This window comes from Runella sp. R5_40 (assembly GCF_057652295.1).
The window spans coordinates 403,244-460,914 of sequence record NZ_JBYFCH010000001.1 but is presented as its reverse complement, the minus strand read 5'-3'; the positions used below and the strand labels follow the sequence as shown (position 1 = coordinate 460,914).

Genomic DNA, 57,671 nt, shown 5'->3' with positions numbered 1-57,671 from the left:
CCATTCAGACCCTTTCGTCGCGGCCAAAATACGGCTGGCAGTTAACGCAAGCTCTTAAAAATCAGGTCATCCCCAAGCGGGACGTGCCGCCGTATGCCGCACGACAGTTGCTGCGGGTAGTCGGTAGCGGGTTCATCGAAGTGTGGGGGCCGATTGAGCAGGAGCCATCGCTGGAAAAATCGTACGCCAAATACCAGCGCATGATTACCGAAAAAGCCGTTGCGGCGGCCAATCCCGTGAAGGGCGAAGTGGTGTTTCAGCGGACGTGCGGAAGCTGCCACAAAATGTACGGTAAAGGCGGCAATATTGGCCCTGATTTGACAGGCTCCAACCGCGCCAGCCTCGACTACTTATTGTTCAACGTGCTGAATCCCAGCGGCGAAATTCAGGACGATTACAAACTCGTCGTCGTCACTACCCGCGACGGGCGCACATACTCAGGCAACGTCATTGCCGAAAACGAGCGTCAGTTGACGATGCGGATTGTGGGGCAAGATGCTGTGGTTGTCAACAAATCCGCCATTCAGTCGCGGGAGGTAATGCCCACGTCGTTGATGCCCGTCGGTTTGTTCGACAACCTGTCGGAACAGGAAGTGCTGGATTTGGTCAAGTACCTGCGGTCGGTGAAAGGCGAGAAGCAAGCAAAGAAGTAAAAAGATTCGCGCTGCCGAAAGTTTGAGCTTTCGGCAGCGGGGAAAGTAATTAAGTACATACTGACATTTTTGAATTTAAATTGTACTTCGGTTGCTTCCCTTCGGTTGTATGGAGACCCAATAAAAATTAACTTTCTCACAACCTTTGTTCAATAAGTCAATCCATTACCCTATGCGAAACCACTATCTTCTAGCTTGTTTATTGATACTGAGCCACTGTTTTGGTATAGTGGCACAAACCAAAACCCAAACCGTGCGTGGACGAGTGATTGACCGTGTCAATCGGCAACCGATGGTGGGTGTATCGGTGATGGTAGTGGGGACGACGCAGGGAACCCAAACCAATACCTTGGGTGAGTTTGTGCTGCCCAATGTGCGCATTGGTCGTACGTCGGTGAAGTGTTCGATGGTTGGTTATGAGGATTTTACAACGGAAGAGTTTATCCTCAACTCAGTTCGAGAGGTGGTATTGAACATCGAATTGAAAGAAAATCTATACAATTTACAAGAAGTAAAAGTTGTGTCGGCACAAAACCTCAGTCGGCCTGTCAACGACCTCGCGTATGTCAGTGCGCGTTCGTTTACGGTGGAAGAAACCGAGCGCATCCCTGCGTCGGTCAACGACCCTGGGCGGATGGCGTTGGCGTATCCAGGCGTAAAAGCAGGGCGTGACGAAAACGAGAATAAAATCATTGTGCGAGGCAATTCTCCTTTTGGCATTTTGTGGCGTTTGGAAGGTATCGATATTCCCAATCCCAATCACTTTGCCCAGCCTGGTTCGGGGGGCGGGGGTATTTCGGTGTTTAGTGCCCAACTTCTCGGGCGCTCCGATTTCTTTACGGGAGGAATGCCCGCCGAATACGGGAATGCCTTGTCGGGGGCTTTTGATATTCGTTTTCGGGAAGGAAACCTACAAAAACGAGAATATCGCGCCAAAATCGGGGTACTGGGACTCGATTTCTCGACCGAAGGAGCCATTAAAAAAGGACGTTCGTCGTACCTTATTAACTACCGTTATTCGACATTAGGACTGTTGAGCCAAATGGGTTTTTATTTAGTAGGCGAACGTGTCACGAACCTTTTTCAAGACTTATCCTTCAATTTGGCGTTTCATAGCAAAGATGGCAAACGTACTACGACCGTTTTCGGGTTAGGAGGTCTCAGTGAAGAACATTATATGCCCGTGGAGCCTGCCGAAAAACGAATAGTGGGAAAAGCCGATAACTGGGAAGACCGCGTACGACCTGCCAACATGGGGGCGTTGGGCGTGACGCATACGGCGAATCTCAGCGAAAAATCGTCGATAAAATACGTAGTAGCGGTGATTGGAAGTGGCATTAAGCGCAACTCGGATACGCTCAATTTGCAAGATGTACGGTTTCGGTACGATACCCAACAATACGATGAGTTTCGACTGGCCGCTACTGCCGCTTATAATTATAAATTTGATGCCAAAACACGCCTAAAAGCAGGACTGATTGCCAACCATATTCAGTTTTCGTTCTTTAAAGAAACCGCCCCGCGCGCTTCCGTGACCGATATTAATGTCCTCAACGCGGGGCGCCAGCAGTCGGTCAATGGCAAAGGAACGACCCAAACGGTGCAGGCGTACGCGCAAATTGTCCGCAACCTGACCGACCGATTGGTGATGAATGCGGGCTTACATTCGATGTATTTGGCGTTAAACAATACAACTTCTTTGGAGCCACGCTTATCGTTTCAATACCGTTCGCCCAAGGCGCATACGGTGAGCTTGGCATACGGGCTTCACAGCCAATTGTTGCCGATGAGTACCTATTTTTACCTCAAAAAAGACACCATTGCGGGAAAAATTGTGGAATCTTATCCCAACCAAAACGCTGCTTTCCCACGGTCACATCATTTGATTTTGAGTTACAATTACATCACACCAAGCTTGTGGAAGTTTTCGACCGAAGTGTATCTACAACTGTTGCGCAAAGTCCTTGTAGAACCCAATGCGGGTTCGGCGTATTGGATGCTTAACGGCGCAGATGGCTTTCCTGAGTTTACAACGGTGGCGAAAGGCAAAGGGAAAAACTACGGAATAGATATGTCGGTCGAGCGCTTTTTCTCGAAAAAATACTACTTGCTTATCACAGGTTCGTTGTTTAACTCGACCTACCAAACCGCCGATGGAAAAACCTATAATTCGGCTTTCAATGACCGATTTAGCACAGCGCTGACGTTCGGACGAGAGTTTACGTTTAAAAATGGTTCGGTGTTTCAACTAGGCGCTCGTTCGATGTACAATGGCGGGTACCGATATACCCCGATTGATGTGGTGGCATCGGCCAAAGCCAAGCGTTTTGTCCCGCTCGCAGGGGCTGATTATGCCGCCCAAGCACCTGCTTATTTCCGCGTTGACGGGCGGGTGTCGTACCGTTCCAACCGCAAAAAGTACGCAACGGTGCTTTCACTCGATGTCCAGAATGCGACCAATTACATCAATTATACCAGCACCAGCTATAACGTCGCAACCAATACCCTCGAAGCACGCCGCGCAGGAAATGGATTTGTACCAGTGTTGAGTTATCAAATTGATTTTTAGGCGCTTGTGCGCCGTTAACTGTTATTCGTTATCCGTGGAGGGTTTTCTATGCAGTCGGAACTTGATTTTATTACGTATTTAGAAGCATTTATTCCGCTGTCGGTGGAGGCGAAAACGGCTTTGTCGGACGTTCTGAAAGTGAGGCAATACGCTAAACGTGAGCATATTGTACCGTTGAATGGCGTCAACGATGTGATTTCGTTTGTGGTAAAGGGATGCGTTCGAGAATATTATCTCAATGAACAAACCGAAGAAGTAGTGGTGTGGTTTGGACTCGAAAAAGACATTGCGGTGTCGTTGCCAAGTTTCATTTCCCAACAACCGAGTCACACGGCGATTCAGGCCATTGAACCTACCAAAGTGATCCAAGTAAGTCGCGCGGATTTGTATCAACTGTACGACCAATTTCACGAGATTGAACGTTTGGGACGCATCATTGCGGAATATTATTTGATGAACAGCGATGCGTACATCAAAGAGCTACAAACACAAAATGCTGCCGAACGCTATCAGCACCTGATGGAACAAAAACCCCAAATTTTGCAGCGCGTGCCGCTGTCGATGGTGGCCTCGTTTTTAGGAATCAGCGGTGAAACCCTCAGCCGAATCCGCGCCAAACGAGTAAGTCGTTGATTTTTTGACAAATGTCAAGAAACAGTCTGCCAATAAGACGGTACTTTTGTCCAATAACCATAAACCTCTCACCTGTACATGAAATTATTAACAACCCTCGTCGGGGCTGTCATGGTAGCCGTCTTGATGACCGCCTGTGGTTCCAAAGAAACCAAAAAAAGTAAGCTAGACATTGCCGCTTTGCCCAAAGCTACGCCCGAGCAAATGGAGGCGCTGGTTGCAAAGTTTATTGAAGCAAAAGAAGGTGAAACGATTGAAATTCCCGAAGGCTTTTACCAAATGAATACCCAGTTGATTTTAGATAAAGTCAACAAAGTAACCATCAAAGGAGCGGGGATGTATAACACGGTGTTGTCCTTTAAAAACATCAAAACGGGAGGCGAAGGGGTGAAAATTGCGGGCGATGGCATTACGCTGCAAGATTTTACCGTCATGGATGCGCCTGGGGATTGCATCAAAACGCAACATTGCAACAACATCACGTTTCGGGCAGTGAACACCACGTGGACCAATGATAAAAATTCTAAAAATGGTACTTACGGCATTTATCCTGTTCAGTGCAAAAATGTATTGGTAGAAAAATGCGAAGTTTCTCACTCGCGCGACGCGGGGATTTACGTGGGGCAATCGGAAAACATCATTGTTCGCGACAATTATGTGTTTGAAAACGTAGCGGGTATCGAAATCGAAAATTCGGACAATGCCGAAGTGTATAATAACCTTGCTGAAAACAACACGGGAGGAATTTTGATTTTTAATTTGCCAGGTTTGCCCAAGGCTTTTGGTTCGCGTACGAAAGTGTATAACAACACGCTCAAAGAAAACAACCACGAAAACTTTGCCGAGGTGAGCAACGGTCAAAATGGCAATGCCGTAACGATGATTCCTCCAGGAAGTGGCATTATTGTCTTGGCAGGAAATGAGGTGGAGATTTTTAATAATAAAATCTTGAACCACAAGACATACTCAATTGCCATCGCAAGTTATCACATCACCGAATTGCCCATTCCTAACCACCCAGGTTGGTCGCCGTTTACGACCAACGTGTCGGTGCATGACAATACCTTTGAGCGAACGTTCGGGGTGCCTGACTTAACCAAAGAAATGGGGAAATTGGTGGCGGCGAAGTGCTTTAAATCGCAAGATGTGATTTATGATGGCATCATCGACGAGAAAAAAGGAAAATCGGCGGAGCAAAACCCGATGAATATTTGCATCAAAGAAAACCAGAAAGATTTTCGTTTTTCGCGCTTCTTAATCCCTGCCAGCGGTGCAGTCACCGAAATCGAGGTATTTAATGATGTCAAGCCGTTTGCTGCGTGTAATGTAGATGTAAAAACGGACGTGAAAAATCTAAACCTGTAAGGTTTGTAATAACTGTTTTCAAATTTTATGTTTAAATCAAAACTCATCTGGTTATCGCTCGTAATGATAACAGTAGGTTGGTTGTACAGTTGTAGGGTTCAAAACAGCTTAACGGCGCACCCTTCCCAACTGAATTTTAGCGAATTTCCCCTTAAAAAACTCTCAGAATACGGTTTTTATAAAGGAGAATTAAAGCAATTGTCCCCCAACGATAACGTACTTGAATACGAACCTGCCGCGACGTTGTTTACCGATTATGCCTTTAAAAAACGCTTTGTTTGGATGCCCGAGGGTACATCGGCGACGTTTGACGTGAGTCAGCCCAACGAACCGTTGGATTTTCCTGATAAAACAATTTTGGTCAAAAATTTCTACTATCCCCAAGATTTCTCCAAACCGACGGGCGAACGTCGTATTCTTGAAACGCGCCTGTTGGTAAAAGACCAAGGAACGTGGAAAGCCTATCCCTATCGCTGGAAAGACGACCAAACCGAAGCCGATTACAAAATAACGGGTGAAACGATTCCAGTAAACTGGAAAGACGAAGCAGGGCAAATGCACCAGATAAATTATGCCATTCCCAACAAAAATCAGTGCAAAAGCTGCCACAATCGGAAGGACGTTTTTATGCCTATTGGGCCAAAAATCAAGCAGTTGAACCACGAACTTGCCTACCAAGACGGCAAAGAAAACCAGTTGGCACGTTGGCAAAAAGTAGGGTATCTAAAAGCCAAAGCAGAAGATATTGCTAAAATTGTGCCTTTGGTGGGCATGAACGAGGCGAAGGCGTCACTCAATGACCGTGCGCGGTCGTATTTGGATGTCAACTGTGGGCATTGTCACCATGCCAATGGCCCCGCTTCTACGTCGGGTTTGTACCTGAACGTCGAAGAAAAAGACCCGTTTCATTGGGGGGTGTTGAAATCGCCTGTGGCAGCGGGGATGGGGGCAGGGCCTTACCGATTTGACATAAACCCAGGCAAGGGAAAAGAATCCATTCTTACCTACCGCATGAATTCGGTGCATCCGGGCGTAATGATGCCCGAAATTGGCCGAGTGAGCATCCACAAAGAAGGCGTAGCGCTGATTACGCAGTGGATTGATGGGTTGGAGAAGAGGAAATAGGAGGTGATATAAAATAGTACCTATTTCAAGAGGGAGATGTTATTTTTATATCAAATAGAGGTTTTTGGCGTATTTTGTTGACTAAGTCGAAGTTGATAGGGTCAGGTTCAAAGAAGACTTTTGCGGGAACCGTTTCAATTGTAGTAGTTTGGATAAGGTCTAACCTTTCGAGCCTTTCAATTAACTCGTAATATGACAGGAGAAACTTACTGTAAGAATTGATATTTGAGTTAAAGGAAATACGATCAAGGTCAGAGCCTGTTTCTGTTATCACGTAATCATTTAAAAAAGGCTCTTCTTGTTCTGGAATGTATTGAATTTTATCATGAATTGCATGAACTATCGGATGATAAACCCCAAAAAAACTATCCAATACAATTTTGAATTCATTTAAAAAAAATGTTCTATGTTGATCTGTTAAGTCAAAAGTGCCTGTTGACTCAATCAGGTGAATCAAGCTATTGAATCTAGGTAAAAATGTTCTATCTGTGTAAAGAAAGACGTCAAGCACATTTGGGCCGGTGGTTTTACCAGCAGGATTATGAACATCTTTGAAAGAATCTGGATCCTCAATATATAAACTCTGATGATGCCTTTCTAATGCTTGTAATAACAAGTCAAGATTTGTTGCGCTTTTAGAGTGATTATTTGAGGAACGTTGGTCTTGAAAGGTACGATAAACAAGGACAAAGGTAATGAGTCCAATAACAGGGGAGAATAGTCCACCAAACGTATCTCCAAGAGGACCTGAAACAGCAACTGTATCTTTGAGGTTGCCATAGTGTAATATCAGAGACCCAAGAAAAACGACGGTACAAATAGCAGTAAGTACAACATTAATGACTAATCTAGGATCTTTCAGGAGATTTTTCATACCTTCATTTGTCGCTGTAATGTCCTTTAACGGAGATAATTAAAATAAGCTCATCAGATTCCACTCTATATACCAAACGGTGCTCATCAGTTATTCTGCGAGACCAATATCCTTTCAAATCCCCCTTCAAAGGCTCCGGTTTTCCAATGCCTTCGAAGGGATGTCTGCGAATATCTTTTAAAAGCTCATAAATGCGCTTGAAAACATTGCGATTGTAAATTCCCCAATCTGCAAAATCATCAAAGGCATCAGCATCAAAAACCAACTTTCTCATTTTTGTAATAGTCGCTTAGCCATGTCATCTAGCTCATCCTCTGAAACTTCTACGACCTGAGTCCTTGATTCTACATTGGCAGCGGCCTTTTTTAATCGTGTCCAATAAGCATCTTCACTTTCAGGTTCATTAAGCCCAAAATCGTGCGAGGCGGTAACCGTAATTTGTAATTCCTGCTGATTTTTAAACAGTGTTTTGATTACTTCAATAAATTCGGTATTCAGTTCGTCGCGGCGTAACACAAAGGTTGATTCCATAACTTTATTGGTTTTCTTCAAAATTACACATTACTCCAACTCCATCTTCAAAAACTTCCCAGTAAAGCTTTCCTTTACTTTCGCTACTTGCTCTGGCGTGCCCTCACCGATGATGCGCCCGCCGCCGTTTCCACCTTCGGGGCCAAGGTCAATGACGTGGTCTGATACTTTGATGACATCCAAGTTGTGCTCAATAATCAGTACCGTGTTTCCCTTGTCGGCGAGTTTATCCAAGACATGAAGCAAATGTTTAATGTCCTGAAAATGAAGCCCCGTCGTAGGTTCGTCCAAAATATAGAGCGTTTTGCCTGTGTCTTTTTTAGAAAGTTCTTCGGCCAATTTTACCCGCTGTGCTTCCCCTCCCGACAAGGTAGTGGCGTGTTGGCCAAGGGTGATATAACCTAAGCCTACGTCGTTGAGGGTTTGAACTTTACGGTGGATTTTGGGAATACTTTCAAAAAACTCCAGCGCTTGTTCCACCGTCATGTCGAGGACATCGGCCACGGATTTTCCTTTGTATCTTACTTCCAACGTTTCACGGTTAAAACGCTTGCCTTTGCAGGTGTCACAATCAACGTAAACGTCGGGCAAAAACTCCATTTCGATTTTTTTCATTCCCGCGCCTTCGCAATCCTCACAACGACCGCCTTTTACGTTGAACGAAAAACGTCCAGGTTTGTAACCACGAATTTTGGCTTCGGGAAGTTCGGCAAACAACGTACGAATTTCCGAAAATAAGTTGGTATAGGTAGCAGGATTGGAGCGAGGCGTGCGGCCAATCGGTGACTGGTCCACCTCAATTACTTTGTCGATATGCTCTAATCCTTCGATGTTTTTAAAGGGAAGAGGCTCGCGTTTTGAATTGTAAAAATGGCGGTTGAGAATCGGGAACAACGTCTCGTGAATGAGGGAAGATTTCCCGCTGCCGCTCACGCCCGTTACGCTCACCATTTTACCAAGCGGAAGTTTGAGCGTTACGTTTTTGAGGTTATGCCCCGTTGCACCTTTCAACACAATGGCATTACCGTTTCCTGCGCGGCGTTTTTTAGGAATTTCGATGGCGCGGCGGCCACTCAAAAAGTCGGAAGTGAGAGAGCCGTTCTCAAGAAACTCAGCGGGAGTTCCGTGGCCTACCACTTGTCCGCCGTGGCGTCCCGCGCCAGGGCCGATGTCGAGGATATAATCGGATTCGAGCATCATGTCTTTGTCGTGTTCGACGACGAGGACAGTGTTGCCCAAATCCCGTAGTTTTTTCAATGAATCAATAAGGCGAACGTTGTCGCGTTGGTGCAATCCGATACTGGGTTCATCCATGATGTAAAGCACGCCCGTAAGCTGCGTCCCGATTTGCGTAGCCAGACGAATACGTTGCGCTTCGCCCCCCGAAAGGGTTTTTAAGGGACGGTTGAGGGTAAGGTAATCCAAGCCAACGTCTAGCAAGAAACCAATTCGCTTTCTAATTTCCTTGAGCACTTCACGGCCAATCAACCGCTGACGTTCGGTGATACGCTCTTCCAGTCCGTCGTTGATCCAGCGGCTCAATTCGCTAATATCAGCTTCGGCCAGTTCCGCAATGTTTTTATCCCCAATTTTAAACCAAAGTGCTTCTTTTTTCAAACGAGCTCCCTTGCAATCGGGGCAGGTATTGATGTGCATAAAATCCTTGAGCCATTCCTGAATTTTCTCCGTTCCGTTTTCTTGCTGACGGCGCAAAAACGGAATGATGCCCTCGTATTTGGTGTTCCACTCGGTGCCTTCGTACTTTTTGGAAGGCACGGGCACAGGCTCGTCGGTGCCGTTGAGCATAATGTCAATGGCCTCAGCGGGAAACTTCTCAATCGGGGTATTGAGGTTTACTTTGTAAGGTTTGAGTAATACTTCAAGTTGTTTGAATATCCACAAATCGCGGTACTCGCCGATGGGAGCAATAGCGCCTTTGCTGAGACTGAGGGTTTTATCGGGCAAAATACTGTCTTCCGTAATTTCCTCAATCACGCCCAGTCCTTGGCACGTAGGGCACCAGCCGTAAGGGGAGTTGAAGGAAAAACTGTTGGGAGCAGGGTCGTCGTAACTGATTCCCGACTCAGGATCCATGAGGTTTTGGGAGAAATAATGCACTTGGTTTTTTGCGTCCAAAAGCATCATTACCCCTTTTCCTTGTTTGAGGGTAGTTCCGACCGATTGACTCAATCGAAAACGATCATCCGTTTTTGGAATCAACCTATCAATAACAATTTCGATGTCGTGGATTTTGTAACGGTCGAGCTGCATTTTGGGCGTAATGTCCTGCACTTCACCGTCCACCCGCACTTTGGTGTAGCCTAGTTTGGCAATTTGAACAAACAATTCGCGGTAGTGCCCTTTCCGTCCTTTGACGACAGGGGCGAGTAGGATAGACTTTTGATTCTCAAACTGACCGAGAATTTGGTCAATGATTTGGTCTTGCGACTGCTTAATCATTGGTCGCCCCGTGGCGTAGCTGTAAGCATCACCTGCGCGGGCGTACAAAAGGCGCAAAAAGTCGTAGATTTCGGTTACCGTCCCGACCGTAGAGCGGGGGTTGCGCGAGGTGGTTTTTTGTTCAATGCTAATGACGGGACTGAGTCCTTCGATTTTGTCCACGTCGGGGCGCTCCATGTCGCCCAAAAAACCACGAGCGTAGGCCGAAAAGCTCTCCATGTAGCGGCGTTGGCCTTCGGCGTAAATGGTATCAAACGCAAGGGACGATTTTCCACTGCCGCTGATACCCGTTACTACCACGAGTTTATTTCGCGGAATGGTAACGTCGATATTTTTTAAATTGTGTTCTCGGGCGCCCATGACCTCAATGCGGTCGTGGCCTGTGAGTTCGATGTCTGTTAAAATAGGCTGATTGTTCTCCATGAATTGGTAACGCAAAACGAAACCGTAAAGTTACCAATTCTATTGGGAGGGCGTATTAGGGAGCAGCTCTGTTTCGAGCGAAGATTGAAATTTTTTGTGCAAACGCCACCCAGGAATAGTGTTTAAGTATTGTTCGTCGTTTTTAGTACCTTCTGCTGCTTCAATTAGAGAGAGGGAGGACGTTGGGTTTTGTGCCTCAAATAAATCTTGAAGTTGGTCTAATAAATTGATTAGACGAGTTTTGGTTTGTTTTGATAATTTTTTGTTTTTTAATCTCTGCTTTATATCATTCATAAAATCAGTAAGAATCTCTTTATTAATAAGCATGTCAGCTTCATCGTAACTTTCCTGGTAAGAAATACGTAGCGATTCTAAAAGATTGTGTGAAAACAAATCAGGCTTTTCTTCCTTAGGTTTATGAGTAAGTATAGCCATAATCAAATTTCGTAAAGTAACACATTTAACAAATTACCGCGCTCGTCTTGCAAAATATCAACAACCTCAAAATTAGTATTACACCGAAATAATACTTCTCGCTCATTTTGAGAGTCATTTATCCCAAAGTTAGCAATATGCTCAATCTTTTTACCCGTTTTACTGTAAATTTTTATGGATGTCTTTCCAAACATGTAAGCCGTTTCTTTGCTTCGACTTGAGGAGCAGAATTGACTTTTGGTTATAATCTCATCTTTCTCAAATGCTCTAATGTATATTTCTGCTTGCTTTTGAGATAAATCTTCACCTCGATAAACAACTCCTTCATGGTCGGGTAATTTTGACAAACATTCATTAAGAAGTTGGGCAAACAGTGGTAAAGTCTGACCTTGATTTAATCGCAGTTGTTCATTTACATCTTCGTATCCAGTTACAGAATATTTATAGATAATTGCCTTCTCAAAATTTGTGAGTAAAGGCTCTTGCCTATCTTTTACTAACTAAATTTCTTGCTGTAAATAAGCTATAGCGTATTCTTCTACTGTCATATTCTAACGATAATTGTCCAAAAACCCCATTGATAGACCCTAATTAGAGCCACCAATGAGGCTTTTGAAGATGCTTCCTCTACTTCACCTCTTTCACCAATTCTTCTACGGCACGTTCTAGCTGTTGGTCCTTGCCTTTGCCTACTACGTCGTACTCGTTAGAAACCTTGATGTTGGGTTCGGTTTGGGCGTTTTCTAGGTAGGTGCCCGCCATGCTTTTCACTCCCACAGGCGGTACGCCCCAGCGGATACTTGGGTCTTGTAATGTTTCCCAACCTGCAAACGTACAAGTTCCTGGTACGGGCATCCCGACGAGCTTATTGAGCGAAGCCGCTTGTGTCATGTGGGCATAACAGTGGCCGTCGGAATAGTTGGCTTCGTTGGCCAACGAAATGCTCGCTTTGCTCCAACGATAGCTTGGCTCCGAATAAATAACCCGTTTGTCGGTGGAGTTGTACATGTAGGTTTTACCCGAAAAGAAAGTGGCCAAATCCGATACCAAGTCGCCACCGCCGTTGTTGCGGGTATCGACTACAATGCCTTTTTTGAGCGCATATTTACCCATTACTTCGTCGTACGTGACGCGGAAAGGCCCATCGGCCATGCCAGGAATGTGAATATAGCCCAGTGTTCCGTTGCTCTGTTTTTCTACTTCGTCTTGGTTGCGGCGTACCCAGCGTTTGTACAACAATTGGCTTTCTTCGCCCACCGAAATAGGTTTTACCACTACTTCACGACGTGCTGTGCCTTCAAGCAAAGTCAATAAAACGTTTTTGCCCGACTTGCGATTCAAAAACTGCGCATAGTCACGGTCGGGCATAAGGGTTTCGCCGTCGATGGCTTCGATGATGGTTCCTGCTTTGATGTTTAAGCCTGCTTTGTCAAGCGGGCCATCTTTTATCACTTCTTCTACGCGCATTCCTGTTCCTGTAAAACTTTGGTCGTAAAAAACACCCAACGCAGCCGTAGCGTCGGCTCCCGCAGCTCCTCCTCCAAAATACGAAGCGCCCGAGTGTGAGACGTTAAGTTCGCCTAATAACTCTGAAAGCAATTCCGAAAACTCATAGTTATTTCCGATATGAGGAAGGTGTTTTTCGTAATCAGGTTTGTAGCTATCCCAATCCACGCCGTGGAAAGTAGCCGTGTAAAAGGTAGTCTTGGTACGGCGCCATACGTGCTCAAACATAAACGCCCGTTCGGCCGCCACGTCGAGGTTCATTTCGCCGCTGATGCCAATGCTTTCTTGTTTGCCAGAAGTAGGGTCAATTTTCGAAATTCGCCCGTCGGAGTTCAAGAAAATAGATTTCTGTTCTTTGTCCCATACCATGCTACCACCGCCGTTGGCATTGAGTGCCACAAGCTGTTTGGTTTCGCGGGTGCGTAGGTTGGTGCTCCACAGGTTATAGCCTTTTTCAAAGCGCGAAAGATAATAAAGCATATCGCCATCTTTGTTGATAAGGGCATCCGATAAGTTGGATGAATGAATGGTCAAACGGGCTTTGCGCAATTCCAACCCGTCGAGTTCAATCACCACCGTCGAATCTTTTTTGGCATCTTTCTTTTTGGTGGTATCAGCTTTCGCCGCTTTTTCTTCTACTTCTTTGGCCAAAGCGGCTTCTTCTTTGCTCAATTTAAACTTATCGAAAGCTGCTTGGGTAAAAAACATCGCATAAACGTCTGATTGAGAATTGCCTCCCTGAGAAAGGCTTTTCAAACCTTCGCGGTTGCTAAACCACAACATGGTTTTTCCGCCTTGCACCCACTTGGGACTTTCGTCTTCAAAGCCACTTTGAGTAAGGTTGGTGATTTTACCTTTGCCGTCGGTAGAAATAAGACCCACTTCGCCTTCGCGGAGATTGGGGATTTTATAATCAAACAAAAACCACTTTCCGTCGGGACTCCATTGAAAATACTGGTCGTGGTCGCCCCACGAAAACAAGTCTTGGTTAGTCAGAATGGTACGGGTTTGTTTGGTAGCCAACGTAAGGATTTTGAGCGTCGCGCGGTCTTCCACAAAGGCGATTTCTTTGCCGTCGGGGGAATACTTTGGCAGGTAGTTTTCTTTCTCATTGGCAATGAGTTCGCTTTCTTTTAACAAAGTAGAGGCATAGAAGTACGGTTCTTCTTTGCGACTAATGCGCGTCTCGAAGATTTTCCAACGGTTGCCCCGCTCCGACGAATACACCAAGGCTTTTCCATCAGGTGAAAAACTTACGCTCCGCTCTTGGCCTGCGCTGTTGGTGATGCGTTTGGTGATACCGCCTTCCACCGAACTGACAAACACTTCACCGCGAAAAATGTAAGCGACTTCTTTTCCATTGGGTGAAACGGCCATGCTGCTTACGCCACCGTTGACCGCAAGTACACGGTCGTTGTTGGCGCGGGTATCTGCCGCGATGCTGACGTTTACCTTCTTTGGACTTCCTCCCTCGGTGGGGTTAAGGGTGAAAATTTCGCCATTAAACCCAAAGCAAAGTACTCCGTCGTTAGCACGGCTTAAAAAACGAACAGGGTGTTTTTTGAACGAAGTAATGGCTTGGGACTGAGCCGTATTGTCCAATGAAAGTTTGTGAATATTGAACGAACCATTGGCTTCGCTTAGGTAAAAAAGCGTTTTGTCATCGTTCCAAACGGCGTTGCGGTCTTCGCCTGCGAAATTGGTGAGCTTGGTATGTTTCTGGGTTTTGGTGTCATAGACCCAAAGGTCTCTTGCGATGGCAGAAGTATGGTGCTTGCGCCAAGCATTTTCGCCTCCTTTGCGGTCGTGATAGACAAACTTGCTGCCGTCGCGGTTGTACTTGACGTCTTCGGCAGGAGTGGTCAGGAGTTGTTTGACGCGGCCTCCGTTGATTGAAACACTGTACAATTCGGTCATGTAGCCCGCAGGGTACTGACGGTTGGTGGCCAAATCTTGCCGAGCACTTCCGAAAACAACGCTTTGGTTGTCGGTGCTAAAATCATAAGGAAGTTCATTGGCCGAATGGAACGTAATGCGCTTGGCTTCCCCACCTTCGACAGGAATGGTAAATACATCGAAGTTGCCGTGGCGGTCGGAGGCAAAAGCGATTCGTTTGCCATCGTGCGACCAGACGGGCATGTAGTCGTGGGCTTCATGGAGGGTGAGTGGAACGGCCGCTCCGCCCGAAGCAGCAACTTTCCAAATGTCTCCTTTGTACGTAAAAACGATGGTTTTGCCATCGGGGGAAATGCTAGGATAGCGGAGCCAAGAAGGGGGTGTTTGTGCGTGGCTCAACGTACTCCATACCACTAGGCAGAGCGTAGAAAAGTTAAAAATGTTTTTCAATGGACAAATAAGGTTTAATGATGAAATGTAAATGGGAATAAAAAAGGGCCTAACCAGAAAAACCAGCATAAATATCCTAATAGACAGGCGATACTACCAAAAAAGAGCAAAGAAATTCGCTGAGATAGCGACCAATGGTTGAAAAGAATCTTAAATCCCCAATAAATGTATATGCAAATGAGAATTGGATTGAGGTAATAATCAAGACGATAACAGCTTAATTTGGCGAAGCTACTGCTAGAACTTATATTTGTTTACCAAATAATTACGAAAATGAAAATTGAGTTAGAAGTTCCTGACCATAAGGTAGCTTTTGTAATGGAGTTGTTGACAAGTATTCCATTTATCAAGGCGAAACTTTCTTCAAAAAAAGCAAAACAGGACACAACTGAGTATTTATTGAGCTCGGAAGCGAACAAAGAACGTTTACTTGCTGCGATTGAAAGGTCAAAAAATGGCGAAGTTGTTGCACATAACCTCTTAGAAGAATGACGTTATCATGGGATAGAGAGGCATGGGAAGACTATGTTTTTTGGCAACAAGTTGATAAAAAAGTACTAAAACGCATTAATGACCTAATAAAAGAAAGCCTTCGGACTCCATTTGAAGGCAAAGGGAAGCCAGAAGCCCTGAAGGGTAATTTGAGTGGTTATTGGTCGCGTCGAATTACGGATGAACACAGGCTTGTGTATGAAGTTAAACAAGATAGTATTCACATTATACAGTGCCGTTTTCATTATTAAATGGCCCAAGGTAGAAAATACAAAAAATAACGACGTATGAAACAGATAGCCGTAGCCTTGGTGCTTGGGTTGGCAGTTGGAAAAGCAGTTGCGCAAAAAATCCCCGTCAATTACGACGAAAGCCAAATGCCAGCTTATACGTTGCCCAATCCATTCGTACTTCCCAATGGAAAACCCGTGGCGTCCGTTTCGGTATGGGAAAAAACACGTCGCCCCGAATTACTCAAGCTATTTGCCGAAGAAGTCTATGGCGTGAATCCTTTTCCGAGTACTATCAAAAGTACGGTGGAGGTCAAAACCGTCAACGAAAATGCGTTGGGTGGGAAAGCCATTTCCAAACAAATTACCCTACGTTTTCCAACCATTTCGCCTAATGCGGCGCTGAATGTTTTGTTGTATTTGCCCAAAAATGTGAAGAAAGCCCCCACGTTTGTGAGTCTCAACTTCACTGGAAATCACAGCACTACCCACGAAAAAGAGGTATTGGTGACGGAAAACTGGGTCAACTCAGGTTTTGATAAAAGTTTTGTCAACAACCGTGCGACCGAAGCCTCACGCGGTATTGCCGAACGACGTTGGCCTTACGAAGCGATTGTTGCCCGCGGATACGCCGTCGCGACGGCCTATTACGGCGACCTTGAGCCAGACCACGCCGAAGGTTGGAGAACGGGCATACGCTCCGTGCTGACCCCTGAGCAACGCGAAAAATGGAGCGCTTTGGGCGTATGGGCGTGGAGCATGAGCCGCATGGTCGATTACTTGATTCAGCACGAAGGGCAAATAGACGCAAAAAAAATCATTGGCGTTGGACATTCGCGCATCGGAAAAGCGACGCTCTGGGCGGGTGCCGAAGACCCGCGTTTTGCGGTGGTGATTTCCAACGACTCGGGCGAAGGAGGGGCGGCATTGGCTCGCCGATGGATTGGTGAGACCGTCGAACATCTGAACACGCAATTTCCCCATTGGTTTTGTGCCAACTACAAAAAATATAACAAAGCTGTGTCGGAGTTACCCGTTGATCAACACGAGTTGTTGAGTTTAATTGCTCCCCGACCGCTTTACGTGGCAAGCGCTTCCAAGGATACGTGGGCCGACCCCAAAGGTGAGTTTTTGAGCGCCGTGGAAGCGGGAAAAGTGTATCAATTGTACAAAAAAACGGGTTTAGGTACTTCCGAAATGCCTGCGGTAAATACGCCTGTAGGACAAACAATCGGCTACCATTTGCGCGAGGGAGGTCACGATATTTTGCTTTACGATTGGGAACAATACATGAACTTTATCGACAAGCACATTAAAATCCAATAAACCCACTATTTTTGCAAAATAAAAATATCAAATAAGCTCAGTTTGTCGTGGACGATTCTTCTAAAAATCCTTTGCAAGCGTGGATTTTACTGATTCTGGTAGCCCTCACTTGGGGGACGTCCTTCATTTTAATTAAAAAGAGCTTAGGAACGTTTAGTGTTACGGAAGTGGCAGCGGGGCGATTGTTTTTGGCTTCGCTTTTTTTTGTGCCCATTATGCTCAAAACCCGTAACCAAATTCCGCTCGACCGTTTCCCGTTTATATTGGTATCGGCATTGATGGGCTACGTGATTCCTGCGTTTTTGTTTGCCAAAGCAGGTACGCGCCTCAATAGCTCGTTGTCGGGGATGCTCAATTCGTTGAGCCCACTTTGTACGCTGGTATTGGGCGTCGTATTTTTTGCCCAACCGCGCCGCCCCATGCAAATTGCGGGTATCATTTTGGGGTTACTTGGGTCTTTGTTACTAATTCTGTCGAATCTGACGGGGGCCATTAACGTGGCTGACCCTTACGCGTTCCTGATTTTGAGTGCTACGCTGATGTATGGCGTCAATATCAATACCATTGCGTTTCGATTGAGCCACTTGCCAGCGCTGACCATGACGGCTTGGACGTTTGTTTTCATCGGCCCTATTTCATTGATTGCGCTGTTTACCACTGACTTTTTTACCAAAATAACAACTCCCCAAAACTTGCAGCCTTCGCTGTATTTGCTGGCGTTGGGTGTGGTAGGTTCAGGATTGGCGTCGGTGTTGTTTAATCGGGTAGTTCAGTTGGCTTCGGGACTGTTTGCATCGTCGGTGACGTACTTGATTCCGATTGTGGCAATTGGCTGGGGAATTATGGATGGCGAGCGAATTAGCTTTCAACAATACCTCGGAATGGGGGTCATTTTAACGGGTGTTTATTTAGTAAATCGCCGAGTGAAATCCTCGGAAGTAGAGTCGTAGGCACATTCATCTCACAATTTATAAACTACCTAGTACCATGTTAAAAGTAATCATCAACGAACAACAAGCTTTTGAAGTAGAAACAAAAAACGAAACTACGACGCTCAACGGGCAACCGTTTGCGTGGGATTTGGTAGCCTTGGACAATGGTCATTTTCACATTATCAAAGACGACCGCTCGTTTAGTGCCGAAGTTGTAGAAGCCAACTACGCCGATAAGAGTTTCAAAGTAAAGGTAAACGAAACCATTTATAACGTGGCTGCCAAAGACCGTTTTGACCTGTTGCTTGAACAAATGGGGATAAACAACAGCACCAAAAACAAAGTAAATAACCTCAAAGCGCCGATGCCAGGGCTGATTTGGGACGTCAAAGTACAAGTAGGTGATGTCGTAAAAGCGGGTGATGTGGTGTTGGTATTGGTGGCAATGAAAATGGAAAACGCCCTCAAGTCCTCAGGCGATGGCGTGGTAAAAAGCATTAAAGTCAACAAAGGCGATAGCGTTGACAAAAATCAAGTACTTATAGAGTTTGAATAAACCGATTACATTTATTATGCAACAACCTAAATACAAACGTATTCTCCTAAAACTCAGCGGTGAAGCCCTCAGCGGCCCCGATAAAAAACAAGTCATCGACTTTGACGTTCTACAGCAATTTGCCCAAGAAGTAAAAACAGTGGTTGATGCAGGCGTTCAAGTCGCGATTGTGATTGGAGGAGGAAATATTTTTCGCGGTGCCTCGGTCGAAAAATCGGGCATTGACCGCGTGCAAGGAGATTACATGGGGATGCTTGCAACCGTCATCAACAGCATGGCGATTCAGAGTTCGCTCGAAAAACATGGCATGTACACGCGTTTGATGTCGGCCATTAAAATGGAACAAGTGGCTGAGCCGATGATTCGCCGTCGGGCGGTACGCCACCTAGAAAAAGGTCGGGTAGTGATTTTTGGAGCAGGTACTGGAAACCCTTACTTTACAACCGACTCGGCAGGGGCGCTTCGCGCCATCGAAATCAATGCCGATGCGGTATTGAAAGGGACGCGGGTGGATGGTATTTACACGGCAGATCCTGAAAAAGATCCAACAGCGACGCGCTACGAAAAAATCACGTACGACCAAGCTTTGACAGAAAACCTGAAAATCATGGATTTGACGGCTTTTGCCCTTTGTAAGGAAAACAACTTGCCAATCATTGTTTTTGACATGAATAAGCCAGGCAACCTCTTGAGATTGGTCAATGGTGATTCGGTCGGGACGCTGGTGTCGAATTAATAGGGAATTATGCAACGTATCGAAGTCAGAAATTTTGGGCCACTGAAAAACATATCTTTGGATATCAAAGATTATATGCTTTTCATTGGCCCACAGGCTTCGGGGAAGAGTACACTGGCCAAGCTCGTGTGGTATTGGAAGGAGTTTGAGAATACGGTCGTTAACTTCTATCAAGATGCGCTTTTGAATGAACAGAGCACGAACGCTCATACATCTTTGCTTCAAGCGTACTGGCGACGATTGGAATACCCAGAAAGCTGGTGGTATCCTAATACATTCATTTATCTCATTTTTCAAGAAAAACTGAGCATTCAATTAGGGCGGGAAGGAGTTGTTTCTCAGTCGATTGAAATGACAAGTTTATTGGACGAGTTAGATACAGTTTATGCACATTTAAAAAATATTTTTAACGCATCAGAAAGTACTGATGAAAGACTAATTATTGCAAAAAATCTTAGATTTGAAATTCGGGTAGTTCTCAAAAAAAACGGTTTTGCTACTCATGGTCAAAATATTTTTGTGCCCGCAACCAGAGGAATTTACGCATTGTCAAGGGATTACAGGTTAGGAGCTAACCCTTATACCCAGTTGCGTTCCAACGACTTTTTACATACTTTTTTCCTGTTGATAAAAGAAATTACGGATAAGGTTTCTAAAAATGCGTCCGATTATTTGGGGCAGAATGAATATACAGAATTAGCGAAAAGTATTCTAAAAGGGGAAGTTAAGTTTGATAGCGTTTATTTTGATTTTGATAGAAATGAGAAGGGGTTAGTGCCTAAGATTAGTATAGGAGAAAGAACCATAGATTTGGAAAATGCTTCTTCTGGTCAGCAAGAGTCACTTTGGATAATTTTAATGGTAATTTATTTTTGGAGAAATAAGCAGTCTCTGTCCTTGATTATTGAAGAACCCGAAGCACATTTGTTCCCCGAAGCGCAAAGGGATTTAATTTATTTGATTTCGCTGTTGGCAAACCAAGAATCAAACCAAGTTCTTTTAACGACTCATAGTCCTTACATTCTAGCATCATTAAATAATTTACTAAAAGCGTACACTGTTGGGCAAATTGACCAAAACCGTGAAGCAGTTAGTAAAATTATTTCACCATTGTTGTGGGTAAACCCAGAAAGGGTGTTTGTAGGATACATGGAAAGTGGGAGTATTACCCCGATTCTAAATCGCGAACTTCAACAAATTGAGCATGATTCGTTAGATAATGTTTCCAATGATATTATGAGAAAGTTTGATGAATTGCTTGAAATTCAGTACAACCAATGAACGTAAACTGCAACCCATTTGCGGAGGAGGATGTACGGTGTGAAATTCAGACAGGTACCGTAAAAAATGTGGTTTTCAAAGATGATAGGGCGATTTCAGAATTCAGAGTCAGTAACCCGAATCACAAATTTATCGTAAAACTGCAAGTAGATGGTTGTTTGATAAATACATCTGCTAGAAAATGCGATTTTTTATTGCTGGTATGCAATAACCCTCAAAGAGGAGTCGCCTATTTTATTGAATTGAAAGGGGGAAATTTGGCAGATGCTATTGTGCAAATAGAGTCAACGATAGAGATATTATCTAACCAGTTGAAAGACTTTGATTTTAGATGCCGTATCGTGCAGACACGTACTCCGCCAACGCAAGTAATCAATCAAAAAAAAGAAGTTCTACTTCACTTTTTAAAAAAAGCTAAATTTGCAGCCAATGTACGTGATGTTAAAGTAACAGAGTTAGTACAAATTAAAAATACACCTTACACAGAAACGATATAATTAATCAACCAATGGAAGAAATCGAATTGTATCTCGACGATGCGAAAGATACGATGGACAGAGCCATCAAGCACTTGACGATCGAGTTGTCGAAAATTCGTGCGGGGAAAGCTTCCCCTAACATGCTAGACGGAATCCAAGTAGAATACTACGGAGTGATGTCGCCTATCCAAAACGTAGCTTCGATAACCACCCCCGACGCACGTACGATTGCGATAAAGCCTTTCGAGAAAAAGATAATTGGAGAAATTGAGAAAGCGATTCGTAATAGCTCGCTCGGGTTGTCGCCCAACAACGATGGTGAAAACATTCGTTTGAGTATTCCAATGCTCACCGAAGAACGTCGCCGTGATTTGATGAAGCGGGTAAAACAAGAAATCGAAACGGCAAAAGTGAACGTTCGTAATATTCGCCAAAGTACAAATAACGAACTCCGCAAACTAACCAAAGAAGGGGTTTCGGAAGACGAAGTAAAACGCGCCGAAGAACGCGTACAAAAACTAACGGATAGTTTTGTCGCTAAAATCGAAACGATTTACACCGCCAAAGAACAAGACGTAATGTCGGTATAAAACAAAAAAAGGGGAGCATTCCGCTCCCCTTTTTTTGTATGGCGCACGGCGAAGCCTAATCAAGTTCGTTGTAGGCAAGAATGCCACCAATGACGTTACGAACATTCGTAAAGCCTTGGCTTTGCATAAACCGTTGGGCGGTTTCGCTACGCTTGCCTGAGCGGCAATGTACCAATACCTCTTGTTCTTTGAGGTGGTCGATTTCGGAGAGGCGATGCGGAAGATCTCCCAATGGAATCAACACGCCTCCAATGTTATCGGCTTCGTATTCGTAATCTTCGCGGACATCAATGAGGTTGATTTCTTCGCCGCTTTCGATGCGTTGTTTTAGTTCTTCTACTGTAATATCCATCGTTGTTCTTAATTTATTTGCTCAACAAAATTTTCTTCACGACAGTTTTCTTTTCGTTGGAAAGCCGTAAAAAATAAATTCCATCTCCTAACGGCGTCAAGTCAATGCTGCGTTCGGCGGGCTGAACAGGCTGAGAACGCAATCGTGTACCGTTGAGTTGATATACTTCAATGTATTTTACATCTCCCGAATTCCAACTTACGCTGCCTCGGGTAGGGTTTGGATATACCTCCCATTCGGCCTCTTCGGTAGGTTCGACTGACGTCAGCGGGTCTGATGCCTTCACGGTTCCTAACACGGGGCGAAGCATCAAACTTCCTTGAAAATACGCCAAACTCGCGTCGTTTTTGAAACTCGTATAAGGTACCCACTCTTGTCCAGAATTGATAAATATTTGGTCTTCGTGAGCATTGTTGCGGTCGAGGCCAACGGGGATGCCATCTTGCCCAATTTGAAGCCAGCCAACGTAAAATGTATCACGAACAGCCACGCCATAATCGAACGGAAACTCAATAAACTCATTAAACTGGGCAGGATATGATACTTTATAGGCTTTTTGGTATAAAATACTTTTAGGACGGCCTCTTTCACTGCTCCACACTTGAATTGTGATGGATTGGCCCGAAACATCTTTTACAACGGGCACGATATTCATCCGAACTCCCGAAAGGTTATCAGGAGTATTGACCGTAAACCGAACCGCAGTACGCCCCAACGAACGGTTGAAATAAACCGCGCTTTCGGCACTGCCGTCGTCGTAGGCATAGAAGTCAGAAAGCTCCGTTATGCCCGAAATGCTATCATTTCGGCGTAGGTCAATGCCTGGAATGGACGAGTTTTGGTTGTCCGTTGTGAGTACTTTAAACTGCGTTTTCAAGACCACTCTTTTAAGGGTATCCGAAAAAGAGATAGGGGTGGGTTTAAAAATAACGGGTTTTTGAGACGAAGACGAAATGTTGTCAGGTAATTGGGTAAAATCTATGTGCAAGCGATTATTGGCAATATCTCGAACTGTATATGAAACTGTAATAGGGTTAAAACTATTAAAGAGGTTGTTGAGCTCGCTCTTTAGGGAGTCTGTGGTTTCGGCAACGGGGCGGGCCAAGTATTGTTTGATTGGCATGGCTGTATAGCGCTTCAAGAATGAATTGACTGGAAGGCGATAGGCAACATCTCTGGTAAATTGATCGGGTAGCCGACGGCTGCTGTTGAGATAAACATAATCCAAGTGCCACATATCAAATTGTCCCGACAAACGGCCATAGGAAATGAAGCGAAACTGGAAGTTGGGATGAAGATATTCAGGCTGAAGAGCCAATTTTGTGTAATTAAAGTTATTATCAGGCTTAAGCCCTTCTTTTTGCCAGACATTTTTCCATTCTCCTTGCTGATTTAAAAAATACAAACGGAGGAAATCGGTCGTATCAGGAAGTTCTCCCAAGCCGCGCATTTGCGCATAAAAACTTAAATAAGCTGAAGTATCTTTAACCGAAGATAAATCAATGGGTTGAGAAGTGAGCGTATCTCCGTTTCCTTGGGCGTAGGGACTAGCAAAGTTATAGGGACGGCCTGTGGCGTCTGCGCCATCGAAAGTAACGACATTGAGGGTAGGCTGGCCTATTGTTAATGTGTTGTTTACGTAAGTGCCGCCATTTTGCCACAAGTTAGGGTCGGGGCGGCCATTGGTTGACAATGAAAAATCGTCAAAAAAAGGCAATGTAAGCGCTTGGGTACGCGCTGCTTTTTGGGGGCTTTTAGAAACCGACGGCCCAACGGGGACAACGACCCACTGAGCAGCTACGGATTGGAGTATCCCAAAGAAAAACAGAAGAGACAGGGACATGTTCTTTGCCCTATCTCTCGTAATAAATGACTTGCCGCGATGGCTACCTTTCTGCACTGTGACGTTCTTACTTCTAAAGTTGTTCATTCTGTGGTTGCTGTTGCGTATCTGGCGACCCGACTACCCACAAGTCGATGATTTCACCGACGTGAATTTTGTTGCCTGCTCCCGCCTCAGGGTTTTGTCGTACGATAGTTCCTGGCGGCTGACTTGGGTCATCCACGTATTGAATAAGCGGTTTTCCTAAGTTGGAGCCTTTTAAGACAAAAAGGGCATCTTCGAGTGTTTTACCTACAACGTCAGGAACATCAAATTCAGTATTTCCGATGCCATCTCCTAAGTTAAGATCTATTTTAGACCCCTGCGGAATCAGTGTTCCTGGCAAAATAGGCTTGCCGTTGTACAATTGTTCTAGCACGGCATCGTGGGCAGGATCGGGTATGTAATTGATACGGCCTAACATTAACCCAAGACGTTTTAGCTCGGCGATGGCGCTGTTTTTGGTGCGATCCACTAGCTGCGACATTTTTACATTAGGCGCATTGAGGGTCGTTATATACAAATACAACTTTCGCCCTTCTTTTACCCGCATTCCTGCTTTGGGATGTTGTCGAATCACACTGAGCGGTTTCTGCCCAACGACAAACGTACAATCGGCCACTTCATACCGAAGATTACGGTCGTCGAGGTAGTCTTCAATTTGTTCCAAGGTCATGCCTTTGAGGTCAGGCACCGTGATACTTTGTCCGTGATTGGTTGTAAATGGTAAATACACGAAAAAGAACCCCAAAAATAATGCCACAACCAGAGCTACTACCAGAGCAATATGTACATAAAGGTCTGTGCGCGAATTGGTACTGATTTTCATACAATAGACTGTGCTAACTATGAGTTTCCTGCAAAGAAAATCTAAATTTCTGAATTGGTACTACATCCAACGCCACTTTTATCGTCACCAATTAAACTACGGGATTGCCACTTGTGTAAAATGTTTGCGAAAAAAGCGTCATAAATCGAATTTTGTTTTCAATACCGAAAATTCCGTAACAACTTAACTATTAGCGGCCATGAAGTTTTTTCGACAAACCTTTGAGAGTTTGCGTTTTGCTTGGCAAGCACTTCGCTCAAATATTCTTCGTACTACCCTTTCTTTGTTGGGAGTAACGGTAGGGATTTTTGCGATTGTGGGCGTATTTACCATTGTAGATTCGTTGGAAAAAAATATCCGTCAGAGCTTGGACGAAATCGGTACCGACGTACTTTATGTCCAAAAATGGCCTTGGGGTTTTGGGGGTGAATACCAGTGGTGGAAATATTTTCAATGGCCAGAGACTTCCTACAGCGATTATAAGTTCCTAGCCGAACGCATCGAAGGTGCCGAAGCTACCGTTGTGATGGACTTTAAAGGGGGATTGACGGCAAAAAATGGCAATAATAGCATGGATGCGCTCCTTCAAGGGGTGTCGTACGAATACAACAAAGTTTCGGAAGTAACCGTAGAAAAAGGCCGCTACTTTACCCCACAAGAAGTGGATGCAGGCCGCAGTGTAGCCATTATCGGGGCAGAAATCGCCGAAAACCTCTTCCCAAGCGACCCCGACCCGACGGGAAAAAGCTTTAAAATCAAGGGTTTAAAGTACATGATTGTGGGGATTCAGAAGAAAAAAGGAAAAAGCCTATTTGATATTGCGGGTAATCCCGACACCAAGGTGTTGTTGCCGTACTTAACTTTTGCTAAATCTTTTCAAAATCGGGTTGAAAACAGTGTCGATATTGTGGTGAAAGGAAAGCCTGAAGATGAAGGGCAAGTAGAGCTAGAAGCGGAGATTATAGGGTTGTTGCGTACCAAAAGAGGGCTTAAACCGACTCAAACTACCAACTTTTCCATCAACCGCCCCGAGGCAGCAACCAAAGCCGTGTCGGGGGTATTTGGTGTGATTACCATTGCTGGGTGGGTCATTGGTAGCTTTTCGATTTTGGTAGGTGGTTTTGGTATTGCCAACATCATGTTCGTATCGGTCAAAGAACGTACCAACCTCATCGGGATTCAGAAATCATTGGGAGCGAAAAACTATTTTATTTTATTCCAATTTTTGTTTGAAGCCATTTTTTTGAGCTTGATTGGTGGCTTGGTTGGCATTGGGCTGGTGTATTTGCTGTCTTTCATTTCGTTAGGAAGTTTGGATATTATTCTTTCGCCCCAAAATATCATTCTCGGGCTCAGTGTGTCGAGCATCATTGGGGTAGTGGCAGGCATCGTTCCTGCCCTTGGAGCTGCTCGCATGGACCCCGTAGAGGCCATCCGCTCAAAATAGCTGCGCTTTTTATTCCAACATATTTTTGGGAAGTTTGTACGTGAGATTCAACGACAGCTTCCCATGTATTACTTTTTTCTGCTTTTAGCTTTTTTGATTGGCGTGACCAACACCTTTCAGTCGGGAGTGAACTCTCAGCTTCGGTTGGCGACTCAAAATCCTATTCTTTCATCCATCATCTCGTTTGTGACGGGGCTGGTTGGCTTGTTGGTTTGCTATGCCTTGTTCAACAAAGCCCCCATGCCCTCGTGGGACACCCTGCGCAGTATTGCTTGGTGGAAGTGGCTGGGAGGGGCTTGCGGGGCGTTTTATGTACTCACGGTTATTTTTATTGTCAAAGACATTGGCCCTGCCAATTTGCTGTGCCTGATTATTGCGGGGCAACTGGTGGCAGGTGTGCTTATCGACCACTTCGGGTGGGTGGGTTTTGCGGTGCATCCCATCAATGCGTGGCGAGTACTGGGCATTGCGCTGATTATGGGCGGCGTGTGGCTGGTGCTCAAAAATTAAAACATTTTTATGCGATTGGATGCTTCCAAAACACCTTGGTTTACTTTTATCGACTTATTTGCGGGAATTGGTGGTTTTCGTATTGCCCTACAACGCTTGGGTGGACGCTGTGTATTTAGTAGTGAATGGGATGTCCAAGCCCAAAAAACGTACGAGGCTAATTTTGGCGAACGCCCTTATGGAGACATCACGCTCGAAGCGACCAAGGCGCATATCCCCGACGGCTTTGATGTGTTGTGTGCGGGGTTTCCGTGTCAGGCATTTTCGATTGCGGGGCGGCGAGGTGGTTTTGAAGATACGCGAGGAACCCTGTTTTTTGACGTAGCCGATGTCATTCAACGAAAACGACCCAAAGCGTTTTTTTTAGAAAATGTCAAAGGGCTACGAACGCACGACAAAGGAAAGACCCTAGCCACCATTCTTGCGACACTGCGCGACGACTTAGGTTATTTTGTGCCCGAACCTCGCGTGCTCAATGCGCGTGATTTTGGCATGCCACAGAATCGGGAACGTATTTTTATCGTGGGATTTCGTGGCGACTTGGGCGTGGATTCGTTTGAGTATCCCGCGCCTACCAACTCAGCAGCCGTGTTTGGAGACGTAAAAGAGCCACAGCCTGTTTCGGCAAAATATTATTTATCGACCCAGTACCTGCAAACGTTGATTAACCATAAAAAACGCCACGAGAGCAAAGGGAACGGTTTTGGTTACGAAATTATCTCAGACAAGGGTGTGGCCAATGCCATCGTAGTTGGGGGCATGGGACGTGAGCGAAACCTCGTATATGACCATCGGCTTACGGATTTTACGCCCCAAACGCGCATCAAAAGCGAAATAAATCGGGAGGGAATCCGCAAAATGACTCCGCGCGAGTGGGCACGTTTACAGGGTTTTCCTGAAGATTTTAAAATTGTGGTGGCCGATATTTCGGCTTATAAACAGTTTGGAAACTCGGTAGCCATCCCTGCCATTCAGGCAACGGCCGAAAAAGTGCTGGGAAAATTGAGGTTACGTTAATTCTCTTTCTTCGCTTCTTCTTTGGCGTCGGGGCGGGGAGCGTTGGGGTCGTATGAGAGTTTGTTGACATAAAAAACGTCGCGAGAACTGCTTGTCCACTTTTCGCCACCTACTTTTTGGTACCCGTACGCCACAAAAAAACGGTCGTACCAAGCCGCTAATACGCCCTGCTCACTGTCAACAATTTTTTCACCTTCAACGGCAGTTTTTAGTTCGTGGATTTCTTTTTCTCGTACTACGCGACTGCGCTCGATGACTTCCGTATGAATTTTTTCCTCTTTGGGATAGGCCAATACCAGCAACCCATCGCGTCGGGTGACTTGTACCATTGGCAAAAGCTCAATATTCTCGACGTTTTCGAGGGCAAAGCAGTTGTCCCACAGTAGTTTACCCGATTTGTCGAACCCACAAACGATGGCGTGGGTGTATCGAAAAGCATCGTATTCGCGGTGAATGTTTGACCGCCCACCACCGTAATACATATTTCCACTTTTATAAACAGGATAATAAACTTCGGCGACTAAGATAAACTCCTCTCCATTTTTAATGATGTCGTGTACCAGCATTCGGTAACGAAACTTGGGTTCTTTTCCTTCTTCTTTTTGTTTAGAAATTTTCTCGACCACGCGTTGTTTTCGCTTGGGTTTGAGGTAGTTGAAGAAGTTTTCTAGTTTAGAAAAATCAACCCACTGAAACCCTTCGGGTTCGGCATCTTTGATTTTAGAAAAATACAATCCTTGCGAATATTGTGTACAACCTTGGGCATAATTGCCAACAATAAGCGACGACGACTCGTCGAGTGGTAAGATTTTTCCCGTAATCAGTCCGTTATCGTTTTCAAAAGGCATGGCGGTGGTTTTGACGAGTTTGCCTTCGTACGAGTAGGTTTTGATGGAAAAATGGCAATCGCCGCGCTTGGTCGTGTAAAGCAACACATGGAGCTGATTTTGCTGTTCGTCAAGTTCGAGGTTGCTGATTTCGGTATTGGTGGTGTACAAAAACGGCAGTGCTTTCACACTTTTATCAAAAAATGAAAAAGCCATTACCATGGGGCGGCTGTTGTGATAACCGCCAATAAAAGCCACATTACCAAGTACTTTGAAGTGAACAATGTCGGCACGGGTGTGCAAATCTCCTTTGAAGGTTTCGGTTTCGCCATTTTGAAGGTCAAGACGCAGTACCATTACTTTGTCGGTATCGGTTTCTTGAAGCAGCCAATACAAAAAGTGCTGATTGTGGTATGACTTAATCGGGTGAAGCTGGTCTTCTAACGTAAATTCTGACATCCACCGCTGTTTGAGCAAATTATCGAAACGATAGAATGTCCATTTTTCTTTTTTAAAATATTCTTCTTTACGCTGGGTTACGAGCAGCCCATCTTCGTCCAAAGGAGTGACATCGAAGTATTCTTCGAGGCTTTGGTTTACTTTAAATTCTAAACGCACTGACTGTTCCAACTGCGCCGATGCAGGGAGTGTTAGCCAACTGATGACCAATAACAGGAGGGTAACTACCTTATTTTTCATTTCATGGCAAAGCTAAATGTGGAGAATGATACGAAAATAGAACCAATTTTTGGGAATACAAGTATTTGCTTGTCGAATTTGCCGTACTTTTGCGGCTTATTTAGCTGTCTCCGCTTACTAGGAGGAGCAACCAACGAACCACGTCTTATGCAAATCGAAGCCATTATCAAAACTTCTCTCCAAAGTGCATTAAAGGAGATTTATAATGTTGAAGAGTCAACAATCGCACTTCAACCTACCAAAAAAGATTTTGAAGGTTTTTATACATTCGTAACGTTCCCGTACACCAAAAGCCTCCGCAAACCTCCCGTTGAAATCGGGAATGCGCTCGGGGCATACGTGTTGGAGAAGTCGGGAGTAGTAAGCAGTTTCAACGTCGTACAAGGGTTTCTGAACCTTAGTATTGACGAATCAGCTTGGGTGGGCGCCCTTAATGCCTTGGCCCTTGACGAAAACTTTGGCTTTGCCGCTCCCAATGGACAGTCGGTGATGGTAGAGTTTTCTTCGCCCAATACCAACAAACCGCTGCACTTGGGACACTTACGGAATAACTTTTTGGGGGATTCCGTTGCCCGTATTTTGAAAGCCAACGGCTACGACGTTATCAAAACTTGCCTTGTCAACGACCGTGGGATTCACATTTGTAAGTCGATGCTGGCCTATGCCAAACTGGGTAACGGTGAAACACCCGAGTCGGCTGAAATGAAAGGTGACCACTTGATTGGAAAATACTACGTGTTGTTTGACAAAGAATACAAACAGCAAATCCAAACCCTTGTAGCGGAGGGAATGACCAAAGAAGAGGCCGAGAAAAAAGCACCGTGGATGCTCGAAGCCCAAGAACTGCTTCGCAAGTGGGAACAGGGCGACGAGGCCACCGTTACGCTTTGGAAAACCATGAACGAGTGGGTGTATGCGGGCTTTAACGATACGTACCAGAAAATTGGAGTGAGTTTTGACAAAACTTACTACGAGTCAAATACGTACTTGCTTGGGAAAGACGCCGTAGAAGAAGGGTTGGCCAAAGGGGTATTTTTCAAAAAGCCCGATAATTCGGTATGGATTGATTTGACCGAAGAAGGGCTAGACGAAAAACTAGTTTTGCGTGGCGATGGTACCTCGGTATACATTACCCAAGACTTGGGCACAACGGATTTGAAGTTTACCGATTTCTCTACCAATAAGTCGATTTGGGTCGTTGGAAACGAACAGGATTATCACTTCCAAGTGCTTTTTGCCATCCTCAAACGCCTTGGTCGTACTTACGCCGAAGGTTGTTATCACTTGAGTTATGGAATGGTGGATTTGCCATCAGGAAAAATGAAGTCGCGAGAAGGAACGGTGGTGGACGCCGACGAACTTGTGGCAGAAGTAACCGCCGCTGCTGCCGAAGAAGGTAACGCCAAAGGCAAAATCGACGATTTTACGGAGGCCGAAAAGCAAAAGCTCTTTTCGATGCTTGGGTTGGGGGCGTTGAAGTATTATTTGTTGAAAGTAGATCCGCAAAAACGGATGTTGTTCAACCCTGCCGAATCGGTGGAGTTACACGGACATACGGGACCGTTTATTCAATACACCCACGCCCGTACGCGTTCGGTGTTGCGAAAGGCGGTGCAGTTGGGCATTGACTGGAATAAACCTGCCTCGACGGTAGAATTGACGGCCTCTGAACAAGAAGTGATTTTTGCCCTTACGCAATTCCCTGACCGCGTGGCGGATGCGGGGCGCAACTATTCCCCTGCGTTGATTTCACAGTATGCGTACGAATTGGCGAAGGTATATAATACGTTTTACGCTGAAGTTTCGATTTTACAAGAGCCAAACGCGGCGGCACAACACGTGCGGTTGCTACTGACCCAAGCTATCGCTGATTCGGTTCGTAAAGCGATGGAACTCTTGGGGATTGAAGTACCCGATAGAATGTAGGAGAATGTCGAATGTCTCGCAAAACCGCAAGGCCGTATGTGCTTTGCGGTTTTTTTATGGGTTTGCGATTTCTAGCCCTCTATAAAGCCGTTTGAGAGACAGTGGGCATTGTTGAATGGCGTACAAAATAGCGGTGGCATCGTCGCCGTCATAGTCGCGGACAATCCAAGTGGCATCGGGTTGTTTGGTATAGACCGATACGTGTTTTCGGTCTTGATGTACCAATACGTATTCTTTGAAACTTGGAATGGTGCGGTAATACTCGTATTTGAGGGTTCGGTCGTACTCTTTGGTGGAATCGGACAGTACTTCTACGACGACGAGAGGATTGGTAATTGTATCTTTTCGATTTTGATAAAACTCTGGCTTTTCACAAATCACTACTGCATCGGGATACACAAATTTGTTGTACTGCTCAATTCGAATTTTAGTGTCGCTACCATTGACTAAGTAGAGCAAATTATTTTCCTCCAAAAAAAGATTGATAAAGGTGACTACTTTACCTGCTAAATTATCGTGATTGAAAGTTCCTCCTGCCATTTTTTTGATAATGCCGTCGTGGTATTCGTGTTTATAAATGGATTTGCCTTCTGCCCTGAAATATTCTTCAATAGACACCTTTTGAGGAGGCAGTAGTGCTTTTCGACGAGAGGTTTTCGTTAACATGGTCAGTTTCTTTAAAAAGTATCTTTGGTAAAGATAAATAAAAACCCTGAAAAAGATAGGTTACTTTTTCAGGGTTTTTCCAATTATAACGTCAGAAACGTTATACTATGAGCGTTCCGAATTGCATCTTGGGACTAGCTTTTAATTAGGCCAAAACGCGAACTTCTTTGCTCAACGCTTCTAAAAACAAATCAGCTTCTTCTTTTTTGAGTGCGAGCGACGGCAACAAACGAATGGTGTTTTTGCCTGCTACACCCGTGAATAATTTATAGTCGAACAACAGCTTGTTGCGGAGGTCTTCAATGGCGAAATCGTATTCGATTCCAATCATCAACCCACGTCCGCGAAGCTCTTTGTAGCCACCGATTTCGGCAATGCCTTTCATCAAATAATCCCCGATTTCTACGGCGTTGGCCATGAGGTTTTCTTCCTTCATGATGTCGAGTACAGCAATACCCGCCGCACACGCCAAGTGATTTCCGCCGAAGGTAGTTCCCAACATGCCGTATTTGGCTTGGAACTTGGGCGAAATCAAAACCCCCGCAATCGGGAAACCGTTGCCCATGCCTTTGGCTGTGGTGTATAGGTCGGCGTGAAGGTCGGTGTAGTGTTGGTTTGAGAAAAATTTCCCCGAACGACCATAACCGCACTGTACGCTGTCCAAAATAAAGGTAGCGTTGCTTTCGTCGCATTTCTGACGGATGGCCCGCAAAAACTCTTCTGATGCTACTTGGATACCACCCACGCCTTGGATGCCTTCAACGATGATGGCACACACGTCGGTCATGTCGTGCTGACGAACGGCTTCGGCGTCATTGAACGGCAAAAACGTGACGTGTTTGTTGTAGTTGACAGGTGCAACAATCGACGGGTTGTCGGTCATCGCAACTGCTCCTGCCGTACGGCCGTGGAACGACTTCGTAAAGGCGACTATTTTGCTACCGCCGTTGTAAAAAGAGGCCAACTTAATGGCATTTTCGTTGGCTTCGGCACCTGAGTTGCACAAAAAGAGCGTATAATCGGGATAGCCAGCGAGGTCGCCTAGTTTTTGGGCCAATTCATCCTGTAACGGTATCCTGACAGAGTTGGAGTAGAAGTTAATTCGTCGCAACTGTTCCGTCATTTTTTCGACGTAATGGGGGTGACAATGACCCACCGAAATCACGGCGTGACCGCCGTAAAGGTCGAGGTACTTCTCGCCTTTGCTGTCCCAGAGCCAAGAGCCTTGCGCTTGGACGGGTTCGATGTCGTAAATCGGATAAACGTTAAACAGGTTCATGATACTAAGTGGCAAGCCACCGTTAATTGTTATTAGTTAGTCGTATAACAAACACGTTATCAAACTAACTTGAAATAAAAAAACTCCGCAAAGATACCGAATCTGGCGGAGAATGTGGTGGAATAGATAAAATGTCTTTTAAGGGATAGTACGCTTGTTGGCAATAGCCCCAACAGGTTAGTGGTGGTTGATGCTCAGGTCTGTCCACTGTGCTTTTACTTCGGCATTCGCCCATTTCAGTGCTTCTTCCAACAACGTTAACGTTTGCTTGGCTTTCTCCCTTTGGCCTTGGCTGACCTGTGCTTTGTAAATCCCCGACAACGCCCATCCATTGCGCGGGAATTGGCTGAGGTCTTTGGCAAAAATAGCTTCAGCTTCCTGGTAGCGATTTGCTTTTTGTAAAACCAAACCCAAATGATGACGAACGGAGAAAAACCAATCGGGAGGTTCGTTATAGTTTAATTGGTCTTCCAAATGCACGGCTTCTTCAAGTAATTTGATACTAGCAGGAAACTGCCGTTCGTGAGCCAGAATTTCTGCTTTCAATACCCGACGTGCTATCTCTAAAATGGAGTGCATTGAATTAATAGACCAAATGGTTAGAGAGGCGATACTAGGGTCGTTTGTTAATTTATCAAGTTGTTGAAGTTCCAACTTAGCTTCGGCGATTTGTTGTTTGCCTACCAAAGCCATTCCACGGGCATAGTGGCGGATAGCAGTAGGGTATTTTAGCTGAACAGTATCGGCTTTGCACCTATTGAGGAGTTCGTCCCATTGCCCAAACTTAATCGCTACGTGATAGGGAATCGTATAATAATGCTGTAGTGTACTCCAGCTAGGGTTGGCCATCAATGTTTTCTGGGTATTTGCGGCTAATTGCTGTGCTGAGTTCATTGCCCATTGATAATTGCCTTCCAGCGTGGCAGTGGCTACTAAAAAGTGATAATTGTGCGGGAAATAGCTAAGTGGAAAAGCTCCCTGCGCATACTCGCCCATGAGATAAAGGCTATCTGCCTTGACTGCCTTCCAGTTGCTAAGGGAGCCTTCATGGTAGTGGCCTGTGCGAATGTAAATATGGGAAGGCATATGTACCAAATGACTGGCTTTGGGAGCTACTTTACTGAGTATTTCGGCACTCTTTAGACCACGTTCGGGCGTTTGAGAGGCTTCTACGGCATGAATGTAATAATGATTTAGCGCAATGTGGTTGGGGTTTTGTTGGAGCAGTTTTTCAAGTGTCGTAACGATGGCAGGAGTCCACGGTTTGGGGGTGCCATCACGTTCCCACAAATCCCAAGGGTGGAGATCCATAAGCGATTCGGCATAGAGGGCTGCAACATCTGCATCGTCTGGAAATTGTTTGTGAACTTGCTCCATCGCCTGCGAATAGGCTACATCATACGGTTTTCGGTCTTCAACGGGCTGGGCCGAGTAGCGTTTTGCAAGCGCATTGATTAATGCTTTTTCTTTGGCCGTACCATTACTCGACAGTTGACGAGCCTGCTGAATAGCTTTATAAGCGCGTTCATAATTATCGGCTTCCATGCCTGCGTTATAATTAGGCCCCAGCACATAGCTAAATCCCCAATAAGCCATAGCACAAGTAGAATCTAGCCGAATAGCTTCATAAAAGGAACGAGCAGCTTCGGCGTGGTTGAAGCCCGCTGCAAGCATTAGTCCTTGATTGAAGTAACGTTGCGCTTCTTGGCTGCGTGTAGTAATGGGGAAATTCAAGTCTCCCAAGCTATCAAAAAGCGCTGCCTTCTGCCCTGAGCTGTACCAAGCTTTGTCAATGGGCTGTGTACGACAGATGACCTGTGCGGTGGTGAGCGTACTAGTGGATTCTGAACGAGGCTGACAAGACATTACTCCTCCTATCAGCAATAATATCCACAACAAGTGTTGGTAGTCTTGGTGCTTGAGTATCATTGTCTTATGCGAGATATAAAACGCGTGTAAAGATAACTTATATTACCAATCACTCATACTTAACATCAAAGCGTCCTTCGGTAACTTTTACGGTTTCTTTAGAAACAACGAATTCGGCATCAAACGCAAATCTGCCTGAGACGATTCGGTTCACGGTGTCTAATCGAGAGATGACGACTTGTCCAGGATTGGATGATTTTGTCTTGAAAAGCTTGAAATTGTTGTCGTAATAAATCCCGAAAGGTTTGTCGTACAAATCTTCCAATAGATTAGTACCCACGACACCTTTGGGCAGCGTTAGCTGAACGCGGTCTTTGGTACTGGCATTGGTATGGATAAACAGATAAAAAGTAGTGGCGCTCAACCGCTTAAACTCTACCTCGATGGCCTTGGCGGCGGGGCCTTGGTCGTTCCGAATGCCGTCTGCAATCCATACTTTTCCATTGATTTTACAACCAAAAGTATTGAGCCCCTCGGTCGTAGGAGCGGGTAAGGCGTCTTCTTTGGGTTGGCAGCTATGGATGATTAGTAGCCCCAAGAGTAGTAGTGTTAGATGGAAATTCTTCATAAGAAATTGTGGAAATAGTAGTTATATTTATCAGATAGCTTTGTAAGTCTCGTTGGATCCTACGGCTAAGAATTAACCAATGAAAAAACGCATCTTCATTTATCTTCTTTTCTTCTTGTGCAGTAGCGCAAATGCCCAAGAAAAACTCTTTGGAGAAAGAGGGTACGAGGCTAGATATACTCCCACGGAAAAGGATAGTCTCGTCGTATATGTAAAAGATGCTCAGGATAATAGGCCAATGCCGAGTGCGTTTATTTGGTTAAATAAACATAAAGTTGGCGAGGCTATGGGAAGGTATGTGACGGATTCGTTGGGAATGGTAAAAATTAGCTTGGCGGAGAAACTAAGAGCAGTAATAATCAAAAGTTTGGGATACCATCACGCCAAAATTGACCGAGTTTTTAGGGGGAATAATAGAGGTAAATGGACGCTGACTGTTTACATGATACCTGTTCAGGCTAGTTTTCCCAATGAGGTTTTTTATCCGAGAAAGAAGAAATGATAGCTAATTTTTCTCGGATAAAAAAACAACTTATGCTTTCTCAAACAAATGCCCCCAAATCACGTCATACACATCCGTAGCTTGGAGTTCAGTTTGGGTGATGGGAGCGTCTGTAATACAAATGGGATAAAATTCGCGGGGTGCACTGATACCCCCGTGTGAACCTTTGATGAGCGTAGCATCCAGCGGAATAACATCCATTAAATAACGGAAACCGAGCAGCTTACGCGCTAATTTATAGCCCGCTCGAAGTTTGATAAACGGATTTTTGGGGTCCATAAACATCTCAACGGGGTCGTAGCCTGGTTTGCGGTGGATGTCAACCAAATGCGCGTAATCGGGCGCTTTGGCGTCGTCGAACCAATAGTAGTAGGTAAACCAACTGTCGGGCTTGGCTACCGCTACCAAGTCGCCCGCCCGCTCGTGGTCGATGTGGTGCGCTTTTTTACCTTCGTCGTCCAGTACAAGCTCAATTCCTTCGGTTTGTTCGAGGCGCTTTTTCACCTGCGCTTTTACGGCAGGGTCGTTGATATAAATGTGGGCAATTTGGTGGTCGGCAGCGGCAAATGCTTTCGAAGCTCCCGCGTCCAAAAGCTCGTACCAACGCTCCGTACGCACTGAAATCAACCCTTCCTCGCGCAAAATACGATTGATATGAACAGGACGGTGAACGGGATTAATGCCGTATTCGGAAAGTAAAATAATGCGGGTATTTTTGGCTTCGTAATGCCGTACCAAATCGGCCACGACTTGGTCTATTTCGTTGAGTTCTTTGCTGATTTTTGAAAAATCAGGGCCGAATTTTTGCAGACAATAATCCAAATGCGGTAAATAAATGAGCGTCAGCGTAGGGTCGTGTTTGCGGTCAACCCACAGCGAAGCATCCGCAATCCACTTCGTTGATTTGATATTGGCATTGGGACCCCAAAAATTAAACAACGGAAATTGTCCCAAATCTTGCTGAAGTTCGTCGCGCAACGACGCAGGGTAGGCGTAACAATCGGGTGCTTTCACCCCGTCGGCGTGGTATTGGGGGCGGGGCGTGACCGAAAAGTCGGCGGTGGAGTACATGTTGTACCACCAAAACATCTTAGAACAGGTAAATGACGGGTCTTGACGTTTGGCGGCATCCCAGATTTTTTCGGCTTTCACCAACTTGTTGGATTGCTTCCAAAACTTCATTTCGGCATCCTCGCGGTCGTACCAGCCGTTGGCCACAATCCCGTGTTCCGATGGCCATTTACCTGTTACATAACAACTCTGTGAAGTGGTCGTTACGGCAGGCAGCACGGGCTTAATCGGCGTTGTGTGGCGTGATTTAACGTACTCACTCAAAAAAGGAGTATGCTCTCCAATCAAATTGGCACTTAGGCCAACAATATCTATGACAACGGTTTTGTTCATTATTTTAAAAGTGTCGAATTTAGAATGCAGAATGTCGAATAAGCGTGTTGAGGGTTGCTTACAACCCACTTATCCTAAGTAGTGAATGTCGAAGTCAGAATGTCAAATAAAAAACCTTCTGATTCGACATTCTGCACTTTGCACTCGACATTTCAAACAAGTTGTTCTTGTACCCATTGCATTTCTCGGACGATAGACTCGCCGATGGGTTTTTGCATATCGGTAGGCAACACGCCCCACGTATAAGTTTCGACTTCAAGGTGTTGGGTAAATGGCGTAGCCTTATGTACATTGAGCGTCTTCACAATTTCAGCCTGTGTTGAGTCAAGTAAGCCGTACGAATCAATAAACAGCGGCACGTGGAAATGAATCCGCCATTCGTTGTGGGTACTTGCGTCGGCTTGGAGGGCTTCGGCCAAATCAGGGAATTTCTGGAACGTTCCTTCTTCGGTTTTGGCTACGACTTGGTGCAAATACACGGGTTCGTCGAAGCTTCGAATGGCGTCTAATTTTTCGGCGCGTTGATCGCTCAATGTCATTTTTACGGCCGAACTAATCTGAATTTTTCCGACTCGGATTCCTACCTCTTTGAGCTGGTCAACAATGATTTGTGGCTCTTCATAACTGACCGCAAAGTGGCAAACATCGTAGCAAAGTTGGACGTGCGTTAACAAGGTTTCTTGGGCAGCTTCGGGCGCAAGACCGTATTTTTCGACCAAAAATGCGGTGCCTTTTGGTAAAAAATACTCACTGTACCACTCGATAAACTCCTGTCCATTTTCCAAAATCCCGTCGGGCTCAGGCTCAATGTCAAGGTGCATCAGTTTGCCTGTCGATTTCCGCAATTCCATCAGCGTTTCGACCACCTGCAAAATGTTTTCGGTCGCCGTTTTGATGGCTTGTTGTTTATCTTCTTCGGTTTCCCACCAATAGCGGTACGAAAGCGGAGAGGTTGAAATTCCGCCTTCCATTCCTTCGGGGAGCAACTGGGCCAAAATCCCAAACAAACGCTGCGTATAAGCCGTGCGGTCGTCGGTGGTCCAGTCGGGCGTGTGTACATCGTCTTTCACGCGGGTCGCATGAAACCCGCCGTACGGGAAGCCGTTCATGGTAAAAACGTAGATATTATTGGCGCTCAACCATGCCTTAAATTCAGCCAATTTTTCGGGCTCAGCCAACTCGACAGACGCGTCGTTGGCAAGGCGAAGTCCCAACGCAAAAGGAGCATTGGGTGAAAGCTGCGATTGGATGTACGGCAGGTTGTCGCGCAGGGTTTTAAAATGATCCTCCCATCGTTCGCCAGGGTGAATATTGCTACAATAAGTGAGGTGTCCGTAGGGAGTTTTCATGGGTATAAACGTTTTTTAACCGACCATCAAATTTGCATAATGCCCTTCCAAATAATCCACTGACTCAGCAATGAGGTCGGCGTCCATTTCGTGGACTTCAACGCCCTTTCCGATGCGGTCGAGGAGCATGATGGTCAGGCGGCCGCCCAAGTGTTCTCTAAATTCTTGTAGGCCGTTGCGAAGGTTGATTTTATCGTTTTCGGCGAGTTTGGGGTGGTAAAGGTCAAAACCTAATTTTTGGATAACCGTTAGAATACGCTGCAATTCGGCGTCGGTGAGCTTCCCTACTTTGACCGAATACACGCAGTCGAGGGCAATGCCAATGGCGACCGCTTCGCCGTGGCGCACTTGAAAATCAGTGAGGTATTCGAGTTTGTGAGCCGCCCAGTGGCCAAAATCCAACGGTCGCGAAGAGCCAAACTCAAAGGGGTCGCCGCTGCGAATGTGTTCAACGTGCATTTCGGCGCAACGATGAATCAAGTAAGCCATCACCTCTTCGTTGCGCTGGGCAAGGGCTTCGGCGTTGACTTCAATCCACTCAAAAAATGATTGGTCTTTGATGAGCGCAACTTTGATGGCTTCCGCAATGCCCCCCCGCCAGTCGCGGTCGTCGAGGGTTTGAAGAAATGTCAAGTCGTTAAATACCGCTACGGGCGGAGCAAACGTCCCCAAGAAGTTTTTCTTTCCACGGTAGTTGATGCCATTTTTTACCCCTACGCCCGAATCATTTTGAGACAATACCGTCGTCGGAATCCGAATGTGTTTCACGCCACGGTGCGATACAGCAGCGGCGTATCCGACCAAATCTAAAATGGCTCCTCCACCGATGCCAATGACAAACGAATGGCGGTCGATGCCATAATTATCAATGGATTCTACGAGTTCGTCGAACAAGCTAGGGTCGTTTTTTGCCGCTTCTCCGCCAGGTAACACAACGAGCTGCGGCACAAGTTTCACCAGGTCTTCAAGGGATGAAAAATAATGGTTAATCTCTTCTTGAAGTTGTGGATGATGGGCTAGAAAACCTCCATCAATGGCTATCAATACTTTACGTTGAAAGCCAGCTTGGCCAAACGAGCCAAAGAACGAACGCAACGTATCGTTGGCAACGTCGAATAGCTGTTTGGTAAAAAAAATAGAATAGGTATAAGGTACCTGAAACGTTTGTTGTAAGATTTGCATAAGTTTAAACTCGCTAAGTCACCGCAAAAATACGGGCCAATCGTATGGATAACGGAAGTAGTAGCAGAACACCAAGGGCTAGAGGCCAGTTCCCAAATACTACGCACCAAGACGCATCCATTACAATAAGCGATAAAACGCCAGATTTTACCGCTTTACCGATGTTTGGACCAATAGGATTTTGTATGGCTGTCCACAACGGACGCCCTACCAACCACGCATGAAGAGCAATGAGAAGGAATGCCAATGGCGCATTTCCTTGTTGGAGTGCCACCAGAAATTGCACCGCATGGACAGTAGTATATAAGGAGGCGGCGATGTACAACGAGCGCCGTTTTCCTCCGTGAACTTCGTCCTGACTAATGAGTGTAATGGCTCCGATGTAGGCAATAGGCACCAACGCCACCCAGCCCCATTCCGACAAAGAAGGCTCAACGGCACTCATACCGAGGAGCAAATTTCCTCCCCGACAAAGCCCCATGGTGAGCGGCCCCCAAAAGGCACTATGTTTGGCAAAACGGTCGTAAACGACGGCCAAAATAGCCACTGTAAAGGCAATTTCGGCGCTTAAAATGCTAAACTGCGCAGCGGCCAACACGCCTAAAAGTAGTAAACTAACCCCCAAAATGGCAGCAGCTTGTACTGATACTTTACCGCTTGGGATGGGTCGTTCGGGGCGCTCGATGGCGTCGAGTTGGGCGTCAAAGACATCGTTCATCACCACGCCGCCGCCATACAAACCGATCGTGGCTGGAATGAGCCAATAGGCGCTGTTGGGAGCAGGTTCAAAAACGAACTGGGCAATGGTCATCCCTGCCAAAATATCGGCGATTGCTGTCACAATGTTGGCAGGACGAGCGAGTTGAAAATAGGGTTTGAGGCTACTCACGTTACTTGATGATAAGCGTATTTGTTTTTTTTGCGCCAGGTTCTTGGCCGCCGCGCAAAATGGTATTGCCATTAAATTTCTGGCTTTGGTCAATGGTCAGGCCATTTTCAAAATCACTGACGTCGATTTGACCACTTTTGGCAAAGGCGTCGATGGCATTTTGGTACGTAACCAACCGAATAGCTTCGTCCGAAATGCCGTTGAGTTTCATCAAAACGGCCGTTTTTGGAATCGCTAACGGGTCAGAAATCCCCCAATCGGCGGCGGAGTTGACCATGATGCGTTCGGGGCCGTATTGCTCCACGATTTTTACCATGCGTTCGTTGCTCATTTTGGTGAAAGGGTAAATCGTAAACGCCGCCCAAAAACCTTGGTCGAGTACACTTTTTACCGTCTCTTCGTTGTTGTGGTCCACAATCACCCACGACGGGTCGATGCCGTGCTCCAATGCGATGGCCATGCTGCGCTCGGTGCCGCGCTTTTTGTCGCGGTGCGGGGTGTGAATTTGCACGGGCAACTTGGCTTTTTTTGCCAGTTCCAACTGTAAACGGTAGTATTTTTCCTCGGCAGCGGTTTGGTCGTCAAACCCAATTTCTCCCACGCCTACTACCCCTTCTTTGTACAGGTATAGCGGCAATATTTCCATCACCTGCTCGGCCAAAGGCTCGTTGTTGGCTTCGCGGGAGTTGAGGCCAATCGTGCAGTAATGTTTAATGCCAAACTGAGACGAACGAAAGCGCTCCCAACCTACAAGGCTACTAAAGTAATCTTTGAACGTTGAAAGACCTGTTCGGGGTTGCCCTACCCAAAACGCGGGCTCAATCAGCGCCACGATGCCTGCGTCGCGCATGGCCTCGTAGTCGTCGGTGGTGCGGGATACCATGTGGATGTGCGGGTCAAAAAAGCGCATTCCCCGAATCAGGTCGCGGTGCGATTCCCAACTCAAGTCAGTGTGGGCGACTACCTCCTCTGACTCTTCAAAATGAGAAGGATTTTGTTCAAGTTCTTTATGGTTTTGACACATAGGTATTCAGGTCAGAAAATTCAAGATTTGTCCACGTAATGTGGTGATTGTTAACAACTTTTTCTAAATGTGGATAACTCGCCAATAATTGTAAAGCAGGCTCGTAATTGGAATGATAACAAGCCAAGGCTGCTGCTTGTTGGTCGTATTCAACGTCTGACTGAAACAAATGTTTCATATCTTCCAACAACGTTTCGTTCAAAAACTTGGAAGTCAGTCGCCATACTTGAGGCGCTACCCACCGTCCTGCGGCCCAGCGTTCGTGTGCGAAATCAGAAAGCGTGAGTACGAGTTTTTCGTTGCTACGCTCTTCCAACCCATAAATCAGGTGGAGCGGTTTGTCGTTAAAAATTCCCTTCAAAACCAATTGATTCCACGCCAATTCGGAAAAATGATGGTACGGATAGGGGTTCCCCAAAGCAATGGCTTCATAAACCACGCCCATGTTGGAACGAACGGCATCGGTCGCCCTAAACAGCCATTGGTCGGGGTAGGCCAGAAGAGGCAACGCCGAATAAAGCGCCACCAACTCGTTCATTTCGGCCGTATCAAAGAGGGTTTCGATGTGGCGGCAATACGCTTCTTGGTTGGAAGCATCCAAGCAACTCAACAACCACACGCGGCTGAGGCGTACAAAACTCCAGCCTTCTACCGAGAAACCTTCAATGAGGTTGTCAAGCTCAGCGGCTTGTTCGGGACTGGGTTGAACGAATCGTTTGGACAAAAACCGCGGGGCGGCCACAAAAGCGGTCATCAATTCGAGCGGGTGAGCGACGCCCTGTTTTTCGAGCCATTCCGACTCGGCAGTGGTGAGGTGGGTGGTCAAAATCTCCCACAACAAGCTCTTTATTGGTTCATACATAGCATTCAGTCGTTCTTTGTTCAAAGACCCATGACAAAGGTACAATGGTAGTCAATGAGCGCAGACAATACAATGATAAAAATTAGGAAATCGACGTGTTTAGACTTTCTTAGATAACCACATAGGGAACATAGAAGTTTTCACAATAGGAATCATAAAAAACTAAGTGGTTTATGTGGTTAAAAAGAGAATCAAACCCTGTTACTTTGCATATAAAAACAAGAAGGGAATGTCTCTTACTCATTTGAATGCCGACGGAAATCCCAGCATGGTTGATGTGTCGGAAAAAGCAGTCACGAAACGCGTCGCCAAAGCGCGGACTATTGTGGTATTGGGCGATGAAATCATGGATTTGCTCCAAAACGACGAAATTAATACCAAAAAAGGCCCCGTTTTTCAGACCGCGATTATTGCAGGAGTGATGGCGGCCAAGCGCACGGGCGAGCTAATTCCGCTTTGCCATCCGTTGGGGCTCGAAAACTGTCAAGTAGAAATATCGGTCAACGAAGCCCGCGAGGTCGTGATTGAATGTACCGCCAGCGTGACGGGGAAAACTGGCATTGAAATGGAAGCGTTGACTGGAGCAAGCGTAGCTGCGCTGACTATTTATGACATGTGTAAAGCCATGAGCCAGCACATTATCATCAAAGAAACCCGCCTTATTGCCAAAACAGGAGGCAAAAGAGATTTTATTTTGTAGCGAAAAAAAAGTATTTTTGGTTAGGAAAAACATCCATTATCATGACTTTGGAAGAAGCTATTGTGTCAGACCCTGAAATTTTGGGAGGAACACCTGTATTTAGGGGAACGCGAGTCCCCGTCAAAAACTTGTTTGATTATTTGCATCATGGAGATTCGTATCACGCCTTTTTGTCTGACTTTGATTATATCTCAGAAGAACAAATACAGGCAGTGCTAGATTTTGCCAAACGTAATTTTACTTCTCATGATACGTCTGCCCTTGCGAGTGCTGCTTGATGAAAATCTGCCGTTTATTGATTTATAAAAAAATGGGCTGGTCGATAAGGCCAGCCCATTGAAGTTTGTGAGGCTATTGGTCTTTGATAACCAGTACTTTTATTTTTCGTTCGGCCTCAACTAGCTGCAATCCTATTTTCCTTAATTCTTGATGAATCTGTTTGGGATTTTCATTGTACCAAGGAATGTCCAAATCGTACAAGCTTCCCAGACCTGTTTCGTCGATGACGGGTTTATTAATCTGACTTTCCAAAAAATCGGCAAGGGTCGCCACGCCCGACGCTTTCATGGATAATCCTTTTCCACTGTAACTTGAGGAGGGCTGAGTTCCTGCTTTCGATTCAATGAGATTAGCACCAGTATCTTTGATTTTCTGAAGAACTTTAACTGGACGAACCCTTTCCTCAATAGACGATTGATACCCAAAATAGATTTCCAATTGTTGCTTCATTAGCTCAAACCGTTTGTCGCCAAGCTTTTCGGGTACGATTAAATCAAAGCAGACAATGTTTTGCTTATTGTCCCACGAAAACTTTGAAGGGTCAGCTACTTCCAGCGCTGTTCGGATGCTTGGCGGAAACTGGTGAGCGATTTCAAACAATGTTTTGGCAGAAACGTTGACCGCCACAATTCGGCGACCTTCATAGGGGATTCCCCCGAGTGAATTCGAGAAGGAGGGAAAACCTTCTTTGAAAGGCGTCATGGTGAGCTGATACGTAAAGTCGCCATTGCCAGAAAGTGGCAAAGAAGGGTCAAAATCAATGACATCTTTTTTCTCCCTTACACTTACTGCGTTGCCAGCAAGAATGTTCTTAATCAATTCTTCTGATACTTCGGAAGAGGTCGTGATGGCTCGTACAATCCCCGACTTATCAATGACTACCGTGTGGGGAATGGTGCGATGGGGGAAAACCTGCGCCAGCGCTCTTTTTTCATCAATCACAACGGGAAGGGTTGTTTTTCGCTTTTCCAAAAAACGTTTTATCCGCATTTCGGGGTCGTCCGTAATGGTAATCACCTGAAGGTCGTTGCGGAATTTGGCTTGAAGTTTTTCCAATTCTGGAAACGATTGAATACAAGGCCCGCACCAAGTTGCCCAAAAATCAAGGATGATAAGTTTGCCACTGAAGTCGTTGAGGGTCGCTTTGGTTTTCTCAAAATTGACGATAGTTTCAAATGTCAGTTCAGGAGATTTTTTGCCCAGTAAGGATTCCGTTTGAGCAAGTACGTTCAAAGAAACGGCCAGAAATACGAAGAGGACTAAATGCTTCACGCGTTTTTATGGTATTATGTTAACAAGGTGGGATGGCTGTTTTAGCATTGAGGCTGGCCTTTTCGACCAGCCTCAGAAGTGTGTGCTATTTTTTCTTTCTTAAATAGACATTGCCCTGCGTAGTACGAAGCATGATTTTGGTTTGTGGCTCGTTTAATACGTATTTGGGGAATGATTTGTCGCTGTCAAGCCACGCATAAGACAAGCCATTAGTTGAGATAATGCTATTCGCATTCCATTCATTGCCATCCCATACATAGACGCTACTTGGAGCAGGCGCGGAAGCACTCGCCGCTGAGCCAGAAAAAGTCCTAGACTGCCCCCAGCCCGAAGAAGATGCATATCCGTTTACAGTTACGGTACGGTCACGGTCAGCATCTCGCTGGGCAATGACAGCATCCAACGCGCGTTTTTCTTCTACTGAACCTTCGGTTTTGGTCGGTGTGGTATAAGATTTCAAATCAAGGTCAGTAAACATATTGCCGTTGGCCGATGAAATACTGAATAAAACCTTGGCTTTATCAGGAACGGTTACGTCCACATCGTTGCCATACGTGACAATCGACGAAGGTTTATCGGGCATTTTATCGTTAAAAATTACCTTGATTTTTCCTTGCTGCGAATTGGCCACAATAGGGCCTGACACGTCGGTGAGCGTAATAGCTTCGTAATTGGTGTTGATTTCGAGCGGGCCTTCCATGCCAGATATACTCATTCCGTTTTCGTTGCAAGAGCAAGAATGGCGTTTTTTAACCGTAATGCCCAATTCTTTTGGCACCCGAATTTTGTACATCGTTTTACCTTTCATCACGGTGGTGATGGTAAGCGTGTTGCCATTGGCGTTGACTGATAGCCCAATGTTGGTATTGTCAACTCCCGTGGCCGACAAAGGGCGGAGTCCTTCAGCGTCTTTGGGTACAGAAGGAACATCTTTGGCTTCAATGATGACTTCGTCGCCGTTGTAGCCTTCCATATCGAGTTGTTTGGCATCGATGTTCATGACGAGGCTTTTGCCTGGACCATTAAATTTGGTCTTGAATACTTTGGCGTCTTGCGCTACTACGGTGGTTGCAACGACGAAAAGGGCTATGAAAAAAGAGGCTGTTTTCATGGGATTGTACATAAATGTGTTAATGAAAAGAGTTGATAATGTGTTAATTGTCGGTTTACTCGGTAAGCATGGTAAGCTCATTCATGCTGCTTTTGGCTAGTGCCCTTACCGATTCATCCACGTTGGTGTCTTTTTGTAATTTATCAAAGACAGGCAAACTTTCACGAACCCTCATGCGCACTAAGGTTTCGATTAAGGTTGTTTGTTCGGTAGGCTCACTGGTTTGGGTAAGTTGACTTACCAGTACTTTTTTGACCTCGTCGGTAGGTTTAAACCGTTCCAACGTTTCGATGGTCGATAAGCGAACGTTCAGACTTTCGTCGTCCCGCAAGGTGTTGATAAGCGCTTGAATCACGGAGGGTTTAGGGTCGTTGAGCGCGGCGGCGTAGTTGATGCCTTTGAGGCGCTCAGAGGCCGAATGGTCTTTCAATAATCCCAAAATAACCAACTCCTGCGTCATTTTCATCTCTTTCCGAAGCGACGCAATTTCTTGCATCATGTTGGGATTCGATGATTTTGAGACGTTGGCCAACTCCATCGGTAGTTCGGTAGAAGCTTGAGGTTCTGCTTTTGTCTTTTGTGGAACCTCCGACGGCGTTTGTACGGCTACAGTGCGGTACTGAATTTCGACGGGGGCAGTTTGGCGACCTACCCAAAACGTAAGCCCTAGCCCTGCGACCGCTGCCGCGTACCGTAAATAACTTTTCCACGGAGTGGGTTTAAAGGCAATTACCGTACGTTCGAGCATTTTTTCGCCTTGCAGGGCTTTGTAAAACGCATCGTCCATGTCTTTATCCGTATCGGCTTCGGTGCGTTGCAGTGCTTGCCAAACTGCTTGCAGCTCTTCCACTTCTTTTCGTAAAAGCGGGTCAACGGCCAAGCGTTGTTCAAACACAACCCGCTCGGCTTCTGGCAAAAGCCCTAATAAGTAATCGGTTATGATTTGTTCGTTTAGCATGTTGTTGCTTTGTGGAGTTGGATTCTCCGTCTGTGGAGTTGGATTCTCAAATCCAACTTTTGTTGTTTACTTTTATTTTACTCGTTGTCGGGGTTTTGAGAAACCCCATCTCAGGATTTGAGAATCCTGAGTCACGTGTGGAGCAGGATTCTCAAATCCAACATTTGTTTATTGATTACTGACATTCATGTATAAGTCTCGGAGCTTTTGCATGGCTCGGAAGACCCGCACTTTTACGTTTGGTACTGATAACCCCAAACTTTGGCCGATTTCTTCGTAACTCATGTTCTGGAACCGACTCAGCAAAAGCACTTCGCGGTATTGGTCAGGCAACTGAGCCAGCGCACGGTGCAAAAACTGATGTTGTTCTTCGGTTTCGTCGTAGCTATCGCCGATGTCTGCAATTTCAGTAAGGTCTGTATGGGTTGGATTTTTTTTGAGGTAATCAAAGAACACATTGCGCGCAATTTCCAAAATCCAAGTCCTAAACGACGCACCTTCGCGGTAGGTATGCCGATAGCGTAGCATCCGTAAAAATACCTGTTGGGTAAGATCACGGGCGTTTTCGCGGTCGTTTTGGCGGTAGAGAAAGAAATTAAGGAGCGATTTTTTGTAGCGTTCGTACAAAATGGCCGCTTTGTCCAAATCTCCTTGACTCACCGCATACATAGCCTGTTCGTCGGTCATGCGCTGTTTGGGTTTTCATGAAGAGATTACTAGAGGAGGGGGCAAAGGTTACACGGGAACAAAAAAAATCTTCAAAACTTTTTTGCCAACAATAACAAAAGCCTTTCGATGAATCCATTTCACCAAAAGGCTTTTGTTGTAACTTATTGAAAATTAACGTTATAACGTTTCTAAAATCTGCTTCAATACCGCTTGGGCTGACCAGAGGCGGTTTCCTGCCTGTTCGACCACGATAGACTGTGGGCCGTCAATCACCTCGTCGGTTACTTTGACGTTGCGACGAACGGGCAAGCAGTGCATAAACTTGCCGTTGTTGGTCAAGTCCATTTTTTGTTGGGTAATCATCCACGACGGGTCTTTGGTGAGCACCTTGCCGTATTGCTCGTACGAGGACCAGTTTTTGGCGTAAATAAAATCGGCTCCCGCAAACGCCTCGTCTTGGTTATAGACCACTTTTGCGTTGTTCAAATAGTCGGGATTCAATTCATAGCCTTCGGGGTGAGTTACCACAAACTCCACGTCGCGGCGGGTCATCCATTCGCAAAACGAGTTGGCCACCGCTTGCGGAAGTGACTTAAAGTGAGGTGCCCACGTGAGCACAACTTTGGGGCGTGCCGTGGTTTTGTATTCTTCGATCGTAATGCAATCGGCCAAAGATTGAAGCGGGTGGCGCGTCGCCGACTCAAGGTTGACGATAGGGACTCCTGCGTATTTTTTGAACTGCGTCATTACTAACTCTGCATAGTCTTTCTCGCGGTCTTGCAGCCCTGCAAACGCCCGAACGGCCAAAATATCGCAATATTTGCCCATCACGGCCGCGGCTTCTTTCACGTGTTCGGCATTTCCACCGTCCATGATTACGCCCTCTTCCAATTCCAAGCCCCAGCTATCTTGCCCTACGGTCATCACCATGGTGTTCATCCCAAGGTTTTGAGCGGCGCGCTGCGTACTCAGGCGGGTGCGAAGACTTTGGTTAAAAAACAGCAAACCAATGGTCTTGTTTTCGCCGAGGTGTTTGTGGGCAAAAGGTGATTTTTTAAGTTGAAGCCCTTCATTTACAAGGGTATCAATGTTGGTTGCGTCGTGTACAGAAAGAAAGTGTTGCATTGTGAAAGAAATCGAATCGTCGATGCGATGAGTTATAAAGAAACAAAATTTGAAAAATTGTTTTAATATCGCCCTCTTTTAAGATATATTTATAAAATAACGCTTTTTTGAAGTTAAATTGACTTTATTGTTGCTATAAAAAGTGTATTATAACATTTGTATCGGTGGGTGGTTTATTCACATCAGTGACGTGGGTTGTTCACATCGGTGACGTGGGTTACTATAACCCACGCCGAGGTTTCTCAAAACCTCGTTAACAAAAAACGGTTGAGCGCAGCCACCTAAGGTAAGCTGCACTCAACCGCTGTAAAAAAATCGTAATTCGTTTATTCGCCTTTCGACATTCCGATTAGATGCCTACTGCTTTTTTGAATTCTTCGTCGGTAGGTTTGATTTTTGAGGCAAAGAAATGCGTCAATTTCCCGTTTTCATCCACTACATACTTGCAGAAATTCCAAGTAGGAACTTTGTCATTCCAACCGTTGAGCGATTTATCCGAAAGCCACTTGTAAAGTGGATGTTGATTTTCGCCTACCACGTCGATTTTTGAGAACATTTGGAACGTTACGCCGTAGTTCTTTTGGCAAAAAGTAGCGATTTCATCGTTTGAACCCGCTTCTTGAGCGCCAAAATTGTTGGCAGGAAAGCCCAAAACCACTACTTTATCGCCGTATTGCTCGTGGAATTTTTGCCAGTCGGCATACTGAGGCGTATAACCACATTTAGAGGCGACATTGAGCAATACAATTTTCTTGCCTTTGTACTTGCTCAACGAAATTTCGTCAGCCCCAGTCAACACCTTCATTTTGTAGTCATAGACAGAAGCAACGGGTTTAACGTTGGCGGTGTTGGTTTGAATTTCTTTTTTGTTGGCAAAAATGCCCGAAAGAAGCGATAATAGCATGAGAAACAAAGATTTAATCGTTGCCATTTGTGAGTTTGTGTTAATGGTTGCTTTTTAAAAACGAACTTTTGGGCTAGATTGTTCGTAGAACGAAATTAAAATGGATACTTTTTGGGATTGTGCTTGATGAATTGTTAGAAGATACTCATCACTTCTTGGTAAGAAATTAAGAAAATGGCCAATACGGCGATGGCCAAACCTACTTTATTGAGCGGTTCGAGGGTTTCTTTGAACAAAAGCCACGCCATAAAAGCCGATGTTAGCATACTTAAAACGTTGTAAATTGGAAAAACAAAGGCCGCGCTGTTGCCAAAATCACTCAATGCTCCGAGTAAAAAATAAAAAGACAGAAAGTTGGGAAAGCCCAAAATCAACCCTCCGACGACGCTTTGCCACTGCACCTTTTCCCCAAAAAACAACACTCGAATCAGCAAGTAACCGTTCCCAATCAGAATAGCGCCCGTGCAGGCAATGGCCGTAAAGAGCGATGATTCGCTGGGCTGATAAAAAGTAGAGCTGGTATAATTGATAAGGGTATTGTTAGTGCCACTGGCAAAAAAGAGAATGACAGGTAAGAATAACACGGCCCCCGTTTTGACCGATTCGGCGTTGCCATTTTTTTTCAACGTACTCAAGGCCAACGCCACAAGCGCGAGCAGCAAACCAAGGTAGTTGAGAAAAGTAAAGTCTTTGTTGTTGTTTTTGAAGACAAATAACCCGAACAACACAGGAATCACCAACGACATGTTTCCTGCCAGCGAAGCCGCCGTGACGCCCACTTTGGTGGTGGTGATGCCAATAAGGGCAAAAACCACGACAAACATCGCCCCCAGTGCCAGCGTAAGTAGGGTTGGCGTAGAGCCCCAGTCGGTAGAAAAATACTGCTGACGGTTGGGCATGAGCATCAGCCCCATCAACACGCACGAATAATAATTGAAAAATACCGCGTGAAAAGGTTGAACTTTGTACTTGGGAAACGCCCGCATGATGAGATACAAAGACACCGTAAAGACAACAGCCAGTAGAAAGTTTAACATAATCGAATGGGGTTGAACAGGGAACAAATTGTGGCGCGCTGCGATTTACTTAAAAATACCTATCAAACCAAAACAGTCCGTAATTTTACAATCCTCATTTGAACTCCAACCAATATGCAATTAGATAGAACGATACCGCCCGCTTTCCGCACTATTCAGACAGTACAGTTTCCATCTCATCAGAGCGTTATGCTCGACAACGGTCAGCCGCTATTTGTGGCCAACGTGGGCGAGCAACCCGTTGTGAGAATAGAAGTGCTGTTTGAGGCAGGAACGTGGCACGAAGACGTCGATGGGGCGTCGTTTTTTGGAGTAAAAATGTTAACAGAAGGTACCCAAAAACGGACATCCGCTCAAATTAGCGGGCATTTTGACCAAATTGGGGCTTTTGTTGATTTGAGCCACACGCCCGACCGCGCCAATATTATGGTGTATGGCCTAACCAAACACCTCGGGGCAATTCTCGAAATGGTGTCGGAACTTATCCACGAGGCAACTTACCCCGAAAAAGAGTTCAATGACCTGCGCAATATCAGCCTTCAAAACCTGCGGATTAACCTCGAAAAAAATGCGTACGTAGCCACAACTACCTTCAAAGAACGCTTATTTGGCGCGACGCACCCGTACGGAAAAAGCCAAAACGAAAAATCAATTAAAGCCCTTTCGGTAGCTGATTTACAAAATTTTTATACGAATCGCATCAAAGCGCGTCCTTTTCGCGTATTCCTTTCTGGACAGGTGGGTGACGCTGAGGTGGCTTTGGTCAACCAGTATTTGGGACAACATTTGGTGGTGCCTTCGCCCGAAGTGAATAAGTCGCTGGAAATTGTTTCGCAGACCGAACCTTTGTGGGTTGACAAAGCAGACGCTGTACAGTCGTCGGTAAGGGTAGGGCGGATGTTGTTCAAACGCCAACACCCTGATTTTTACCGAATGATTGTGGCCAACGAAATTTTGGGCGGCTATTTTGGTTCGCGATTGATGCGTAATATTCGGGAAGAAAAAGGCTTTACCTACGGCATTTCGTCGAGTATCGTCCCGATGCGCCAAGCGGGTTATTGGGCGATTGGAACGGATGTCAAAAAAGAATTTGCCCAAGCGACCTTGGACGAAATCCAAAAAGAAATTCACCGATTGCAGACTGAACTTGTCCCCGAAAATGAGCTTGAAACCGTTAAAAACTACTTAGCAGGAGAGTTTGCGGGGTCACTCAATACACCTTTTGAAATTGCTGATCGTGTGCGATTGATGGTACTGGAAGGACTAGATGTTGAATTTTATTCCAACTATATCCAACGATTGCGCGTCGTTACGGCAGAGGATATTCAAAAAATAGCAAATCAATACTGGCAATGGGAAGATTTGCAACAAGTAATTGTAGGATAAAAAATAGAGTTGATGCCAATCACTCTCAACAAACAAATGAAGAAGATTCACTTAGTAATTGCGGTGGTATCCGCCCTGAGCATTGTTTCTTGTCAAACTATGCTCGAAAACGATGCACAAAAACAGTACGAACAAAACGAGCTGGACATTCAAAACTACATCTCGTCGAAGCAGCTTACGATGCAAAAAAGTACATCGGGTTTGTATTATAACATTTTAAAAACCAACCCCACAGGTCAAAAACCAAACGTCGGGGATGAGGTGTCGATTCACTATACATTGTTCAAAATGTCGGGGGTGAAATTCGACAGTACCGAGCGTGTTAAGAACGTTCCTTTTTCGTACATCTACGGCGTCAATCGCCTCATTCTTGGCATGGATGAAGGCATTGCGATGATGCGCCAAGGCGAGCAAGGGCTGTTTTTGATGAACCATACGCTTGCTTTTGGGAGCCAATCGGATGCGCAGTTGCCTGCTTATTCGGCCGTGGGGGCAGACGTAGAATTGGTAAAAGTCCGCAATGAAGAGCAACAAATGGAAGATTATATTTCGTCAAAAAACCTGACAATTACGGAAAAAACATCGTCTGGCCTGCGGTTTTTCTTAACCACCACTACCACCAATGCCCAAGTGAAAGCAGGAGATGTAGTTTCGGTAAAATACACAGGAAAACTGTTGACTGACAAACAGTTTGATACGGGAGAAATTTCGGTAAAAATAGGCTCAGGCGGTGTAATCAAAGGTTTTGAAGAAGGAATTAGCAAGATGCGCCTCGGCGAAAAAGCCACTCTCATCTTCCCTTCATCATTAGGGTATGGCACCACTGGCTCGGGTTCCGTGATTCGGCCTTACGCTCCGCTTCTTTTTGAAGTAGAGATTGTGAATAAATAGGAAAGTGTGCGTGCGGTTGCTCACAACCGCACGCACTTATAAAACTAAAATCGCTTCAAGGCCAGTTCTGCTACTGTTTGGCCAATCGACAGCGACGAAGTCGCGGCGGGAGAAGGGGCATTACAAACGTTGATGGCGTTGGGGCGTTCGATGATGCTGAAGTCATCAAGTAAGCCGCCGTCGCGGTCGCAAGCTTGGGCTCGCACGCCTGCACCGCCTGGGACCAAATCACTCTCTTTGATTTCGGGGATTAATTCTTGTAGGGCTTTGGTAAAGGCCGCTTTTGAAAACGATCGGTACATTTCTCCTAAGCCTGTTTGCCAATATTTTGCCGCTACTTTCTGAAACCCTGGCCACGTGAGCGTTTGCCAAAGTTCTTTGGCGTGAATGTCCAATTTTTTATACCCTTCGCGGCGGAAAGCCAACACCGCATTCGGGCCTGCTTCGACGCCACCGCCAATCATCCGCGTAAAGTGAACGCCCAAAAATGGAAAGTTCGGGTCGGGAACGGGATAAATGAGGTTTTTGACCAAATGCTGTTTCTCGGGTTTGATTTCGAAGTACTCTCCTCTGAATGGAATAATGCGTAAATGAATCGGGTCTTGCTGGGTAAACTGAGCTACTTTGTCGGAATACAACCCCGCGCAGTTGATTACGAGTTTGGTTTGGTGGTAACTTTGTTCCGTAATGACGTTAGAGAACTTTTCCCCCTGCTGAATGCTCGTAACGCGTTGACCAAAGATAATTTCTCCGCCTAATTCGCGCACTTTTTCGGCGTATTTTTCGCAAACGGCTTTGTAATTAATGATACCCGTTTGGGGAACAAAAAAACCTTTAATGCCTTGTACGTGAGGCTCGTATTCGCGCATACCTGCAAGGTCGAGCATTCTGAAACCTGTCAAGCCGTTTTGGTGGCCGCGCTCGTAAAGCCCCTCCAAAATCGGTACTTGTTCGGGGCGGGTTGCCACCACAATTTTCCCACAAAGGTCATACGGAATGCCTTCTTGTTCGGCAAAATCAATGAGCATCTGATACCCCCGAATGCAATTGGTTGCTTTGAGGCTACCAGGTTTGTAATACAGGCCCGAGTGAATCACACCGCTGTTGTGGCCTGTTTGGTGCATGGCTACTTCATCTTCTTTTTCAATCACCAACAAGCGAGTCTTGGGACGTTGTTGCTTGAGTTTAAGCGCCGTTGCCAAACCAACGATACCGCCTCCTACAATGATGATGTCGTATGTTTTTTCCAAGTGAGTATGCGTTTTGTGTGCTACAAAGTTAGGCGAATCTGCTTACATTTGAAGCATGAAGAAAACCATCGTTGCGCTCTATTCGGCTTTTTTAGCCTTCAAAGATTATCTCTTTCGAGAATGGGTCATGTCGATTCCCTTTCATGCTGTTCGGCGTTTTTTTATTCACCAAACCATAAGCAAACTGGGAAAAAAAGGTTTTGTGATGATGAAAGTGGAGTTTCGGAACGGAAAAAACATCGAAATTGGCGACGGCTGCTTTATCAATAAACATACCTTGTTGGATGGTCGAGGCGGACGATTGGTGATTGGAAACCACGTGGACATTGCCCAAGAAGTAAACATTTGGACGCTCTCGCACGACCCTCACGACGATTTTCACCGTGTTTGGGGCAAAGACGTCGTCATCGAAGATTATGCTTGGATTGCCTCTCGGGTGACCATCATGCCTGGTGTGCGAATAGGCCGAGGGGCTGTGGTGGCGGCGGGTAGTATCGTCACCAAAGACGTGGCTCCGATGGCGATGGTGGCGGGAGTTCCTGCCAAAGTAGTGGGCGAACGAAAAAGTGGTTTGAAGTACAAATTAGATTGGGAGCCATGGTTTAAGTAAGGAAATGAGGGCTTTTGGCAACGTTGCCGATAACGATTGCATAAAAAAATCCAATTAATAGGTTGTTTTGTACTACTCTATGGGCTAATCTCGTAGATAATTATGGCTATTCAAACCAACCCAATGAAACTACTTCTTCGAATTTTTCTCCTACTTTCTCTGACGGCTTTTCACCCTGCCGACGATCAATTGACGATATTTTTGTGCGGCGACTCAACTTTGGCCGACAAACTCCCCGCCGACGCGCCCGAAACGGGCTGGGGCATGGTGCTGCCGTCGTATTTCAACGAGGCCGTCAAAGTGCAAAATCACGCCGTGAATGGCCGTAGCACCAAAAGCTTCATCACCGAAGGCCGCTGGCAAAAAGTGGTGTCGCAGGTGAAAAAGGGCGACTGGGTGTTTATTCAGTTTGGGCACAACGACCAAAAAGTGGCCGATACGACCCGCTCGGCTCCTGCGCAGACCTTGTACCGCCAAAATTTGATTCGTTTTGTGAACGAAACCCGCGCCAAAGGTGGAAATCCGTTGCTAATTACGCCCGTGATGCGCCGTAAATTTGACGAAAATGGGGCGTTTGTGGACCAACACGGCGAGTATCCACAGGTAGTGAAAGAGGTGGCCAAAGAGCTAAAAGTGCCTATCGTTGACTTGCACGCCAAAAGTCAGAAAGTGATTGAAAAGCACGGGGTAGAGGCGTCGAAGTTGCTGTTTTTGCACTACGGAGCCAACGTTTTTCCAAAAAATCCAAAAGGGTTGACCGACGATACGCATTTCTCAAAATACGGAGCGGCTGTGATGGCGAGTTTGGTGATGGAAGGTATCATGGAATTACCGATTGATTTGAAGAGTTTTGTAAAAAAATCGGAGTTTACGAACAAATACGCGTTTGAACTTCCAAAATACGCTACGCCTACCTTTCGTAAAGATACGTTTAACATCGTTCGTTACGGTGCCAAAGCCGATGGTTATACGGTCAATACGAAGGCGATTCAACAGGCGATTGATGTGTGCAACGAGGCAGGTGGCGGAACTGTCCTGATTCCCGCAGGCTTGTGGGTAACGGGTCCGATTGTGCTGAAAAACAACGTGAATCTTCACTTGGCCAAAAACGCATTGTTGCAGTACAGCCGTAACCACGACGATTATCCAATTGTGGTTACGACCTGGGAAGGACAAGACTCGTACCGTTGTCAGGCACCGATTTGGGGCGTGGACTTGACCAATATCGGTATTACGGGCGAAGGCGTTATCGACGGAGGAGGCGACGTTTGGCGTGCCATCAAACGCGAAAAACAAACGACTTCGCAATGGGCTGCTCTGCAAAAATCGGGAGGAGTCGTGAGCGAAAAAGGCGATATGTGGTATCCGTCGGAGCAGTCGAAAAAAGGAAATAACACGCCCAACGCGGGTCGTATTTTGAACGGAGTGCATCCAACCCAAGCTGAATTGGCGTCGTACAAAGATTTTCTCCGCCCCAACATGGTAAGCCTTACGCGTTGTAAAAGCGTCTTGATTGAGGGAGTTACGTTTCAAAACTCCCCCGCTTGGACGCTTCACCCGTTGTTGTGTGACCACATCAGCGTTCGCAACGTAAATGTGCGCAATTATTGGTATGCCCAAAACAGTGATGCGATTGACTTGGAATCGTGCCGTAACGGAATTTTGGAAGGATGTACCTTTGATACGGGCGACGACGGAATTACGATTAAGTCGGGACGTGACGAGCAAGGACGCAAACGTGGCGTGCCTACCGAAAATTTCATTGTCAGAGATTGTAAAGTATATCACGCACATGGCGGTTTCGTGATTGGCTCCGAAATGTCGGGGGGCGTGCGTAATATGTTTGTTTCCAACTGTACGTTTATGGGCTCCGACGTGGGGCTTCGTTTCAAAACCGCCCGCGGTCGGGGAGGGGTAGTAGAAGACATTTACGTCACCGACATCAACATGACCGAAATCCCAGGCGAGGCCGTTATTTTTGACATGTATTATGCGGCCAAAGACCCCGTCGCGTTGGTGGGTGAATCCAACGAGTTACCTGCCATTAAAGCCGAGCCGTTGAATGACGGAACGCCGCAGTTTAAAAACTTTTACATCAAAAACATTGTGTGTAAAGGCGCTGAAACGGCGATTATGGTACGAGGCCTGCCCGAAATGAGCATCAAAAATATTAACATTGACAATGCCTACATCGAAGCCAACAAAGGTTTGGTATGCGTAGAAGGGGAAAATATTAACCTCAAAAACGTCACGATGTTGACCAGGGACAAAACGGTGATGCAAGTGCAAAACAGCAAAAACATCACGCTCGACGGCATTACGTACGGAAAAGACAAGGACGTATTGCTCAAAGTAATGGGCGACCGTTCAGAGTCTATCAAACTGCTCCGCACCGACGCCACTGGTGCCAAAAAAGAAGTAGAACTTGGCGTAGGAGTAAAGAGCAAAGTCATAAGTAAAAAGTAATGTCGAGTGCAAACGGGGGCGCCCGAGCGATGCAGAATGTCGAATAAGCCCATTCGACATTCTGCATTTGACACTCGACACTTATTTGACTTCCGGTTGGGTTAAAATAGCCATCCACGTTTTTATTCCCTCCACGTAATTGCCGAGGCGGAGGTTTTCGTTGGCGGCGTGTTGGTTGTTGTCCGAGTTCACCATCGGAACGTGAATGGCGGGTAAATTTAATTCCCGCAAAAAGGGCACAATCGGCACCGAACCACCCGTCATCCGAATCTTAATCGGCTCTTTGCCAAACGTACGAACAATCACTGCCGTTAGCCAACGGTCAGGA

54 protein-coding genes and 1 pseudogene (2 of these 55 running past the window's edge) are annotated in these 57,671 nt (G+C 45.8%); 25 read left to right on the top strand and 30 right to left on the bottom strand.

Annotation, left to right across the window (positions count from 1 at the left end):
* The 5 genes from AC23N5_RS02045 to AC23N5_RS02025 form a co-directional block, all read left to right on the top strand.
* Positions 1-653, top strand: partial view of a PVC-type heme-binding CxxCH protein gene (locus AC23N5_RS02045; RefSeq protein WP_487754303.1) — the end only. 3,190 nt of this gene lie to the left of the window's left edge; 653 of the gene's 3,843 nt are visible here — the last part of the coding sequence; the start codon falls outside the window, past its left edge; the stop codon is at positions 651-653.
* Between the two features lie 172 nt (positions 654-825).
* Positions 826-3,222: a carboxypeptidase-like regulatory domain-containing protein gene (locus AC23N5_RS02040; protein ID WP_487754302.1), complete on the top strand. Its 2,397-nt coding sequence runs from the start codon at positions 826-828 to the stop codon at positions 3,220-3,222.
* 48 nt (positions 3,223-3,270) lie between these two features.
* Positions 3,271-3,855, top strand: a complete 585-nt coding sequence (locus AC23N5_RS02035; RefSeq protein WP_487754301.1) for a Crp/Fnr family transcriptional regulator — start codon at positions 3,271-3,273, stop codon at positions 3,853-3,855.
* A gap of 78 nt (positions 3,856-3,933) precedes the next feature.
* A complete protein-coding gene (locus AC23N5_RS02030; protein ID WP_487754300.1) occupies positions 3,934-5,220 on the top strand; it encodes a parallel beta-helix domain-containing protein in 1,287 nt (428 codons plus the stop codon).
* 27 nt (positions 5,221-5,247) lie between these two features.
* Complete coding sequence (locus tag AC23N5_RS02025; RefSeq protein WP_487754299.1) at positions 5,248-6,345, top strand: SO2930 family diheme c-type cytochrome; 1,098 nt, start codon at positions 5,248-5,250, stop codon at positions 6,343-6,345.
* Between the two features lie 25 nt (positions 6,346-6,370).
* Here the strand turns inward: AC23N5_RS02025 and AC23N5_RS02020 are convergent, their stop codons facing one another.
* The 7 genes and pseudogenes from AC23N5_RS02020 to AC23N5_RS01990 form a co-directional block, all read right to left on the bottom strand.
* Positions 6,371-7,219 carry a hypothetical protein gene (locus tag AC23N5_RS02020; RefSeq protein ID WP_487754298.1) on the bottom strand — a complete coding sequence of 283 codons (849 nt, stop codon included), beginning with the start codon at positions 7,217-7,219 and terminating at the stop codon, positions 6,371-6,373.
* Between the two features lie 4 nt (positions 7,220-7,223).
* Positions 7,224-7,493 (bottom strand): Txe/YoeB family addiction module toxin, encoded by a 270-nt coding sequence (locus AC23N5_RS02015; RefSeq protein WP_183978322.1) that lies wholly within the window; start codon positions 7,491-7,493, stop codon positions 7,224-7,226.
* Positions 7,490-7,750, bottom strand: a complete 261-nt coding sequence (locus tag AC23N5_RS02010; RefSeq protein ID WP_487754297.1) for a hypothetical protein — start codon at positions 7,748-7,750, stop codon at positions 7,490-7,492. Before AC23N5_RS02010 ends, AC23N5_RS02015 begins: the two co-directional genes overlap by 4 nt.
* A gap of 30 nt (positions 7,751-7,780) precedes the next feature.
* On the bottom strand, positions 7,781-10,633 hold the full coding sequence (uvrA, locus tag AC23N5_RS02005) for an excinuclease ABC subunit UvrA (RefSeq protein WP_487754296.1): 2,853 nt from the start codon (positions 10,631-10,633) through the stop codon (positions 7,781-7,783).
* A gap of 39 nt (positions 10,634-10,672) precedes the next feature.
* Complete coding sequence (locus tag AC23N5_RS02000) at positions 10,673-11,068, bottom strand: hypothetical protein (RefSeq protein ID WP_487754295.1); 396 nt, start codon at positions 11,066-11,068, stop codon at positions 10,673-10,675.
* A 2-nt stretch (positions 11,069-11,070) separates the two neighbouring features.
* Positions 11,071-11,529 (bottom strand): annotated as a pseudogene (locus AC23N5_RS01995) (ADP-ribosyltransferase); the annotation flags it as partial.
* Between the two features lie 166 nt (positions 11,530-11,695).
* The gene (locus tag AC23N5_RS01990) at positions 11,696-14,920 is read right to left on the bottom strand and encodes a S41 family peptidase (protein WP_487754294.1); all 3,225 of its coding nucleotides are present in this window, start codon (positions 14,918-14,920) and stop codon (positions 11,696-11,698) included.
* Positions 14,921-15,193: 273 nt separating this feature from the next.
* Here AC23N5_RS01990 and AC23N5_RS01985 point away from each other — a divergent pair, with 273 nt between their 5' ends.
* The 9 genes from AC23N5_RS01985 to frr are packed head-to-tail and all read left to right on the top strand — an operon-like array spanning position 15,194 to position 21,542.
* Positions 15,194-15,412: a hypothetical protein gene (locus AC23N5_RS01985; RefSeq protein ID WP_487754293.1), complete on the top strand. Its 219-nt coding sequence runs from the start codon at positions 15,194-15,196 to the stop codon at positions 15,410-15,412.
* Positions 15,409-15,663 carry a Txe/YoeB family addiction module toxin gene (locus AC23N5_RS01980; RefSeq protein ID WP_487754292.1) on the top strand — a complete coding sequence of 85 codons (255 nt, stop codon included), beginning with the start codon at positions 15,409-15,411 and terminating at the stop codon, positions 15,661-15,663. The genes AC23N5_RS01985 and AC23N5_RS01980 overlap by 4 nt, the downstream gene beginning before the upstream one ends.
* A gap of 36 nt (positions 15,664-15,699) precedes the next feature.
* Positions 15,700-16,968 (top strand): glucuronyl esterase domain-containing protein, encoded by a 1,269-nt coding sequence (locus tag AC23N5_RS01975; protein WP_487754291.1) that lies wholly within the window; start codon positions 15,700-15,702, stop codon positions 16,966-16,968.
* Between the two features lie 47 nt (positions 16,969-17,015).
* Positions 17,016-17,918, top strand: a complete 903-nt coding sequence (locus AC23N5_RS01970) for a DMT family transporter (protein WP_487754290.1) — start codon at positions 17,016-17,018, stop codon at positions 17,916-17,918.
* A gap of 37 nt (positions 17,919-17,955) precedes the next feature.
* Positions 17,956-18,456: an acyl-CoA carboxylase biotin carboxyl carrier protein subunit gene (locus tag AC23N5_RS01965; RefSeq protein ID WP_487754289.1), complete on the top strand. Its 501-nt coding sequence runs from the start codon at positions 17,956-17,958 to the stop codon at positions 18,454-18,456.
* A gap of 16 nt (positions 18,457-18,472) precedes the next feature.
* Positions 18,473-19,192 carry a UMP kinase gene (gene pyrH, locus AC23N5_RS01960; protein ID WP_028523940.1) on the top strand — a complete coding sequence of 240 codons (720 nt, stop codon included), beginning with the start codon at positions 18,473-18,475 and terminating at the stop codon, positions 19,190-19,192.
* Between the two features lie 9 nt (positions 19,193-19,201).
* On the top strand, positions 19,202-20,473 hold the full coding sequence (locus AC23N5_RS01955) for an AAA family ATPase (protein WP_487754288.1): 1,272 nt from the start codon (positions 19,202-19,204) through the stop codon (positions 20,471-20,473).
* Complete coding sequence (locus AC23N5_RS01950) at positions 20,470-20,970, top strand: hypothetical protein (RefSeq protein WP_487754287.1); 501 nt, start codon at positions 20,470-20,472, stop codon at positions 20,968-20,970. Before AC23N5_RS01955 ends, AC23N5_RS01950 begins: the two co-directional genes overlap by 4 nt.
* 11 nt (positions 20,971-20,981) lie before the next feature.
* A complete protein-coding gene (frr, locus tag AC23N5_RS01945; protein WP_122932497.1) occupies positions 20,982-21,542 on the top strand; it encodes a ribosome recycling factor in 561 nt (186 codons plus the stop codon).
* Between the two features lie 55 nt (positions 21,543-21,597).
* Here frr and AC23N5_RS01940 read toward each other — a convergent pair whose 3' ends face one another.
* The 3 genes from AC23N5_RS01940 to AC23N5_RS01930 form a co-directional block, all read right to left on the bottom strand.
* Positions 21,598-21,894 (bottom strand): rhodanese-like domain-containing protein, encoded by a 297-nt coding sequence (locus AC23N5_RS01940; protein ID WP_183978342.1) that lies wholly within the window; start codon positions 21,892-21,894, stop codon positions 21,598-21,600.
* Positions 21,895-21,907: 13 nt separating this feature from the next.
* Positions 21,908-23,737, bottom strand: coding sequence for a T9SS type A sorting domain-containing protein (locus AC23N5_RS01935; protein ID WP_487754286.1), 1,830 nt, complete (start codon positions 23,735-23,737; stop codon positions 21,908-21,910).
* Positions 23,738-23,810: 73 nt separating this feature from the next.
* Positions 23,811-24,605 carry a PASTA domain-containing protein gene (locus AC23N5_RS01930; RefSeq protein WP_183978346.1) on the bottom strand — a complete coding sequence of 265 codons (795 nt, stop codon included), beginning with the start codon at positions 24,603-24,605 and terminating at the stop codon, positions 23,811-23,813.
* 199 nt (positions 24,606-24,804) lie between these two features.
* Here AC23N5_RS01930 and AC23N5_RS01925 point away from each other — a divergent pair, with 199 nt between their 5' ends.
* The 3 genes from AC23N5_RS01925 (at position 24,805) to AC23N5_RS01915 (ending at position 27,579) form a co-directional block, all read left to right on the top strand.
* Positions 24,805-26,052: an ABC transporter permease gene (locus AC23N5_RS01925; RefSeq protein ID WP_487754285.1), complete on the top strand. Its 1,248-nt coding sequence runs from the start codon at positions 24,805-24,807 to the stop codon at positions 26,050-26,052.
* A 63-nt stretch (positions 26,053-26,115) separates the two neighbouring features.
* A complete protein-coding gene (locus tag AC23N5_RS01920; protein WP_122932492.1) occupies positions 26,116-26,562 on the top strand; it encodes a DMT family transporter in 447 nt (148 codons plus the stop codon).
* A 9-nt stretch (positions 26,563-26,571) separates the two neighbouring features.
* Positions 26,572-27,579 carry a DNA cytosine methyltransferase gene (locus tag AC23N5_RS01915; RefSeq protein ID WP_487754284.1) on the top strand — a complete coding sequence of 336 codons (1,008 nt, stop codon included), beginning with the start codon at positions 26,572-26,574 and terminating at the stop codon, positions 27,577-27,579.
* On the opposite strand, the gene AC23N5_RS01910 is transcribed toward AC23N5_RS01915, so the two are convergent.
* Positions 27,576-29,105, bottom strand: coding sequence for a hypothetical protein (locus AC23N5_RS01910; RefSeq protein WP_487754283.1), 1,530 nt, complete (start codon positions 29,103-29,105; stop codon positions 27,576-27,578). The genes AC23N5_RS01915 and AC23N5_RS01910 overlap by 4 nt on opposite strands.
* Positions 29,106-29,252: 147 nt before the next feature.
* Here AC23N5_RS01910 and argS point away from each other — a divergent pair, with 147 nt between their 5' ends.
* The gene (gene argS / locus AC23N5_RS01905) at positions 29,253-31,031 is read left to right on the top strand and encodes an arginine--tRNA ligase (protein WP_487754667.1); all 1,779 of its coding nucleotides are present in this window, start codon (positions 29,253-29,255) and stop codon (positions 31,029-31,031) included.
* 54 nt (positions 31,032-31,085) lie between these two features.
* Here the strand turns inward: argS and AC23N5_RS01900 are convergent, their stop codons facing one another.
* From AC23N5_RS01900 to AC23N5_RS01885, 4 genes are all read right to left on the bottom strand, one after another.
* A complete protein-coding gene (locus AC23N5_RS01900) occupies positions 31,086-31,697 on the bottom strand; it encodes a Uma2 family endonuclease (protein WP_487754282.1) in 612 nt (203 codons plus the stop codon).
* 145 nt (positions 31,698-31,842) lie between these two features.
* Positions 31,843-32,979 carry an aspartate aminotransferase family protein gene (locus AC23N5_RS01895; protein WP_487754666.1) on the bottom strand — a complete coding sequence of 379 codons (1,137 nt, stop codon included), beginning with the start codon at positions 32,977-32,979 and terminating at the stop codon, positions 31,843-31,845.
* Between the two features lie 174 nt (positions 32,980-33,153).
* Positions 33,154-34,905, bottom strand: coding sequence for a hypothetical protein (locus tag AC23N5_RS01890; RefSeq protein WP_487754281.1), 1,752 nt, complete (start codon positions 34,903-34,905; stop codon positions 33,154-33,156).
* Between the two features lie 49 nt (positions 34,906-34,954).
* A complete protein-coding gene (locus AC23N5_RS01885) occupies positions 34,955-35,473 on the bottom strand; it encodes a Riean_0653 family protein (RefSeq protein WP_183978355.1) in 519 nt (172 codons plus the stop codon).
* 79 nt (positions 35,474-35,552) lie between these two features.
* Here AC23N5_RS01885 and AC23N5_RS01880 point away from each other — a divergent pair, with 79 nt between their 5' ends.
* Positions 35,553-35,975: a hypothetical protein gene (locus AC23N5_RS01880; protein WP_487754280.1), complete on the top strand. Its 423-nt coding sequence runs from the start codon at positions 35,553-35,555 to the stop codon at positions 35,973-35,975.
* Between the two features lie 30 nt (positions 35,976-36,005).
* Here AC23N5_RS01880 and AC23N5_RS01875 read toward each other — a convergent pair whose 3' ends face one another.
* From AC23N5_RS01875 to AC23N5_RS01850, 6 genes are all read right to left on the bottom strand, one after another.
* Positions 36,006-37,379: an alkaline phosphatase family protein gene (locus AC23N5_RS01875; protein ID WP_487754279.1), complete on the bottom strand. Its 1,374-nt coding sequence runs from the start codon at positions 37,377-37,379 to the stop codon at positions 36,006-36,008.
* 152 nt (positions 37,380-37,531) lie between these two features.
* On the bottom strand, positions 37,532-38,728 hold the full coding sequence (gene eboE, locus AC23N5_RS01870) for a metabolite traffic protein EboE (RefSeq protein WP_487754278.1): 1,197 nt from the start codon (positions 38,726-38,728) through the stop codon (positions 37,532-37,534).
* 15 nt (positions 38,729-38,743) lie between these two features.
* Positions 38,744-39,910, bottom strand: a complete 1,167-nt coding sequence (locus tag AC23N5_RS01865; protein WP_487754277.1) for a 3-dehydroquinate synthase — start codon at positions 39,908-39,910, stop codon at positions 38,744-38,746.
* A gap of 13 nt (positions 39,911-39,923) precedes the next feature.
* The gene (gene eboC, locus AC23N5_RS01860; protein WP_487754276.1) at positions 39,924-40,799 is read right to left on the bottom strand and encodes a UbiA-like protein EboC; all 876 of its coding nucleotides are present in this window, start codon (positions 40,797-40,799) and stop codon (positions 39,924-39,926) included.
* Position 40,800: 1 nt separating this feature from the next.
* Positions 40,801-41,823 carry a TatD family hydrolase gene (locus tag AC23N5_RS01855; protein WP_122932482.1) on the bottom strand — a complete coding sequence of 341 codons (1,023 nt, stop codon included), beginning with the start codon at positions 41,821-41,823 and terminating at the stop codon, positions 40,801-40,803.
* Positions 41,807-42,685 carry an EboA domain-containing protein gene (locus tag AC23N5_RS01850; RefSeq protein WP_487754275.1) on the bottom strand — a complete coding sequence of 293 codons (879 nt, stop codon included), beginning with the start codon at positions 42,683-42,685 and terminating at the stop codon, positions 41,807-41,809. The genes AC23N5_RS01855 and AC23N5_RS01850 overlap by 17 nt, the downstream gene beginning before the upstream one ends.
* Positions 42,686-42,914: 229 nt before the next feature.
* Between AC23N5_RS01850 and moaC the strand changes: the two genes are divergently transcribed.
* Together moaC and AC23N5_RS01840 are read left to right on the top strand one after the other, a co-directional pair.
* Positions 42,915-43,385: a cyclic pyranopterin monophosphate synthase MoaC gene (gene moaC / locus AC23N5_RS01845; RefSeq protein WP_183978365.1), complete on the top strand. Its 471-nt coding sequence runs from the start codon at positions 42,915-42,917 to the stop codon at positions 43,383-43,385.
* A gap of 41 nt (positions 43,386-43,426) precedes the next feature.
* The gene (locus tag AC23N5_RS01840) at positions 43,427-43,663 is read left to right on the top strand and encodes a DUF433 domain-containing protein (protein ID WP_183978367.1); all 237 of its coding nucleotides are present in this window, start codon (positions 43,427-43,429) and stop codon (positions 43,661-43,663) included.
* Between the two features lie 73 nt (positions 43,664-43,736).
* Here the strand turns inward: AC23N5_RS01840 and AC23N5_RS01835 are convergent, their stop codons facing one another.
* The 7 genes from AC23N5_RS01835 to AC23N5_RS01805 form a co-directional block, all read right to left on the bottom strand.
* Positions 43,737-44,936, bottom strand: a complete 1,200-nt coding sequence (locus AC23N5_RS01835; protein ID WP_487754274.1) for a redoxin domain-containing protein — start codon at positions 44,934-44,936, stop codon at positions 43,737-43,739.
* A gap of 85 nt (positions 44,937-45,021) precedes the next feature.
* Complete coding sequence (locus AC23N5_RS01830) at positions 45,022-46,047, bottom strand: hypothetical protein (RefSeq protein ID WP_487754273.1); 1,026 nt, start codon at positions 46,045-46,047, stop codon at positions 45,022-45,024.
* A gap of 55 nt (positions 46,048-46,102) precedes the next feature.
* Positions 46,103-47,005 carry a hypothetical protein gene (locus AC23N5_RS01825; RefSeq protein WP_487754272.1) on the bottom strand — a complete coding sequence of 301 codons (903 nt, stop codon included), beginning with the start codon at positions 47,003-47,005 and terminating at the stop codon, positions 46,103-46,105.
* A 168-nt stretch (positions 47,006-47,173) separates the two neighbouring features.
* Entirely contained in the window at positions 47,174-47,692 is a 519-nt protein-coding gene (locus tag AC23N5_RS01820) for an RNA polymerase sigma factor (RefSeq protein ID WP_183978374.1), read from the bottom strand.
* 159 nt (positions 47,693-47,851) lie between these two features.
* Positions 47,852-48,799, bottom strand: coding sequence for an N-acetylornithine carbamoyltransferase (locus tag AC23N5_RS01815; protein ID WP_487754271.1), 948 nt, complete (start codon positions 48,797-48,799; stop codon positions 47,852-47,854).
* Between the two features lie 349 nt (positions 48,800-49,148).
* Positions 49,149-49,730, bottom strand: a complete 582-nt coding sequence (locus AC23N5_RS01810; RefSeq protein ID WP_183978378.1) for a glutathione peroxidase — start codon at positions 49,728-49,730, stop codon at positions 49,149-49,151.
* A 107-nt stretch (positions 49,731-49,837) separates the two neighbouring features.
* On the bottom strand, positions 49,838-50,740 hold the full coding sequence (locus tag AC23N5_RS01805; protein ID WP_487754270.1) for a hypothetical protein: 903 nt from the start codon (positions 50,738-50,740) through the stop codon (positions 49,838-49,840).
* 114 nt (positions 50,741-50,854) lie between these two features.
* On the opposite strand from AC23N5_RS01805, the gene AC23N5_RS01800 reads away from it, so the two are divergent.
* Together AC23N5_RS01800 and AC23N5_RS01795 are read left to right on the top strand one after the other, a co-directional pair.
* On the top strand, positions 50,855-52,126 hold the full coding sequence (locus AC23N5_RS01800) for a M16 family metallopeptidase (RefSeq protein ID WP_487754269.1): 1,272 nt from the start codon (positions 50,855-50,857) through the stop codon (positions 52,124-52,126).
* A 36-nt stretch (positions 52,127-52,162) separates the two neighbouring features.
* Positions 52,163-53,017, top strand: a complete 855-nt coding sequence (locus AC23N5_RS01795) for an FKBP-type peptidyl-prolyl cis-trans isomerase (RefSeq protein WP_183978384.1) — start codon at positions 52,163-52,165, stop codon at positions 53,015-53,017.
* 44 nt (positions 53,018-53,061) lie between these two features.
* Here the strand turns inward: AC23N5_RS01795 and lhgO are convergent, their stop codons facing one another.
* On the bottom strand, positions 53,062-54,267 hold the full coding sequence (lhgO, locus tag AC23N5_RS01790; RefSeq protein ID WP_487754268.1) for an L-2-hydroxyglutarate oxidase: 1,206 nt from the start codon (positions 54,265-54,267) through the stop codon (positions 53,062-53,064).
* A 55-nt stretch (positions 54,268-54,322) separates the two neighbouring features.
* Between lhgO and AC23N5_RS01785 the strand changes: the two genes are divergently transcribed.
* Together AC23N5_RS01785 and AC23N5_RS01780 are read left to right on the top strand one after the other, a co-directional pair.
* Positions 54,323-54,877: an acyltransferase gene (locus tag AC23N5_RS01785; RefSeq protein ID WP_487754267.1), complete on the top strand. Its 555-nt coding sequence runs from the start codon at positions 54,323-54,325 to the stop codon at positions 54,875-54,877.
* A 123-nt stretch (positions 54,878-55,000) separates the two neighbouring features.
* Positions 55,001-57,343, top strand: coding sequence for a glycosyl hydrolase family 28 protein (locus tag AC23N5_RS01780; RefSeq protein WP_487754266.1), 2,343 nt, complete (start codon positions 55,001-55,003; stop codon positions 57,341-57,343).
* An 81-nt stretch (positions 57,344-57,424) separates the two neighbouring features.
* Here AC23N5_RS01780 and AC23N5_RS01775 read toward each other — a convergent pair whose 3' ends face one another.
* Positions 57,425-57,671 carry the 3' portion of a M20/M25/M40 family metallo-hydrolase gene (locus tag AC23N5_RS01775; protein ID WP_487754265.1) on the bottom strand. 1,268 nt of this gene lie beyond the right edge of the window, so the window shows 247 of its 1,515 coding nt (coding positions 1,269-1,515); the start codon falls outside the window, past its right edge; its stop codon occupies positions 57,425-57,427.

What these genes read in the sequence shown, in the direction of transcription:
- AC23N5_RS01875 (WP_487754279.1), bottom strand. Translation starts at nt 37,379, where the DNA reads ATGAACAAAACCGTTGTCATAGATATTGTTGGCCTAAGTGCCAATTTG.
- pyrH (WP_028523940.1), top strand. Translation starts at nt 18,473, where the DNA reads ATGCAACAACCTAAATACAAACGTATTCTCCTAAAACTCAGCGGTGAA.
- AC23N5_RS01980 (WP_487754292.1), top strand. Translation starts at nt 15,409, where the DNA reads ATGACGTTATCATGGGATAGAGAGGCATGGGAAGACTATGTTTTTTGG.
- AC23N5_RS01900 (WP_487754282.1), bottom strand. Translation starts at nt 31,697, where the DNA reads ATGTTAACGAAAACCTCTCGTCGAAAAGCACTACTGCCTCCTCAAAAG.
- AC23N5_RS01815 (WP_487754271.1), bottom strand. Translation starts at nt 48,799, where the DNA reads ATGCAACACTTTCTTTCTGTACACGACGCAACCAACATTGATACCCTT.
- AC23N5_RS01920 (WP_122932492.1), top strand. Translation starts at nt 26,116, where the DNA reads ATGTATTACTTTTTTCTGCTTTTAGCTTTTTTGATTGGCGTGACCAAC.
- AC23N5_RS02025 (WP_487754299.1), top strand. Translation starts at nt 5,248, where the DNA reads ATGTTTAAATCAAAACTCATCTGGTTATCGCTCGTAATGATAACAGTA.
- AC23N5_RS01930 (WP_183978346.1), bottom strand. Translation starts at nt 24,605, where the DNA reads ATGAAAATCAGTACCAATTCGCGCACAGACCTTTATGTACATATTGCT.
- AC23N5_RS01840 (WP_183978367.1), top strand. Translation starts at nt 43,427, where the DNA reads ATGACTTTGGAAGAAGCTATTGTGTCAGACCCTGAAATTTTGGGAGGA.
- AC23N5_RS01985 (WP_487754293.1), top strand. Translation starts at nt 15,194, where the DNA reads ATGAAAATTGAGTTAGAAGTTCCTGACCATAAGGTAGCTTTTGTAATG.
- AC23N5_RS02020 (WP_487754298.1), bottom strand. Translation starts at nt 7,219, where the DNA reads ATGAAAAATCTCCTGAAAGATCCTAGATTAGTCATTAATGTTGTACTT.
- AC23N5_RS01865 (WP_487754277.1), bottom strand. Translation starts at nt 39,910, where the DNA reads ATGCAAATCTTACAACAAACGTTTCAGGTACCTTATACCTATTCTATT.
- AC23N5_RS01785 (WP_487754267.1), top strand. Translation starts at nt 54,323, where the DNA reads ATGAAGAAAACCATCGTTGCGCTCTATTCGGCTTTTTTAGCCTTCAAA.
- AC23N5_RS01890 (WP_487754281.1), bottom strand. Translation starts at nt 34,905, where the DNA reads ATGATACTCAAGCACCAAGACTACCAACACTTGTTGTGGATATTATTG.
- AC23N5_RS01805 (WP_487754270.1), bottom strand. Translation starts at nt 50,740, where the DNA reads ATGTTAAACTTTCTACTGGCTGTTGTCTTTACGGTGTCTTTGTATCTC.
- AC23N5_RS01830 (WP_487754273.1), bottom strand. Translation starts at nt 46,047, where the DNA reads ATGAAAACAGCCTCTTTTTTCATAGCCCTTTTCGTCGTTGCAACCACC.
- AC23N5_RS01800 (WP_487754269.1), top strand. Translation starts at nt 50,855, where the DNA reads ATGCAATTAGATAGAACGATACCGCCCGCTTTCCGCACTATTCAGACA.
- AC23N5_RS02030 (WP_487754300.1), top strand. Translation starts at nt 3,934, where the DNA reads ATGAAATTATTAACAACCCTCGTCGGGGCTGTCATGGTAGCCGTCTTG.
- AC23N5_RS01955 (WP_487754288.1), top strand. Translation starts at nt 19,202, where the DNA reads ATGCAACGTATCGAAGTCAGAAATTTTGGGCCACTGAAAAACATATCT.
- argS (WP_487754667.1), top strand. Translation starts at nt 29,253, where the DNA reads ATGCAAATCGAAGCCATTATCAAAACTTCTCTCCAAAGTGCATTAAAG.
- AC23N5_RS01820 (WP_183978374.1), bottom strand. Translation starts at nt 47,692, where the DNA reads ATGACCGACGAACAGGCTATGTATGCGGTGAGTCAAGGAGATTTGGAC.
- AC23N5_RS01915 (WP_487754284.1), top strand. Translation starts at nt 26,572, where the DNA reads ATGCGATTGGATGCTTCCAAAACACCTTGGTTTACTTTTATCGACTTA.
- AC23N5_RS02035 (WP_487754301.1), top strand. Translation starts at nt 3,271, where the DNA reads ATGCAGTCGGAACTTGATTTTATTACGTATTTAGAAGCATTTATTCCG.
- AC23N5_RS01855 (WP_122932482.1), bottom strand. Translation starts at nt 41,823, where the DNA reads ATGTGTCAAAACCATAAAGAACTTGAACAAAATCCTTCTCATTTTGAA.
- AC23N5_RS02015 (WP_183978322.1), bottom strand. Translation starts at nt 7,493, where the DNA reads ATGAGAAAGTTGGTTTTTGATGCTGATGCCTTTGATGATTTTGCAGAT.
- AC23N5_RS01795 (WP_183978384.1), top strand. Translation starts at nt 52,163, where the DNA reads ATGAAGAAGATTCACTTAGTAATTGCGGTGGTATCCGCCCTGAGCATT.
- AC23N5_RS01925 (WP_487754285.1), top strand. Translation starts at nt 24,805, where the DNA reads ATGAAGTTTTTTCGACAAACCTTTGAGAGTTTGCGTTTTGCTTGGCAA.
- frr (WP_122932497.1), top strand. Translation starts at nt 20,982, where the DNA reads ATGGAAGAAATCGAATTGTATCTCGACGATGCGAAAGATACGATGGAC.
- AC23N5_RS02040 (WP_487754302.1), top strand. Translation starts at nt 826, where the DNA reads ATGCGAAACCACTATCTTCTAGCTTGTTTATTGATACTGAGCCACTGT.
- AC23N5_RS02010 (WP_487754297.1), bottom strand. Translation starts at nt 7,750, where the DNA reads ATGGAATCAACCTTTGTGTTACGCCGCGACGAACTGAATACCGAATTT.
- AC23N5_RS01940 (WP_183978342.1), bottom strand. Translation starts at nt 21,894, where the DNA reads ATGGATATTACAGTAGAAGAACTAAAACAACGCATCGAAAGCGGCGAA.
- AC23N5_RS01950 (WP_487754287.1), top strand. Translation starts at nt 20,470, where the DNA reads ATGAACGTAAACTGCAACCCATTTGCGGAGGAGGATGTACGGTGTGAA.
- AC23N5_RS01885 (WP_183978355.1), bottom strand. Translation starts at nt 35,473, where the DNA reads ATGAAGAATTTCCATCTAACACTACTACTCTTGGGGCTACTAATCATC.
- AC23N5_RS01780 (WP_487754266.1), top strand. Translation starts at nt 55,001, where the DNA reads ATGAAACTACTTCTTCGAATTTTTCTCCTACTTTCTCTGACGGCTTTT.
- uvrA (WP_487754296.1), bottom strand. Translation starts at nt 10,633, where the DNA reads ATGGAGAACAATCAGCCTATTTTAACAGACATCGAACTCACAGGCCAC.
- AC23N5_RS01965 (WP_487754289.1), top strand. Translation starts at nt 17,956, where the DNA reads ATGTTAAAAGTAATCATCAACGAACAACAAGCTTTTGAAGTAGAAACA.
- AC23N5_RS01810 (WP_183978378.1), bottom strand. Translation starts at nt 49,730, where the DNA reads ATGGCAACGATTAAATCTTTGTTTCTCATGCTATTATCGCTTCTTTCG.
- AC23N5_RS01935 (WP_487754286.1), bottom strand. Translation starts at nt 23,737, where the DNA reads ATGTCCCTGTCTCTTCTGTTTTTCTTTGGGATACTCCAATCCGTAGCT.
- AC23N5_RS02000 (WP_487754295.1), bottom strand. Translation starts at nt 11,068, where the DNA reads ATGGCTATACTTACTCATAAACCTAAGGAAGAAAAGCCTGATTTGTTT.
- AC23N5_RS01825 (WP_487754272.1), bottom strand. Translation starts at nt 47,005, where the DNA reads ATGCTAAACGAACAAATCATAACCGATTACTTATTAGGGCTTTTGCCA.
- moaC (WP_183978365.1), top strand. Translation starts at nt 42,915, where the DNA reads ATGTCTCTTACTCATTTGAATGCCGACGGAAATCCCAGCATGGTTGAT.
- AC23N5_RS01880 (WP_487754280.1), top strand. Translation starts at nt 35,553, where the DNA reads ATGAAAAAACGCATCTTCATTTATCTTCTTTTCTTCTTGTGCAGTAGC.
- eboE (WP_487754278.1), bottom strand. Translation starts at nt 38,728, where the DNA reads ATGAAAACTCCCTACGGACACCTCACTTATTGTAGCAATATTCACCCT.
- AC23N5_RS01850 (WP_487754275.1), bottom strand. Translation starts at nt 42,685, where the DNA reads ATGTATGAACCAATAAAGAGCTTGTTGTGGGAGATTTTGACCACCCAC.
- AC23N5_RS01975 (WP_487754291.1), top strand. Translation starts at nt 15,700, where the DNA reads ATGAAACAGATAGCCGTAGCCTTGGTGCTTGGGTTGGCAGTTGGAAAA.
- AC23N5_RS01910 (WP_487754283.1), bottom strand. Translation starts at nt 29,105, where the DNA reads ATGAAAAATAAGGTAGTTACCCTCCTGTTATTGGTCATCAGTTGGCTA.